Raw genomic sequence first — 57,671 nt, forward strand, 5'->3', positions numbered from 1 at the left:
TGGGCTCTTTCCCTCTTGACTATGAAGCTTATCCCCCACAGTCTGACTCCCAGAGAACATTAATTGGCATTCGGAGTTTGAATGGATTTGGTAACCTTGTTGGGCCCCTTGTCCAATCAGTGCTCTACAACCAATTAACTTTTACTCTGAGGCTAGCCCTAAAGCTATTTCGAGGAGAACCAGCTATCTCCGAGTTCGATTGGCCTTTCACCCCTATCCACAACTCATCCCATGTTTTTTCAACAACACCGGGTTCGGGCCTCCACAGGCTCTTACACCCGCTTCACCCTGGTCATGGATAGATCACTCGGTTTCGGGTCTACTCATCATAACTTCCGCCCTATTCAGACTCGCTTTCGCTCTGGCTACACCTCTATGGCTTAACCTTTTGCTACGATCAGTAACTCGCCGGTCCGTGATACAAAAAGTACGCAGTCAGACTTTCTAATAGTCCTCCTACTTGTTGTAAGCTTACGGTTTCAGTTTCTATTTCACTCCCCTTCCGGGGTTCTTTTCACCTTTCCCTCACGGTACTTGTTCACTATCGGTCATTCAGGAGTATTTAGTCTTGGAAGGTGGTCCTCCCATATTCTCACAGGGTTTCTCGTGTCCCGTGATACTCTGGATATCATTTGACTTCTTTTGCTTTTCGCCTACAGGGCTATTACCCTCTCTGGCGGAACTTTCCAGTCCCTTCGACTTAGCAAAAAATTTAAGCCATTTAAAGGCTGTAGCCTCTAATTAACAATATCCCACACCCACTAAAAGCAACACCTACAGGTTTACACTTTTAGTGTTTGGACTTCTCCCCCTTCGCTCGCCGCTACTAAGGGAATCTCGTTTTGATTTCTTTTCCTCAGGGTACTAAGATGTTTCAATTCTCCTGCTTGTTCTTACACAGCTACTTCTTTCACTGCATAATACCAGTGCTCCACACTGGTGGGTTGCCCCATTCGGATATCCACGGATCTACGCTTATTTAGCAGCTCCCCGCGGCTTTTCGCAGCCGGTCACGTCCTTCTTCAACTCTGAATGCCTAGGCATCCACCATAAGCTCTTTCTAGCTTAATCTATATTATTTCCTATATGCATTTTTCAATGTACAGTTTTTTATGAAAGTTTTTGCAAACCTTCAAAATTAAACAGCAAGCTCACGTTCTCTCCTTAGAAAGGAGGTGATCCAGCCGCACCTTCCGGTACGGCTACCTTGTTACGACTTCACCCCTCTTACCGGACACACCTTCGGCATCCGCAGATGACTTCTGGTGCATCCAACTCGATTGGTGTGACGGGCGGTGTGTACAAGGCCCGGGAACGTATTCACCGCAGTATGCTGACCTGCGATTACTAGCGATTCCAACTTCATACAGGCGAGTTGCAGCCTGCAATCCGAACTGGGATTGGTTTTCAAGGATTTGCTCCACCTCGCGGCTTAGCTCCCCTCTGTACCAACCATTGTAGCACGTGTGTAGCCCGAGATATAAAGGGCATGAGGACTTGACGTCATCCCCACCTTCCTCCGACTTTCACCGGCAGTCTTCTTAGAGTCCCCGACATTACTCGCTGGCAACTAAGAACAGGGGTTGCGCTCGTTGCGGGACTTAACCCAACATCTCACGACACGAGCTGACGACAGCCATGCACCACCTGTCTCCGTGTGACATAAATGCCAAACCCTGCTTTCACAGGTAGTCACGGGATGTCAATTCTCGGTAAGGTTCTTCGCGTTGCTTCGAATTAAACCACATGCTCCACCGCTTGTGCGGGCCCCCGTCAATTCCTTTGAGTTTCAATCTTGCGATCGTAATCCCCAGGCGGGATACTTAATGCGTTAACTCCGGCACTGAAGGATTCGAACCTCCAACACCTAGTATCCATCGTTTACGGCTGGGACTACCGGGGTATCTAATCCCGTTCGCTCCCCCAGCTTTCGTACCTCAGCGTCAGTGTTAACCCAGAGAGTCGCCTTCGCCACTGGTGTTCTTCCTAATATCTACGTATTTCACCACTACACTAGGAATTCCACTCTCCTCTGTTACACTCAAGATAACCAGTTTCAAACGCAGTCTGTCGGTTAAGCCGACACCTTTCACGCTTGACTTGATTATCCGCCTGCGTACCCTTTACGCCCAATAATTCCGGACAACGCTTGCACTCTACGTATTACCGCGGCTGCTGGCACGTAGTTAGCCAGTGCTTCCTCCAAAGGTACCGTCAGGTGGGTATCATTTTCTATACCCACGGTTCTTCCCTAAGGACAGAGCTTTACAATCCTAAGACCTTCTTCACTCACGCGGCGTTGCTCCATCAGGCTTTCGCCCATTGTGGAAGATTCCCCACTGCTGCCTCCCGTAGGAGTCTGGACCGTGTCTCAGTTCCAGTGTGACTGATCGTCCTCTCAGACCAGCTATAGATTGTTGCCCTGGTGAGCCATTACCTCACCAGCTAGCTAATCTACCGCGGACCCCTCCTCAAACGATGCTAATAGCACCTTTTCTGATTGTGTGATGCCACACTCTCAGCTTACCCGGGATTAGCCCGACTTTCGCCAGGTTATCCCAGACTTGAGGACAGGTTATCCACGTGTTACTCACCCGTCCGCCACTATCTAGTCTCGTCTTCCGCCCGAAGGCTTCCGTCGAGGTAGACCGTTCGACTTGCATGTGTTAAGCACGCCGCCAGCGTTCGTCCTGAGCCAGGATCAAACTCTCCGTTTAAAGAATTTGATTTGGCTTCTATTATTTATATAAAAGCTTTGAACTAATAATTACTTTTAAGTTTTAACACTCAAAGTATATTAACGTTGGCTTGCTGTTTAATTTTCAAGGTTCAACGCGCTTTCTTTTTTATACAAAAAGGTTAGCGCCTTGCTAGGTCATTGAGACCGTCGCACTCTATCTTCTTTAATAATAAGATGATGCTTTGCTGGGGAAGTTTCGCCCCTCACAGATCGCTTTTGTTTTTAACAGCGACATTTAATATCTTATCAATGCTGCTGTCGTTTGTCAAGAACTTTTTACAAAAAAATTGATTATTTTTTCTGCTCAAAAGAACTTGTTTTTTTGCTCTTTTTCTATGCGACGTTTATTATCTTATCAATACTCTTTGGCTTTGTCAAGGAGTAATTTTAAATAAAATTTTCACCTCTTCAAAAAAGCAAAAAGCCTTTTCAGCGACATATATTATCTTAACACTTATACCCTCTTTTGTCAAGGGGTTAGAGCAGATTTGCAAAAAGAAATAATAAGTTCTTTTAAACATTTATCAAGGCCTTAAAAAGCTTAACATGAACTTAGCTTTATGTCAATAAAATTCAAAGAAAAAAGCCAAATCATCTCAAAAGAAAGTTTGATTATCTTAACTTTTGATCTAATTCAGCTTTATATTCTCAAAATTATTTTAATTAAATACTGATCTCCACATTCTAACAAAGATATTAGCTCTATCTATATCCTCAGAAGCCAATATATTTACTGAACCAATTTCTTCTTCTCCTCTGTAAATTATTAATCTTCCAATCCTATCACCTTTTAATAAAGGAGCCTCTAAGTTTTCTTCTATTTCAATTTCTTGAGTAATATCTCTTTCTGAACCTTTTTGAACCATCACATAAAAAGATTCTTCTATTTCTCCAGCAGCTACTTGATTTGCTGATTGACTTACAGGAATATTTTGGATTTGATCTCCTTCAGTAGCAACCTCTCTTTTCGAAAATGCATTAAAACCATAATCTAACAGCCTAATTGTAGTATCTTCTCTTTGCTCTAATGTATCTCCCTGCATAACCACTGATATTAATCTAGTATCACCTTTTTGAGCTGTTGCAGATAAACAAAATCCTGCTTCTCGGGTGTGACCGGTTTTCAAACCATCCATACTTGGGTATACATTTATCAATCTATTTGTATTAACGAGCATTGCTTCCCGTCCAGGCAACTGAATATTCTCAGTCCAGATTGATCCCCACTGCAATACTAAAGGATATTTAGCTAATTCTCTGGACATAATTGCAATATCTCTAGCGGTCGAATAATTATCAGGATCTGGTAAACCAGTTGAATTAGAAAAATTAGTATTTTCCATACCTAATTCCTCAGCTCTTCGGTTCATCATAGCAATAAAATTACTATAAGTACCGGCAATATATTCTCCAATTGCTACACTTGCATCATTTCCAGAAGCAATAGTTACAGCTTTAAGTAATTTTTCCAACTCAACCTGTGTATTAGCAGCTAAAAATATTTGAGAGCCTCCCATAGATGCTGCATATCTACTAATTGTTACTTTATCATCTAGAGAAATCGCACCTTCTTCTAATTTCTCCATTGCAATTAAAAGTGGCATTATTTTTGTCATACTAGCTGGTGGAAGTTTACGATCAGCATTTTTTGAAAACAAAACTTGACCAGTTTCCGCTTCCATTAAAATAGCTGATTCCATATCAACATCAAAAGCAGAAACATATGTCCCGGCTAATGAAAAAACCATTGTGAATATTAATATAAATACTATATGCTTTTTGTTCATCTATTATCCTCCTGTGAATAATTAAATTTGATTTTCTTTTTCTTTTGCTTCCTGCCAAAATTCATCCAATTCGTTTAAACTATAATTATCAAAACTTAAATTATTGGCTTCAACTGATTCTTCAATATATTTAAATCTTGTTTTAAATTTTAAAACAGTCTTAAGTAACGCTAATTCAGGATTGATTTTTTCAAAACGAGCCAAATTTACTACTGCAAATAACAAATCCCCTATTTCCGATTCTAGTTTCTGTTTGCTTTCCAAAGATTTTTGCTTATTTTTTTCTGCATATATAATTTCTTTGCTTTCATTTAATTCTTCCTCTATTTTCTTTATAACTGGTTCTAAATTATCCCAATCAAAACCTACTTTAGCTGCAATTTTTTGGACTTCATAAGCTTGATTTAAAGCAGATTGTCCCTGACTTGAATTATCCATTAAAGATTTAGTAATATCTTTTTTTTCTTCTTTTTTTATCTCTTCCCAATTATGAAGAACTTCTTCAGAACCACTTACTTCAACTTCTTCAAATACATGAGGATGTCTGCGGATCAATTTTTCCCTGAGAGTTTTACTTACATCACCTAAATCAAAATCACCTTCTTCATAAGCCATCTGGGCCTCAAAAATAACCTGTAATAATAGATCACCTAATTCTTCTTTAAAAGCTTTAATATCTTTTTTTTCTAAAGCTTCTACAACTTCATATGCCTCTTCTATTATATTCTCTTTAATTGAGTAATAATCCTGCTTTTTATCCCAGGGACATCCATCTGGACCTCTTAATAAAGCCATTACTTCAATTAATTTATCTAATTCACTTAATATTTTATTTTTAGTTTTGCTATCAATGTTAGATTTGCTCATCTATAAAGCCTCCTTAAAATCGCTTAAAAACTACTAAAAATTATAATTTAATCAATTAAAGCTATTTTTCGCAAGAAATCAGCTAATTTTTTACCAAAAACAGGCATTACAGCTAAATCATTATACTTTATTTCTTTTAATAATAACAGAGTTATAAAATAAATAAAAGAGGCAAAAAAGATTACTAAAAAAGTATTTATCTGATAAGCATAAGTAATATTATATCTAGTTAATATGTTTAAACCAAAATAATAGGCAGCTTTAACAAAAACTGACATTACTATTATTGCTGTTAATGGTTTAATAATCATTGCCTTGACTTGTATTTTAAAACCACTCTCTTTTTTAACATGATAAAGATTTAAAAAAGCGGCAATTGCAAATCCAGTTGTAGTTCCAAGAGCAGCACCCCTTATTCCAAATCTAGGTATGGCAGTTAGAGTATAATTGATAAAAGCATTGAACACAGCTCCAATCATTAAATTTCTGGCAGGTATAGCAGTTTTTCCTACCCCATTTAAAATACCTGTGCTTGTTTGTTGAAGGGCAATAAATAATACTCCCCAGGCTACAAACCTTAAAGGAACAGCTGCTCCGGGTTCAGAAAAAATAATATCCGTTATTGGTAAAGCCAATAAATATAAACCTACCGATGCAGGTAAACCAACTAAAATTGTTAGCCTCAATGCAGTTTGAACTCGATGTTTAATTAACTCATCTCTTTCTTTTGCAAATGCTTCAGCAATAGCAGGTACCAAACTAGCAGATAAGGAAACAGTAATTATTGTTGGAAAATTAACCAGGGGCATTGCTACAGCAGAAAACATTCCATATAATGCGGTTGCTTCATTTACCAAATAGCCAGCTGTCTGCAATCTATTTGGAACAAATATTAAATCTACTAAACTCATTAATGGTAAAACAAGTGCACCTAAGGTTATTGGAACACCTAAAGAAGCAATCCTTTTTGCTATTCTCATTGATTTAATTTCTACAGAATCTTTGCCAGTCGACAAAAAACTAAATATTTTTTCATGTCTTTTATGATAAATAAATAAAAGTATCAATAATCCGCCTCCAGCACCTGTTACCGCTCCAAAGCTGGCACCTGCTGCTGCATATTCTAAACCATGTGGAGCTAATAATACTACAAGTAAAATCATAGTAAACATTCTAACAAATTGCTCTATAATTTGAGAAAGTGCGGTTGGTACCATATCCTGCAAACCTTGAAAAAAACCTCTATATGCAGCCATAATAGAAACAACGAAGATGGCTGGTGAAATTGCAAGTACCGCATAATATGATCTAGGATCTAGAGAAAGTAAATTTATTAAAGGTTTTGCAGAAATAGCCATTATTAGTGAAACAGATAAACCAATTATAAAACTCATCCGGCGAGCAACAATAAAAGTTTTATAAGCCTCTTTCTTCTTATCAGAAGCAATTCTATCTGCAATCAGTTTGGCTAATGCAATTGGAATACCTGATCTAGAAACAACCAGTAAAATTGTATAGATTGGATAGGCCATCTGATATAGACCCATACCTTCTGCACCTATGATTCTGGTTAATACAACTCTATAAACAAAACCCATTACCCGAGCAGCCATACCTGCAGCTGTTAAAATAGCGGCTCCTTTAATGAAGCTATTTTTATTTTTTTCTTTCATAGACTTCACCCTTTAGGAAATCATTTTAAATAAATATTTGATAATTCATTTAGAATATTGGTGTTAAAGTTTAAATTCTAATGCTTATTTGTTATCAACTATTTTTTTATAATCCTTTAACATTTTTAATAATTCTTTATCAATCTTTTCTGACTGAGTAGTCTTAATAATGATTTGCGGTTTTTTAGCAGACTTTATTTTGATTTTTCTGCGATATTTTTTGCTAAATTCAACTAAATCTCTACCATTTACAACCTTTGAATTAATAAACTGACAGCGAATATTTTTACCTTCCTGTCTTATTAGCTGTATTTTTAATTTTTGTGCTAAAATTTTCAAACGAGCTGTATTAATTAAACGCATAACCTCTTTGGGCGGTTCTCCAAAACGGTCTATAAGTTCATCAACAACATCAACAGCATCAGCTGCAGAATGAATATCACGAATTTTTTTATAAATCTCTATTTTACGGGCTTCATATTTAATATAATCATCTGGAATATAGGCATCAACTCTAAGATCTACTTCAACTGTAATTTTATCATCTTTCTTTTCACCTTTTAAGTCTTCAATAGTGCCCTCTAGTAACTTTGTATAAAGAGAAAAACCAACTGCTGCAATATGCCCACTTTGTTCTGGGCCTAAAAGATTTCCTGCACCACGTATTTCTAAATCCCTCATTGCTATTTTAAATCCTGACCCTAACGAAGAAAATTCTTTAATTGCTTCAAGTCTTTTTTCAGCCACCTCTGCTAAGATTCTATCTCGTTTATATAGTAAATATGCATAAGCAATTCGGTTGGTTCTTCCTACCCGTCCTCTTAATTGGTATAACTGAGACAAACCCATTTTATCAGCATGGTTAATTATGATAGTATTGACATTGGGTATATCAAGGCCTGTTTCTATAATAGTTGTGCAGACTAAAATATCAAATTTATGATGATAAAAATTATACATTATTTTTTCTAATCTTTTTTCTTTCATCTGACCATGGGCTACTGCAATTTTTGCTTCAGGTACAATCTTTTGTAATTTACCGGCAATCTTTTCAATATCTTCTACTCTATTGTGAACAAAATATATCTGTCCTTCACGAGCTAATTCTCTTCTAACAGCCCCAGCAATTAGTTCATGATTTTTTTCTTTGATAAAAGTTCTGATCGGATAACGATTTTCAGGTGGAGTTTCGATTAAGCTCATGTCCCTAACCCCAACTAATGCCATATGCAAAGTTCTGGGAATAGGAGTAGCGGTTAAAGTTAACACATCAACATTTCTTTTTATATCTTTAAGCTTTTCTTTATGAGTTACTCCAAAACGCTGTTCTTCATCAATAATTAATAAACCTAAATCATCAAAGATGACATCTTTAGATAAAAGACGATGAGTTCCAATAACTATATCTACTTCACCTTTGATTAGCTCTTTTAAAGTTTTTCTTTGTTCAGCCTTAGTTTTAAAACGGCTTAACATAGAGATTCGAATCGGAAAGTCTTCAATTCTATCTTCAAAAGTATTGAAATGCTGTTGAGCTAAAATTGTTGTCGGCACTAAAACTGCAGTTTGTTTACCATCTAAAGCTGCTTTAAATGCTGCTCTAATAGCAACTTCAGTTTTCCCGTAACCTACATCTCCACAAAGTAAACGATCCATTGGCTGTTCCGATTCCATATCAGATTTTACTTCTTTTATTGCTTTTTGTTGGTCTGGGGTTTCATGAAAAGGAAAAGCATCTTCAAATTCTTTTTGCCATAAATCATCTTCTGGAAATTTATAGCCTTTTAGAGTCTCCCTCTCCGCATAAAGTTCTAGCAAACCAATTGCCATTTCTTTAACTGATTTTTCTACTTTTTCTTTGACTTTTTTCCAATCACTACTACCCAGTTTATATAATTTGGGACTACCTGAATCAGAACCGATATATTTTTGAACTAAATTAATTTTATCGGTTGGGACATATAATTTATCTTCTCCTGCATACTTTAAAACAAGATAATCTTTATGCTGTCCCTGTATTTCCAAAGTTTTGACTCCAAGATATTTACCGATACCATGATTTTCATGAACAACATAGTCCCCGGCAATTAAGTCGTTGACACTAGAGATTTCAATGCCTTCTTCAAAGTCACCGATTTTTCTTTTTCTTTTTTGTTCACTTCCAAAAACTTCTCTATCACAAAAAACAGCTAATTTAATATCCTCAAATATAAAACTTTCTCCTAAACTATCAGAAAATATTCTAATCCTAGCCTCCGAAAAATCATCAGCAACAGCAAAACCTTTGTCTTCTAAAAACATTTTTAAACGTCTCTTTTTAGCAGCAGAATTTAATGTAATAGCAATCTTATATTTTTTCTTAAGCAAATCATGAACTTTTTCTGCAAATAATTCTAACTGCCCATGAAAAGACTCCAGTGACTTAACACTAAAATTGATATCTTTTTTGTCATCCGTCTTTTCATCAAAATCAGTTTTTATATCAATGACTTTATTTTCTTTAATTTTCTCATTAATTATTTGAGGGGAAAGAAAATTATCAATATAGTCTGGTAAAATTATACCCTGTTCTAATAAATTATTATAATTATCAAGAATTTCTTGATAATTATTACTGCTAACTTTTTCTATTTTATCTGGTCTTACTCTAAAAATTGTTGACTCAGATAAATAATCAAAAAAACTATCTGCTTCCGGGTAATAATAGTGAAGAAATTGTTCGAAACCGGGAAATCGATGCTGTTCCCTAAATTTTTCCAACAAATCTTTAGATTTCGCTTGCAAATATTCAGCTTCCTCAGAAAGCCCCTTTTGATTTAGACTTTTTATTGCTTGCTCATAGGATTGTTTTAGACGAGGATATGCTCTTTGTACAACAGCCTCATCAACAATAATGTTAGCAAAAGGTGGGATAATAATTTTTTGCACCTGTTCTTTTGATCTTTGAGCAGAAAGATCTATCTTTCTAATTGAATCAATCTCATCCCCAAAGAGCTCTATTCTAAAAGGTTGTTCATCTAATAAAGTGAAAATATCAATAATTCCACCGCGAATACTATATTGGCCTGGAGCTTCGACCATTTCTTCTCTTTTATATCCAAGTGAAAACAAAGCTCTTTTTATTTTTTTTAGATCTATTTCATTTCCTACTTTAAGATAAAGACTTTTGGATTTATAAGTATCTTTAGGTGTTAATTTTTTAAACACAGCAGCTGGTGTTGTTAAAATTATTTTTTTGTCTGTTTTTTTTGCAAAAACTAAGTCTGTTAATACCTTAGTCCTTTCACTAATTGTTGTTAAGTCAGACATTAATTGCTCATGGGGTAATATTTCTTCTTCAGGAAAAACTAAAAAGTTTTTTCTTTTTAGTAATCTTAATAAATCCTCCTGCATCTGTTGTAAGTAATAATTATCTGGCAGAAAAAAAACAACATTACTTTTTGCTTTTTCTAAAATATTAGCTGCAAAAAAAGACAGACTGCTCCCTTTTAATCCTGAAACATAATAATCAGGGGAGTTAATATTTCCGGCTACTTTTTTAAATTTTTTATCTTTCAATAACAGATTTTTGAAATCCATTTGCAAATGTCTCCTTAATATATATATAATGGCAAAAGAGCCCCTACATAAAATGTACGGGCCTAATTATTATCCATTATACATATTCATAGCTCTAACTATATCCTCTTTTAGCATCAACTCTACTGCTGAAACTGATCTATCGATAACCTCACTGGCAATTTTTTTCTCTTCACCTTGAAAAGTGGTTAAAACATAATCACTTACAGGTATATTTCCCGGAGGCCTTCCAACACCAACTTTCAATCGTTTAAAATCTTTACTATCAAGTCGATTTATAATAGATTTAATCCCATTATGACCTCCACTGCTACCATTTCTTTTAAACCTTATTTTTCCCAGGTCTAAATCAAGATCATCATGAATTACTAAAAGATCTTCTAATTCGATGTCATAATATCTCAATAATTTTGCTATAGGTTGTCCACTTCTATTCATATATTTCATAGGCTGGAAGATGATAATTTTTTCCCCAGCAAAAAAATAATCTCCGTACAGACCATCAAATTTATAACTGCTGTTTACAGAATATTTTTTTGCAAGTTCAGCAGTAATCATAAAACCAATATTATGTCTAGTTCGGGCATATTTTTCGCCTGGATTACCCAGGCCAGCTATTACCTTCAACCATTAAACCTCCATAAAACAAATCTGAGCGCAGTCAAGTGACCGCACTCATCTTATTTGCTTTTAATATTCTTGATAATCTTTTTCTTCCTCGTCTTCTGCGCCTTCTTCCGCTTCTTCGTCATCCTCTTCACCAATAACTTCTGGCTCTAAGAATTCTTCTTCCTCTTCGTCTTCTTCTTCTTCAATTAGTTCAGTAGGAGTAACAACTGTTACAATTACTTCACTACTATCTGTTACTAAATCAATTCCTTCAGGTAAATCTAGATCGGCCGCTGATAAAGAATCTCCCATTTCTAAGTCTGAAATATCAATAGTAATTTCAGATGGGATCTCTGCAGGTAATGCATCAATGTCAACATTACGTAATAACTGCTGTAATACTCCACCATCATGTACTCCAGCTGCTGTACCTTCTAAATGTAATGGTACAGAAACAGTAATTTTTTCATCCATAGAAATATACTGAAAATCAACATGAAGTAACTCTCTTTTTATAACACTTTTTTGAAAGTCTTTTATAATTACAGTTGATTCTTCTCCATCATCATCGGCAACTGTTAGATCAATAATTGCATTAGAAAATAACAATTTCTCAATATCTGATGGATCTAATTTAATAGATTTTGGGTCTTTTCCTCTTCCATAAACAACACCAGGAATTTTACCGTCTCTTCTTATTTTACGGGCAACTCCTTTTCCACTTTCCGTCCTAAGTTCAACTTCAATAGAATGTCTCTCCATGACTATCCTCTCCTTGCATAAATTAAATTGTAAGTCAGTCTATACTTTAAACTGACAGGTTTACGTTAAATAAGACATAACAAATTTTATTATAACATTAAAGGTTATTATGAGCAAGCTTTTTATTAAATTGTTTATTTAAAATCCTAATTAAAATAAAACACTAACCGATAAATCTTTAAAAATACGATCTATCGCTTCGCCAACTAGAGGTGCGACTGATAAAACTTCTAAATTTTCAAGTTCATTATCTTTTTGAGCAATTGTGTTTGTAACAACAATTTTATTAATTGGAGCATTTTTTAAGCGCTCAACTGCTGGCCCGGAAAAAAGAGCATGAGTACAACAGGCATAAACATCTTTTGCTCCTTTTTCTTTTAATACCTTTGCCGCCTCAGTAATTGTACCAGCTGTATCAATAATATCATCTAATAAAATAACATTTTTACCCTTAACCTCTCCAATTACATTCATAACCTCTGCCACATTAGCTTTAGGCCTCCGTTTATCAATGATTGCCATGGGTATATTTAAACTTTCAGCAAAAGATCTTACTCTTTTTACTGAACCTACATCTGGAGCAACCGCAATTAAATCAGAACGATTATAATCTTTAAAATAATCCACCATTATTGGAGAAGCATAAAGATGATCAACAGGTATATCAAAAAAGCCCTGGATTTGTGGAGCATGAAAATCGATCGATAAAACTCTTCTAGCTCCAGCTTGAGTTAATAGATTTGCAATTAATTTTGAAGTAATAGGATCTCTCGGATTTGCTTTTCGATCCTGCCTGGCATAACCATAATATGGCATTACAGCAGTAATTCTTCTTGCTGAAGCTCTTCTTAAAGCATCAATAATTACAAGCAATTCCATTAGATTTTCATTAACAGGTGGTGCTGTAGGTTGAATTACAAAAATATCTGCTCCTCTGACTGTTTCAAAAATCCTGCTTTTAATTTCCCCATCTTTAAAACGACTAACCTCAGCATTAACTAATTCGGTCCCTAAATAATCACAGAGGTCCTCTGCTAATTTAGAATGAGCATTTCCAGAAAAGATCTTTAGCTGTTCACTATAACTTGACATCTTTAAGCCCCCCATTAAGATTAATTATTTATCTTCTTTTTTATCTTTGTAGACACGAGCTGGCATTCCCATTACTGTTGTATTTGCACTTATATCTTTAGTAACTACAGAAGCTGCTGCTGTTTTAGCATTGTCTCCAATTTTTAGTGGAGCAATTAAAATTGAATCACTACCGATAAAAACATCTTTACCAATCACTGTTTTGTGTTTGTTAACTCCATCATAATTAGCAAAAATTGTCCCAGCACCAATATTGGTTCTTTCTCCGATTTCTGCATCACCTGCGTAGCATAAATGAGGAACCTTAGCTCCACTTTTAACTTCCGCTTTTTTGAGTTCTACAAAATCTCCAATTTTACAATTATCTGAAACTTTAGATCCCGGTCTGATATAGGCAAAAGGACCAACCCTGGTATTCTGCCCAATTGTACTATTTTTTATTACAGTATTCGAAAGTATTTCTACATCGGCAGCTATCTCAGCATTTTTCAATCGACAGTGTGGGTTTATAACTGTGTTTTTAGCAATTTTAGTTTCAGCTTCTAAATAATTAAATGGATAAATAATAACATCTTTTTCGATTTCAACTTCAGCATCAATATATGTTGTGTTAGGATCAATTATAGTTACACCATTATCAAGGTGCTTATCTATAATCCGCTGTCTTAATATTTTTTCAGCTTCAGCCTGCTGTCTCCGAGTATTAATACCTATAATTTCATTTGAATCGCTTAATTTATAAGTATTAATATTTTTACCCTTTTTAACAGAGTATGAAATAATATCGGTTAAATAATATTCCTGCTGGGCATTATCATTATCTAAGTTTTTTAAAAAAGAACTTAATAATTTACTATTAACACAGTAAACACCGCTGTTTATTTCTTTAATTTTTTTCTGTTCAGCTTCTGCATCTTTTTCTTCAACTATAGCAGTTAGATTTCCAAACTTATCTTTTACTATTCTTCCATAACCACTGGGATCTGAAACTTGAGCAGTTAAAACACTTAAATCTGAACCTCTTTTTTTATGTTTTTTGACAAAGTCAGAAATACTTTCTTTTCTTAATAAAGGAGTATCTCCATATAAAATTAGTACCGGGCCAGAATGAGACCCTATATATTCTTCAGCCTGCTTAACAGCATGACCAGTACCAAGTTGTTTAGTTTGGACTACAAATTCAAGATTTTTGTTGGCTAGTTTTTGGAGCTCTTTTTTGACATTTTCTTTTTGATAACCAATAACATTAACTATTTGACTTTCAAAATCATCAAGAGTTGCAATAACATGTTTGATGATTTCCTTACCAGCTACTTTATGTAAAACTTTAATTTTATCAGATTTCATGCGTGTTCCTTTTCCAGCAGCTAAAATAATACTTAATAATTCAGCCATAAAACCCCTCCAAAGATCAGTTTATTATTATAGATAAATTATATCATTAATTATAGTCTTTTTAAATTTATTTAAACTTAAAATTATAAATACTTAAAAAATATTGACATTAATATGCCATCATAATTCTTTAATCGCTTGAAGTATAACAGAGAAAGTAATTGTTGTCAAGATGCAAAAAAGCACTATCTCAATAGAAAAAGACAGTGCTTTTCTTATTCTAACTATTTATTTAAACTAAGCCTCAACCAGATCTTCATTGAATTTATCCAAAACAGCCTTTTCTATGGTTTCCCTTAAAGTAGCTGAAATCGGAAAACAGACATCTAAGTATTCCCCATTTCGTTTCCTCCGTGCCGGCATAGAAATAAAAACTCCGTTTTTCCCCTCTATAATTCTCATGTCCCTAACTACAAGCGATTCATCAAAAGTTACAGTTGCATAAGCCTGCACCATACTTCCATTAATTTCAACTGGAAACACCCTGACATCTGTAATTTTCAATTAAAACACCACCCTTTGGAATTTTTTAGTAATTATATTATATTACCATTTTTTTCTTTTGTCAAGTGTTTTATGACATTTTTTCTATAAATTTCCAAAGTTCATCTATAGGTGGTATTTCAAAGCTCTTTTTTTCTCCGTTTTCAATAATATATCGGCCTTTTTCTATTAATTTACCGACCCTAAAAACTTCAATAGAACTATCTTTAAAAATTTCTTGAATATCTATACCTTCTGGAACAGCCATTAACATAGTTCCTGATGATATTAAAGCTGCTGGATCCATTTTTAATTTACTACAAATCTCATCTACAGCTTCTTCAACATAAAAATTATCTTTTTCTATTATGTAGCCCAAGTTGGAAGCATCTGCCATTTCTGTAATAGCACCATATACGCCACCTTCTGTGACATCATGCATAGCTTTAATCCCATTTTTTCTGGCAATTCTACTTTCTTCCATAACACTTATTCTATCAATATATGAACAAACTGTCTCAATAGATTTTTGACTAACCCCTTTTTTTAAGAGATAATCTTGATAATCATTGGCTAAAATATAACTTCCTTCAATTCCCATTCCTTTTGAAATATATAAGGAATCTCCAGCTCTAGCGTTCGAACTTGAAGTAAGTTCATTCTTATCTGCTTTGCCAAGAGCTGTTACAGTAATAATTGGTTTTTTTACTAGATTAGTTATTTCTGTATGTCCACCTAAAACTTCTACATTCATCATTTTAGCCGTAAGAACAATCTCTTCCATGATTTTTTCAGTATCTTTTTTATTTAAATAAGGTGGAAATAACAATACAACTTGAATTCCAAATGGTTCTGCTCCTGCAGCGGCCAGATCATTACAGGCCACATTAACAGCCAAAAAACCAGCCTTTTTTTCTGCACCTGTAATCGGATCAGAACTAACAACAAGCATAAAATCTCCTAAATCTACAACTGCACTATCTTCACCAGGGCCAGCTGCAAGTAGAACATCTGCTCTAAAATGATCTATTTTATCTAAAATCATTTCTTTTAATTCATTTCCTGCCAATTTGCCGATTTTCAAATCTATCACTTCCTAAAATAATTATTCAAATGATGAGAAAGCGGTATCGCTACAACACCACCTGTTATCATTTGAGCTAAATCTATAACTATTTCTGGTGGGACAAATGCCCAGCTTAACAAATAAGCTTTAGTTAAAGCATATCCAATAATCATAATAGTACCACCAGCAGCTATAGCTAAAATATTTCTATTAAATCTACTTTCCTTTTCTTTATGTGCTATTTTGCCAACTACATATCCTTCCAGCCCTTTGATAACAAAAGTAAAAGGAGCCCAAATAGAATAACCCAATATTAAATCCATTAAAGCTGAACCAACACCACCAGCTATTCCTCCAGCTTTTGCTCCAAAGGTAAGTGCGATTGTATATATTGCTACTTCTCCAAGATTAAAATATGAGCTGCTTGGTCCAGGTATATGAAGATAAGTTGCTACAGCGGTAAAAGCTATAAACAGAGCTAGAAAAGAAATGATTCTAGTATCCATATTGTTAAGATCGAAATTTTTTAGCTTTTGCTGTATATTTTCTCTGTTTTCCAAAATTATTACCCCCTAAACAGTCTCTAATAAGTAGTAAGGTATTGATCTATCTCCCACTTATGTACCTGTTTTTTATATACAGACCACTCTATCTTTTTTGCCTCAACTAGGTGCTCATAAATATGTTTGCCTAATGTTTCGCGCATCAATTGACTTTTTTGCATATAGTTGACAGCTTCAATTATATTATTAGGCAAACTAATAATACCTCTTTTTTTCCGCTGCTGATAATTCATATCATAAATATTATCAAGAGTCTGTTCTCCAGGATCTATTTCATTTTTAATACCATCTAAACCAGCTTTTAACATTACTGCTAAGGCAAGATAAGGATTTGCAGTTGGATCAGGATTTCTTAATTCCACCCTTGTAGCATCTCCTCTTGCAGATGGTACTCTTACCAGGGCACTTCTATTTTGACCTGACCAGGAAATATACACAGGTGCTTCATAGCCAGGAACAAGACGTTTATAAGAGTTTATAGTAGGGTTTAAAATTGCAGTAGTTGCTTTTGCATGTTTTAACAAACCACCAATATAATGATAAGCAATTTGACTTAAACCTAATTTGTTATTTGGATCATAAAAAGCATTTTCTCCATCTTTAAATAGCGATTGATTAACATGCATCCCAGAACCTGCTTCTGCATGAATAGGTTTCGGCATAAAAGTAGCATGTAATCCATGCTGCATTGCTATAATTTTTGTTACAAACTTAAATGTTGCTATGTTATCAGCTGTTCTCAATACATCTGTATATTTAAAATCAATTTCATGCTGACCTGGTGCAACCTCATGATGAGCAGCTTCAACTTCAAAACCCATTTTTTTTAAGGCTAATACAGTATCTCTCCGAGCATCACCACCAAGATCTACCGGTGAAAGATCAAAATAACCACCTTTATCATGAGTTTTTGTTGTAGGATTTCCTTTTTTATCTTTTTCAAATAAAAAGAATTCTGGCTCTGGACCAGCAAACATTTCAAAACCCATCTCTGCAGCCTCAGCCATTACATTTTTTAAAGTACTTCTAGGACAACCTTCGAAAGGCTCTCCATCAGGAGTATGAATGTCACACATCATTCTAGCAGTATGTCCACCATTTGTAGTCCAGGGAAATACTACAAAAGTATCATAATCCGGTCTTAAATACATATCGGATTCATGGATACGTGTAAAACCTTCAATCGAAGAACCATCAAACATTATCTTCCCATCTAATGCTGCAGGTAGCTGTTCAATTGTAATAGCAACATTTTTCAGAATCCCCAAAATATCTACGAATTGCAATCTGATAAATTCTACATTTCTTTCTTCAGCTATTCTTAATATTTCATCTTTAGTCTTTTTTTCCATCTTTGTTTTCCCCCTCAGGAGATTCGCTTTTGTTAATTAAAGAAAGTTTCTTGAGTAAAGCTGAGCGATTAGAAACAGGATAAAGAGAATCTAAATTTACATCTCCATAATTATTTAAAGAATCACCATAATCTAAAGTCTGATAATCTTCTTCAAAAAAATCTTCTTCAATTTCTGGAGCAGTAATTTTTGACCTTATTGTCTCTATACTGTTACCCTGATCTAAAAGCTCTTTTATTTTGAAAAGCACTTTAATATCACTTTCAGAAAAAAGCCTCTGATTTCCACTGCTTCGCTCAGGAAAAATTAAATCTTGCTCGTCATAATAACGAATCTGCCTTGAGCTTAATCCAGTTCTCCTTTTTGCTTCTTTCATTGTAATATTTTTATCTCTTTTCATAATTAACACTTCTCCTAAATTTATTATTTATCGCAGAAATTATAACATTAATAATATTTTATGTCAATTATATGTGAGCTATTAGCTTTAATTTTAATATCTGTCAATTGTTTTAACAACTGTGACAAAATCATTTTTTCTAGGCCAGCGAGCCGCCACTTTTTCTGCAGCAGATCTATTATTATAAACTGCAAATACTGTTGGACCACTACCAGACATCAAATAAAATTCAGCTGCAGTTTTCTTAATAATATTTTTTACATCTTTTATATCCTGACAAATCTTTTTAGCGGGAGCTTCTAAATCATTTTTATAATCTAAGTTCCAGTTAATATTCTCATCTTTTTTTATATTTTTAAGTAATTTTTCAAAATTAAAAGTATTATTTCCTTTCATTTTGTCATAAAGACTATATATCTTAGGAGTGGATATACATAATTGAGGAGTAACTATTAAAAGATCTTTTTCTCCAATAAAAGGTAAAAATTCAAGTATCTCACCTCTGCCTTGAGCATAAACAGTTCCACCTTCAAGACAAAAAGGTACATCCGAACCTATTTCAACTAAAAGAGATCTAAGTTTAGAGTAATTATACTCAAGTTCATATAAATCATAAAGAGCTCTCAGCACAGCTGCAGCATCTGTACTGCCACCAGCCAGGCCAGCCGCTATGGGTATGTTCTTTTGAATATAGACTTCTACACCACCATCTACATTATTTTCTGCAAAAAAAATCTCTGCAGCTTGATAAGCAAGGTTTTCTTCATCGGTAGGGAGTTCAACCTTCGAATTCTTTACAACGATCCCCCCACTTCTTTTCTTAAGCTTAATTCTGTCTGCAAGTGAAATGCTCTGGAAAATAGTTTTTATTTCATGATAGCCATCATCTCTTAAACCATCTACTTTTAATGCCAAATTAATTTTTGCCGGAGCATTAACATATAATTCCTTCAATTTATCTCCCCCAATCCAATATTTAAACTTTAAATTTATTATACTAAAGATTATAATTAAAAAGCAAAGCTAATTTCCCTTTAAAACTTGATTTATTTATGATAATATTATTTTTAATGAATTGACCGTTAGTCAGATTAAATTAAAAGATATGAAAAGGAGAGAGATAGAAATGGAAACAGATAAAATGATTAAAGCAGCCTTAATGACTGCATTGACTGCAGTTGGGGCTTATTTAATAATCCCACTCCCATTTTCTCCAGTCCCAATAACCCTGCAAACCTTTTTTGTGATTTTAGCAGGTCGTTTATTGGGTAAAAAATATGGATTTCTTTCACAAATAAGTTATTTATTACTCGGTGCTGCAGGATTACCAATCTTTTCTGGCGGGCAGGGTGGTTTAGGTGTAATTGCTGGTCCAACCGGCGGTTTTTTAATTAGTTTTGCTGCTGCTGCCTGGATAGCCGGACATTATTATAAAGAAGAAAGGAAAAATATTTTTATTTATTCTGCTGCAGTTTTAAGTACTTACATAATAGGATGCAGTTATTTTGTTTTAACCACCGGAACAGCAATAGCAGCAGCATTAAATATGACAGTTATACCCTTTATACCTGGTGATATATTTAAAATAATACTAGTAATAATTTTAGCCCCAATTCTAGAAAAAAGAATCAAAAATTCTTAGTTTTAGACTAGCGGCAAATTACCAAAATTAAACATTCTGTGCCTAAACATCGGCATTTGAGGTACTGGTCCATGATTAATTAAAAGATATATTAAAAATCCAGCAGCAATAATTATCAGTAAAGGAACTATAAACCAAAAAGAACTATTCTGAAGCAAGACATGAAGACCATAGATAATTAGTAAAACAGGCCAGTAACTTCTTATAAAAAGAGCTAAATTAAACTGATAAATTCCAAGTGTTTCACCTAAAAATATAATTCCAGTTATAATTAATATCAGTCCAAGAATATTTTGGCTTCTATTATCTGTCATTGTTATCCTCCCTCTTTAAAAGCATAAATCCAGCTGCTATTAAAACTATAGGCCAGTATCTCTGCCAGTATATATTGGGCAGCCAAATATCAACTAAAAACAAAAAGCCAATTATTATTAAAAGAACTGCAAAAAGCTTTTGTCTTTTATTCTCGTTTTCATTCTCCACATTTTCTTCCGCTTTTTCTTCAATATAATAATCTTCCTCTATTTCTTCATTTGTTTTGTAAATTGGTTTTTCCGAAATAACAAGCCAGGCAATTAAATAGGCAAATAAACCGAAACCTCTGAAAAGAAATATAAACAGCAGAGCTAATCTAATAAGCGAAGAATCAACATTAAAATATTCAGCTATTCCTCCACAAACTCCAGCAACCATTCTGTCATCACGGGACCGATATAATTTTTTAGCCATTAGAAACTTCCTTTCTTAATTTAATTATCCAGCTAAATCTGTTCTGAATTCTTCATTGTATAGTTTTGCATATTTTCCGCCTTTTTTTATCAGTTGTTCATGTCTACCACGCTCAACAATGCCATCATCAGTTAAAACAATAATCTGGTCAGCGTTAATTACAGTAGAAAGTCGGTGAGCAATTACTAGAGTTGTCCTTCCCTCGGCAAGTTTTTCTAAAGATTCTTGAATAATTCTCTCGCTCTCATTATCAAGTGATGAAGTTGCCTCATCTAAAATTAAAATCGGTGGATTTTTAAGAAATGACCTAGCTATAGAAATTCTCTGCTTTTGTCCTCCAGATAATTTAACTCCTCTTTCACCAATATTAGTATCATATCCATTAGTCAAATTAATAATAAATTGATGTGCATTAGCTTTTTTGGCTGCTTTAATTATTTCTTCATCTGTAGCATTTTGATTTCCATAAGCGATATTTTCTCGAACTGTACCATTAAAAAGGAATACATCCTGCTGAACAATGCCAATATTTTTTCGTAGAGATTCTAATTTAAATTCTCTAATATCAGTTCCATCTATAGAAAGACTACCCGCATTTATTTCATAAAAACGTGGTAAAAGCTTCGTTAAAGTTGACTTGCCAGCACCAGATGGGCCAACAAAAGCAACCGTCTTTCCTGGTTCTATAGTTATATTGATATTTTCCAGTACTTTTTCCTGATTATCATAAGCAAAAGTTAAATCCTTATATTCAATCTTACCATCTACATCTTTTAATTCAACTGCATTTGCTTTATCAACGATTTCTGGGTCAACCGCTAATAATTCTCTAAAACGACTAAAACCTGACATTCCTCTTTGAAACTGTTCATTAAAATTGACCAACCTTTTAATAGGATCCATAAACATATTTACATAAAATAGGAAGGCAACCATCTGTCCTGTGGTTAAAGAACCAATATAAATAAAATAACCACCAGCAGACAGAGTGATTAAATTAATTAAGTTAATAAATAAATTCATTCCAGAATGAAATTTAGCCATATTTTTCATGGCATATTCTCGAGAACGCCGATAGCTATGGTTACCCTCATAAAATTTATCATTCTCGTACTCTTCATTGGTAAAAGATTTAACAACCCTTATTCCACTCAAACTATCTTCAACAATTGCATTAACTTCTGCCATTTTTTCTCTAATGACCTTAAGTGCCTCATACATTTTTTCACCTAGTTTGATTGAAAAAATAAGCATAACAGGAATTAAAGCAAAAGTAATTAAGGCTAACTGCCAGTGCATATTCATTAAGATAATAAAAGCTCCAATTAAAAGCATCGAAGAAATAAAAATATCTTCCGGTCCATGATGAGCAAGTTCCGACATATTGTTTAAATCATTGACCACCCGGGACATTAAGTAACCTACCTTATTATTATCATAAAATTTAAAAGATAGTTTTTGCAAATGGGTAAATAATTCTGATCGCATATCAGTTTCCATTCTGATACCAACAACATGACCCCAGTAATGAACAATATATTGAAAAAAATATCTAAGCAAATAAAGTCCTAATAAAATTAGGGCTATTCTGAGCATCATATTAAGATCCCGATTAGGGAAATGCTGATCTATTAACTGCTGTATAAATACTGGAAAAACTAGATCCAAGCTGGACATTAAAAAAGCACAGCCAATATCTACTAAAAATAGCTTCCAGTGATTTTTATAATAAGCTGCAAACTGCCTTAACACAAGAGAGACCCCCTTTATTGTCTAAATAAAAATTTTATCACAGTAATTAAAATTTTGCAATTATAGCATATAAAAATCAAAAAAAATACACCCTAGTAATAAGAGTGTACCTTTATGATTTATTTATTCACTTAAAATATCTAATTCTCGAAAATAAATTTTAAAGCTATTCAAGCTCTTCCCAATTTCCTGTTTTCATATAGACAGTCCGTTCGCAGATGTTGGTCGAATGGTCTCCAATTCGCTCTAAAAAACGACTGATAAACATCAATGAAGTCCCTTGTTCAATTGTAGCACAGTCATTTTTCATAACGTTTAACAACTCATGCTTAATCTTTTTATCTAGCATATTTACTTTTTTATCTCGAGCAGCAACCTCTTTTGCCTTCTCAATATCCATATCAACAAAGGCTTTCAAACTTCCTCTCAACTGCTGCACGACTATCTCTTTCATCCCAGGTAGATCCTGCATCTCTTTGATTAATGGCTGTTCACCAATATCCTTAACTCTATGGGCAATATTAGATGCATTGTCACCAATTCTTTCTAGATCAGTTACCAACTTAGAAATTACAATAATTTTTCTTAAATCAATTGCAACTGGTTGCTGTAGAGCAATTAAACGAGTACACTTTTCTTCGATATCTAATTCATAAGCATCTATAAGATCATCATCTTTTATAACTTTATCAGCCAACTCAAGATCTTTATTCATTAAGGCCTCAATACTTTTACTGATACTTTCTCCAACAATACTTCCCATTTTTAGCATTTCTCTTTCTAAATCTTTTAATTCTGCATGAAAACTTTTGCGAGAATCACTCATTTTTTATATACCCCCTTAATACTTCTAAGCTCATAAAAATTTTAGCCAAAACGCCCTGTAATATAGTCTTCAGTTCGCTGTTCGGTTGGATTTTCAAATATTTTATCGGTTCTATCATATTCTATCAACTCACCCATAAGGAAAAATCCGGTCATATCAGAAACTCGAGCAGCCTGCTGCATATTATGAGTTACAATTACAATACTGTAATTTTTCTTCAATTCTTTAATGAGATCTTCTATTTTTGCTGTTGCAACTGGATCTAAAGCTGAAGCAGGCTCATCCATTAAAATCACTTCCGGTTTGACAGCTAACGCTCTTGCTATACATAAACGCTGCTGCTGACCACCAGATAAATCCAGGGCAGATTTATCTAATCTATCTCTTACTTCAGAATAAAGAACAGCTGATTTGAGACTTTCAACTACTATTTCTTCTAATTTTGCTTTGTCTTTGATTCCATGCATTCTAGGGCCATAAGCAATATTATCAAAAATAGATTTAGGAAACGGATTAGGCTGCTGAAAAACCATTCCTATTTTTTTTCTTAACTCAACAACATCAACACCATTTTGATAAATATCTTTATTATCTAAAAGTACTTCTCCTTCGATGCTAGTTTTTTCAATTAAATCATTCATTCTATTTAATGTCCTTAAAAAAGTAGATTTTCCACAGCCAGAAGGACCAATTAAAGCAGTAATCTTTTTTTCTTCTATATTCATATTTATATCATACAAAGCCTGAAATTGATTGTAATAAAAGTTTAAATTATTAATCTCAAATTTATAGTTATTTTCCATTCTGTTTTCCCTTCCTTTTTTTATCTTTTATATTTTTTTCGCAGTTTGTTTCTCAAAATAATTGCTGTCAGATTAACTACTAAAACTAAAGTTATTAAAACTAGTGCTGTACCATAAGCAATTGGTCTAACTCTAGCAATTGCATGATGCTGAGTTGATAAAATATATAAATGATAGGGTAAAGCCATAAACTGGCTAAATATTGACTTAGGTAAATAAGGCAGAAAAAATGCTGCTCCTGTAAATAGTATTGGCGCTGTTTCTCCTGCTGATCGAGCAAGTCCTAAAATAGAACCGGTCAACATTCCTGGTAAAGCTACAGGTAAAACATTATTTTTTATTGTCTGCCATTTAGTAGCACCCAGAGCAAGAGAACCATCTCTATATGAACGCGGCACAGTTTTTAATGCTTCTTCACTGGCAGTAATAGTTATCGGTAGTGTCATCATTGCCAGAGTTAAACCCGCACTTAAGATAGATACTCCAAAGCCAAATAATACAACAAAAATTCCTACCCCAAAAAGCCCAAATACAATCGAAGGTACACCGGCTAAATTTCTAATTGCCATTCTAATCAATCTACTGCTTCGACCTTTTTTAGCATATTCATTAAGATAAATTGCTCCAAATGCTCCCAGCGGAATTGAAACTGCTGCTGTGATAACAGTAATTAAAAAAGTTCCATAAATCGCAGGGAAAATACCGCCTTCTGTCAGGTTTCTTCTGGGAGCAGTACTTAAAAACTCCCAGCTTATAACACCAATCCCTTTGCGAACAATATCAAATAAAATTATAAAAAGAATTGATAAAACAATTAAAGCTGATAACCTTAAAGTCCAAAACCCAATTTTTTCTTTTAAATCATTAGACAATTATTCCACCTCCTGATATTTGTGGAGAATAATATCTGATATTAAATTTACTGCAAAAGTCATAATAAATAAGACAAGACCTACTGCAAACAAAGCATAATAGTGGGTTGTATGGTGAGGCACTTCCCCCAACTCTATTGCTATTGTAGCAGTCATTGTTCTTACTGATGAAAAGAACCCTGAAGGCATTCTAGGTGCATTACCAGTTGCCATTAAAACTGTCATGGTCTCTCCAATTGCTCTACCCATTCCAAGCATAACTGCAGCAGTTATCCCGGATAAAGCTGATGGAATAGTAACTTTAATCAAAGTCTGCCAGCGGTTTGCTCCTAAAGCCAGAGAAGCATTTTTGTATGATTTAGGAACAGCAGCTATCGCATCTTCAGATAACGAAATTATGGTAGGCAGAGACATAACTGCAAGTAATATCGAACCATTAAGAGCATTTAAACCATTCGACAAATTAAAAGTTCTTGCAATTAAAGGCCCAAGTAATACAATGCCTAAAAATCCAATAACAACTGAAGGTATACCTGCTAGTATCTCTATAACAGGTTTTAAAATAACTTTAACTTTTGGGTTAGCTATTTCTGATAAATAAGCAGCAGTTGCTATACCCAATGGAACTGCTATTATCATAGCCCCAAATGTAACCATCAGTGTGCTTACAACCTGACTTAAAATTCCATACTCTATATTTGAAAATGAAGTTGGGTTCCAGCGCTTTGAAGTGAAAAATTCCTGAAATCCAATTTCTCTAAAAGCTGGAATACTATTAGATAAAAGAATATAAAAAATTCCTATTAATACAATAACTACAACTAAACTGTTGATAAAGAAAAATTTTTCAATAAATTTTTCTTTTGTTTCCCGTTTCATAATATATCTCCTTCCAAAAAATAATAACTAGAACTATTTAATATTATATAATTATCAAAACATATTGATAGGAAGGCATTTGCCTCCCTATCTATATATAGAATATTTTTTATTTTTACCAGCCTAAATTTTCTTTATTCATTTCTATATATTCTTCTGTAACTGGGTAAAAACCAGAATCTACAGCTACCTGCTGACCTGCATCACTTAAAACAAATTCCAGATATTCTTTGACCATACCTTCTGGAACACCATTACTATAATGATGTAGAGGCCTTGCTACTGGATAACTTCCATCAGCAACATTTGCCGGATCTATAGGAGTTACATAGGGAGAATCTTCATCTGCTGCAACTTTTACTATTTTTAAACCCTCTACAGGTTTTCCTTCATCTACTGTATAACCAACTCCAACATATCCTATTGCGGATTTATCACTTAAAATACCTTCTACAATTTGAGCATTACCATTCATTCTCATTTTATCATCACTATAGTCACCTTTTAATATATTTTCTCTAAAATACACATATGTCCCCGAGTTACTCTGACGTCCATATAGGCTAATATCCTGATCTTTACCACCAAGTTCAGACCAGTTTGTTATCTCACCTTTAAAAACTGCTCCAATTTGTTCTACTGTTAATTCTTCAACTGGATTATCTTCATTTACAATAACTGACAAACCATCAAGTGCAATTACAATTCTTTTTGGTTCTACTCCCTTTGCTCTAGCTTGAGCCATCTCTTCCTCGGAAATTTCACGAGAAGAATTTGCTAGATCAACCTGATTGTTTATTATTGCTGCAATTCCAGTACCTGATCCACCACCTGTTACAGAAATCATTGCCTCAGGATTTAAGTCCATAAATGCTTCTGCCAGATTAGATGTTAAATTAACCTGAGTATCTGAACCTCTTATTTGAATAAAACCATCTTGAGCTGAAACTTGAGTAAAGGTTAAAGAAAATACTGCCGCCAACAAAAGTAATAAGATAAATGTTTTTTTCATTAAATATTTCCCCCTTAATTAATTTTTAATTTTCTTTTTTATAACTCTAATAACAATTTAGCATCTAAATGTTACAGCAATATTTCTCCAATGTTAAGAATTTGTAAACAAAGTAAAAAACCGCCCAAAAGGCGGTATAAGATGTTGATTTCTGGATTAAACAGAAATATTTTATTTTCAATCAGCTATATTGAGATAAAAACTAAACTTGCTTCCTTCACCTACACGACTTTCTACTTTTATCTCACTACCATGTTGTTTAATAATATTTCTTACAATAGAAAGCCCTATACCTGTACCTCCAAGCTCTCGAGAACGTGCTTTATCTACCCTATAAAATCTTTCAAAAATTCTTTCTTGCTCGTCAACAGGAATTCCAATTCCATTATCCTGAATTTCAAAATAAAGTTTATCAGATTTTTTTTGGACTGAAATATTAATTGTGCCTCCAGAAGAACTGTATTTAATAGCATTATCAATTAAATTAATTAAAACCTGTTCTACCTGTTCTCTAACCATATAAACCTGAGGTAAATCATCTTCAATTTCTAAATTAATATTAATATCTTTTAGTTGGGCATTTTTTTCAAGTAAATGATAAACTTTTTGAAAAGTCTTTAAAAAATCGCCTGGATAAAGCTCAAAAGACTGAGATTCTATTTTAGAAAGGTTTAACAAGTCTGTAATTAATAATGAAAGTCTATTAGTTTCTTCTTTAATTATCTTTAAAAACTTCTCCTTAGTTTTTTGATCTTCAATATCACTTTCTAAAAGAGTATCTAAATAACCTAAAATAGATGTTAATGGAGTTCTTAATTCATGAGAAACATTTGCCACAAAATCATTACGCACTGTTTCTAACTTTCTAAGTTCTGTGATATCAGTTAAAACTATAACCCCACCATTTATATCTTTGTTATCTCCTAAAAGCGGAATAAATGTTGTCTGAATAATTTTTTTGTCAGGATTTTGATAGATAATTTCTCTACTAATGCTTTCTTTTTCATCTAAAGATCTCTGCAAATACATATCCAATCGATGATTAAATAAAGAACTTATTAAATTTTTGCCCTTAATAGCCTGTTCATCGATATTAAAAATTTTTTGAGCAGCAGGATTAATAAGTGAAACTCGACCCTCTGAATCAGTTGCTATAACACCATCTACCATGCTTTTTAAGATTGCTTCAATTCTATTTTTTTCTTTAGATATTTCTGCTATTTTATCTTCAAGTTCTGCTGCCATATGATTGAACATCATTGCTAACTTTTCTATTTCACTATTATATTTTCTAATAGATATTCTTTGACTTAAATCTCCCTGAGCTATTTTTTCAGCAGTATTAGTAATTTTTTCAAGAGGCTTTACTATATTTGAAGTTAACTGCCAGGTTAAAAAGAACATGAAAAAACTTAAAATTATAAAGAAAAATAAATAATTTTTTATATCTTCAATTAAAATATTATTTATAAATTCTAAAGATCTGGCTGTCCTTATAACTCCCATCACTTCATTATTTATAATAATTGCCTGAGCAAGATAAAGCATATCTTCATCTATTGTACTGCTATAGCGAATAGAATCAGCAGCTTCTTGAGTTCTAATTGCTGCTTCAATCTCTTGTCTGTTGATATGATTATCCATATCTTCAATATTATAATGAGAATCTGCTAAAACATTACCTCTAATGTCTATAACTGTTATTCTGGTGTCAGTATCTTCCGCCCATTGCTCTGTTTTCTCTGCTAATAAAGATAACTCAGTAGTAAAATCATCTCTAAAATCATTTAAAATCAAATTGGAATAATGTTTTAAATTCATTCTCTCTTTTTCTAGATATAAATCACGATGTTTATAACTAATATAATAAAAACTTAAACCTAAAACTAAGAGTTGTATAATTATAAAGATAATAATTATCCTATTTTTTATCCCCATCTGTTTCCACTTTAACAAATTTATAGCCCACCCCCCTAACAGTTTTTATATACTCAGAGCTGCTTTTTTTTCGCAATCTTCTAATATGGACATCTACAGTTCTTGTATCTCCAGCATATTCATAGCCCCATATTTTTTCTAAAAGTAAATTTCTACTTAATACACGACCCTGATTTAAAATTAAATAACGAAGCAGTTCAAATTCTTTTAAAGTAAGAGAAATATTTTCATCTTTAAATTTAACCTCATGCCTGGAAATATCAATTTTAAAATCACCTGCAATTATTATTTCATCTTTAATTGTATCTTTATCTAGCTTAAGTTCTTCCATTCTCCTAAAAATTGCTTTAATCCTTGCAATTAATTCTCGTGGGCTAAAGGGCTTTGTCATATAATCATCTGCGCCCATTTCTAAACCCAGAATTCTTTCAAGTTCTTCACCTTTAGCAGTTAACATAATAATTGCAATTTTTTTAAGTTTTTCATCAGCACGAAGTCTTCTACAAACTTCCATTCCATCAATTTCAGGTAGCATTAAATCAAGAACAACAAGATCAATATTAGTAGATATTTTTTCTAAAGCCTCTTTTCCATTAGAAGCAGTTAGAACTTTAAAACCAGCACCTTCTAAATTAAATTTAACTAATTCTCGAATATTCTTTTCATCTTCAACAATTAAAATTTTTCCCATTATAAATTCTCCCTGATTATATATTATTAAGATGATTTTTAAGTTATTATCTATATTGTATCAAAAAGAGGCCCCTTAAAAAAGGAGCCTCTGCACAATAAAACTATATTTATGTTAAATCTTTGTAAATTATACCGCTTTTGCTTCTTTTCCTGCTGCTTTTACTTTGTGATCACCATCATAAATTTCAATAATGCTGTGAGCAATATCTGCCATTTGATCAGTAATATGTTCTAAAGTATCAAGAATTTCTAATAATAAGATTCCTGCATTCGGATCACAAATTTCTTTATCTGATCTTTTAATTCTGCTAATACTTTCTCCTCTAATTTTAATCTGCATCTCATCTAATCTTTCTTCTGCTGCAATAATTTCTTTCGCAATCTCTAAATCATGAGTTTCAATAAGCTTAACAGATTTATCTAAAACATCACAAACAATATTATAAACCTTTTCGATAGTCTTTCGCCCCTCTACAGAAAAATTAATTTTATTTTCCACTCTGTTTTCTAAGAAATCAGCAATATCATCTGCATCATCTGCAATACTTTCAATATCATCAACTACGGCAAAATATTTATCTAAAGTTCTAATATCAACATCATTTAACTGAGCCTGAGGAATCTTTTGAATGAAATGCAAAAGCTCTTCTTCAACTTCGTTAATGATAGTTTCGTGTCTTCTTATTTTTTTAATAATATCTCCATCAGCATCTAAAAATGCCTGTACTGTTTCACAAACCATGTCTCTTGCTATTTCATGCATATAAACTATTTCTTTTTTAACCTGTTCAATTGCTACATAAGGTGTACTCAACATCCTATCATCAATAAAGGTAGTACCATGTTTTAAAGTGGTATCTTCTCCTGGTATAATTTTTTTAACTAAATAAACTAAAAAACCAGTAAAAGGAAGCCAGATTAAAGTGTTTAAAATATTGAAAAATGTGTGGGTATTTGCAATTAAACGTTCAGTTGACAATGTTTGCTGACCAAAAAGCCTGCTTACAGTTAATAAAATATTTTCAATAAAAATTGAAAAATCAGGAATAATATATAAGAAAGTAATCATAATGGCTGCACCTAAAACATTGAACAAAAAGTGCGCTGCTGCTGCTCTTTTAGCTGTAAGATTAGCACCAATAGCAGATAATATTGTTGTTACTGTTGTACCAATATTATTACCTAAAAGAATGGGTATTGCAGAATAATAATCAATAGCACCTGCTGAAACTAAACCTAATAAAATACCAAAAGATGCAGTACTACTCTGAACTGCCACAGTTACAAAGAGACCTGTTAATACACCTAAAACAGGATAATGGGCAAAACTTTCAATAAATTCTATAAAAAATACTGAATCTCTTAAAGGCGCCATCGTATCGCTCATTGTCTGCATTCCTAAAAATAATAATCCAAAACCTAATAATACCTGCCCGATATACTGAGGTTTTTTTCTTTTTGAAAATAAATATGCAAAAGCTCCCAGTGCTATAGCATGAAAGGCATAGTCTCCTAATTTAAAAGCTACCAGTTGAGCAGTTATTGTGGTACCAATATTAGCACCCATAATAACTCCTACAGATTGAATTAATGTCATAATACCGGCATTAACAAAACCAACAACCATTACAGTTGTAGCACTACTGCTCTGGATAATAGAAGTAACCAATGCTCCAACCCCAACCCCCATAATTGGTTTTGAAGTCATTTTTGCTAAAATATGACGTAATCTTTTTCCTGCTGTTTTCTGCAGCCCTTCACTCATTTGCTTCATACCATATATAAAGAGGCCAAGCCCCCCAAGCAGACCAATTAACATATTAAATTCCAAGCAAATCTCCCCTTCCCGCTTGATCATATCCATCTAAATTAATTTTAGTGCTCTATGTTATAAAAATAAAGTAAAATTATACCTGGATACTTTTAGCTTAAAAACAAATATTTTCAAAACAAATTGCGCAGGAAAAAAGCAGCCTTCCCTGGCTGCATATTTAATTAAATATATTAGTTTTCTTAAACTCCTATTTTAACTTCATCATCCTTTGATTTTATAACCACATCATCTGTCAATAAATCAGCATAAGTATAAGATAGGCGCCTAATCTGATTATGATCCTTAATTCTAACTACAAAAACATTTTTATGAGTTTTTTCTAAAACCCCTTCTTTTTCAACAGCTTTTCTTCTTCCTCTATTAGCTTTTACACTAACCCGGTGACCCACAAAAGATTTTACCTCTTTTTTTATTTGATCTAATACATTATCCATCAAATTTCACCCCATTTGTAGAAAAAGACACTCTAGAGTTAATTATATCATAAGAAAATAATTTTGGCAAAAGAAGCTCAGTGTTCAATCTATAATATAATTATTTAGTAAATTTATCAGCAACAGTTGAAGCTGCATAAGCATCTGGCTTAATATATGCTTCAAAACCACTTCCAACTACCATACCGACAACTTCTTTAATTATCTGATTTGTTGGACCATTTTCGCCAACATCTATATGGACTTCAAGCTCAACATTCTCAGCTAAAACTTCTTCAGATGCCAGGAGTGATGTCAACTCTCCTGCAACTTTTAAGCTTCTTGATACCTCATAAAAAATCCTCTGTTTCATGCCCGCCTTGAAATTTATAGAACTTTTATGATAAAAATATCTTCCACCTCTGCCAACTCTATAGATAACAATTGCAGTAACAAACACAGCTTCATCAAATCCAGGCTGTGAATCAGTACCCACAATTAACCTATATTTGTTTTCTTCCTCTTTGACAAAATCCATTATTGTCTGAAATGTATCTTCTGCACTTAAACAGCCATCTGTAGGACTGATAAACTGCATTTTAACACCTGCTTTCTTTAATTTTTGTTTCTCATCTTATAAAGTCTATTAGTTATAGATATCATTTCTGATATTTCGAGTTTTTCGCCTCTTTTTTTAAGACCAATACCTTCTAATTCAAGAGCTTTAGTAACCAAATCTCTATCCAGATTAATTACAGCTGATTTACTAAGACTGTTACGCAAAGTTTTTCTCCTCTGCTGAAAAATAGATTTAACTATTTGAAAGAAAAATTCCTGGTCAATAACTTTTTTCTGATGGGGATTTTCGCTATAAGGAGTTAAACTAACAATTACAGAATCTACATCAGGTTGAGGCAAAAAAACCGATGAAGGTACCTGGTGAACTATTTCTGGCTTCATATGGTATTGAACAGCCACACTTAAAGAACCAAATTTTTTAGTTCCCGGGCCAGAACTCATCCTCTCACCAACCTCTTTTTGAACCATAAATATCATCTTCTCTAGCTCTATTTCACTTTCCAAAATACTCATAATAATTGGAGTTGTAACATAATAGGGTAAGTTAGCTATTACCTTTATTCCCATTCCTTTATTTTCTTTTGCTATTTTTTTCCATTCAATAGCTAAAGCATCTTCATTTAATAATTTCAGCTTATTTTGTTGCGGAAATATTTCTTTTAAAACCTTAACCATTTCTGCGTCTTTTTCAATAGCAATTAATTTCCCATCTTTTAACTCTTCCAGAAGGGCTTGAGTTAATGAACCAATTCCAGGACCAATTTCAATCAATAATTCATCTCCATCGATCTCAGCAGCATTGATTATTATATCTATTATATTATAATCAATTAAAAAATTTTGCCCTAGACCTTTTTTAAGCCGTAAATCATATTCTTTCAATATTTTCTTTGTCTCACTTGGTGTTGCTATTTTATTTAGCATTTTATTATAAATCATCCTTATTTTTTATTATATTTACCTAGCTTATTTTATCACATCAATTTTACTCACGCAAAATTATTCATTAATGATTCTTTCACACAATTTGTGAGTGTTTAAATCAGCCATCATTATACTTTGCTTTGACTCATCTTTTTTTAACAGCTCTATAAATCTATCGATAATGTCAACAAAACCCCTGTTATACTCCATTTTATTCCATCCATAAACTTGAGAACTACTTTTTCCCTTATTCTCATAGTTTATTATTTCAGTTAAATCAACTATTTTCTTTTTCTTTTTAAAACCCATTACCTCTACGGTTTCCTCTGTTATTGAATTATCCCTATTCATTATTCCAATTGCTGTATTTGCTGAACCCTTGATAGTAATCATTACCCTTTTTAAACTGTTGTTTTCTTCAATCTTATCTATTTCAACAGAATCAATATCTTCATCTCCATATAGATAGCGAATAGTATCTACAACATGAATAAAGTCATCCATAACAACTTTTCTTGTATTACCCGGATTTAACTTCCTGTTTTTCTGCATTATTATTATTTTAGGACTTTTAATTTCCAGCAGAGAACGATATGTGGGAACATATCTTCTGTTAAAACCGGTCATCAAAAGAAGGTTTTTTCTCCTTGCTATATTGATCAACTCTTTGCTTTGTTCTAAATGATAAGTTATTGGTTTATCAACATAAACATGGATATCATTTTCAAGCAGTTTTTTAACTATTTTGTAATGTGCTTTAGAAGCTGCATGAACAAAAGCAGCTTTAATATCTTCCTCTAACAAACTATCTACTGAGGAATAAAGTTTATCAACATGATATTTAGCTCCAAGCTCTTTCAACACATCTTCATTTCTTGTGCAAAAATATGGTTCTAACTCTGCAAGTTGAGTCACGATTGGCAGATAAGCTTTTTTAGCTATATCTCCCAGCCCAATAATCCCGATTTTCATTTTGATCTACCTCCCTTTTTTTTACAACCTATAAACCCTTTTTGCATTTTCACTTGTAAATTCTGCCATTCTATCTGCTGATATTTCTTTTATTTCAGCAGCTTTTTTTAGAATATATTTTAAATTTTCCGGTTCATTTCTTTTACCTCGGTTTGGAGATGGTGTTAAATAAGGAGAATCAGTTTCTAAAAGTATTCTATCAAACGGCATTTTTTTAAGTGCCTGACGTATTTCAGAAGCATTCTTAAAAGTAATTAAACCACCAAAAGCCACATAATAATCTCTATCAATTATTTTTTCAATCAATTCTGTCCCATATGCATAACAATGAAAAATTAAATTGGCAGAAAAGTCAGCACTTTGATCTAAAATTTTTAGTGTTTCTTCTCCAGCTGCTCGAGAGTGGACCACAACTGGCAAATCCAGTTCAGCAGCAAGATCAAGCTGAACTTTAAAGGCCTCAATCTGTATATCACGCGGGGAATTATCATAATAAAAGTCTAAGCCGGTTTCTCCAATCGCTTTTACTTTAAGTGAAGAACTCAATTCTTTTATCTGATTTAAACTTTCTTTATTTACAGAAACTGCCTCATGTGGGTGAATACCAACAGTTGCATAAACTTTATCATAATTTTCCGCTAATTTAACCGCCCTTATACTTGATTCAAGATCAGCACCAATATTTATTATTTCTTCAACTCCAGCTTCTCTAGCTCTGCTAAAGACTTCTTCTCTATCTTTATCATAATCATTAAAATCTAAATGAGCATGAGTATCTATTAAATACAAAATTTATTCCTCCTAAATAAAGTGATTTTTTTACTCTTAATTCTTATTATAACACTTTAGATTTATAAATTAAATCATTGATTTCAATTTGTATGTAATTTTATTTATGCTATAATTAAATATAGATTTTAAGCAGGAGGGGAAAACAATGTCAGAAGAAATATATTTAGATAATGCAGCTACAAGCAAAGTCTCACCTGCAGTAATAGAAGCAGTAGTAAAAACTATGCAAAAAAATTATGCTAATCCTTCTTCTCTACATAGAAAGGGATTAGCAGCAGAAAAAATATTAACAAAATGTAGAAAAAACTTAGCAGAAAGATTAAATGTTAAGCCTGAAGAAATAATTTTTACTTCGGGAGGCACAGAAAGCAATAACCTTGCTGTAAGAGGGATCATAGAGCAACACAAACAGCGGGGAAAACATATAATTACTTCTCCAATAGAACACTCGTCTATACATAATTTAATGCTGCAATTAGAAAAAGAAGGTTGGGAAGTTGATTGGCTGCAGGTAAATAAAAAAGGAATTGTAAATATAAAGCATTTAAAAAGCCTAATTAGAGAAGATACTATCTTAATCAGTGTAATGCATGTAAATAACGAATTAGGTACTATTGAGCCAATCAAAAAAATAGCTAAAATAATAAGAAATAAAAATCCTTTAACATTTTTCCATGTAGATGGAGTTCAGGCTTTTAGCAAGATTTCTACGGATTTATCTGATCTAAAAGTAGATCTATATTCAATAAGTGGTCATAAATTTCATGCACCTAAAGGAATAGGTGCTCTTTTTTTTAAAAAAGGTGTAGATTTAAAACCTCTTTTTTATGGAGGTGGACAGGAAAAAAATATAAGACCTGGAACTGAAAACACAGCTGCTGCTGCAGGTCTAAATCAGGCTTTAAATGAAATAGCACAGCTTAACTCTAAAAATCTTTTTAATGCTAAATTAAATGAAAAGAAAAATTATTTTTTAAAAAAATTAAAAGAAATTGAAGAAGTTAAGATAAATTCACCCAAAAATGCCGTTCCTCATATTATAAATTTTTCTTTGAAAAATATAAAGGGGGAAACAATGGTGCATGCTCTGGCTGAAGAAGGTATTTATCTTTCTACTTCATCTGCCTGTACTTCAAAAAAGAAATACAGCAGGGTTTTGAAAGTATGTGGTTTCTCTGAAAATCGCATTCAAGGTGCATTAAGGATCTCTTTAACTGAAGAGATAAAGCAAAATGAAATTGATTATGTAATAACTAAAATCAAAGAAAAAATTGACTTTTTAAAAATTGTAAATAAATAATTGAAATTATTATCGAGGTGAAATCATTGTATAATTTAATAATTATTCGTTATGGAGAAATTAATTTAAAAGGTGATAACAAACATGATTTTATTGGTCAGTTGATCAAAAATATTGATCATGCGATAGCTGATCTTGGTGATTTTGAAATTACCACTGTTTATGGAAGGATTTTTCTTCATGCCGAAAGCTCAGTTATAAAAAGGCTTTTAAACAGAATAATAAAACTACCCGGCATAGTATCTGCAAGTCCAGCAGTTGATTTTAAACTTAATAAAGCAGCCTCAGATTTTGATGATGAAGATTATGATAAATTAAAAGAAAAAGCACTTAAACTTTTTGAAAAAGAAGTAAAAAGCTATCCCTGTAGTTTTAAGGTTGAAACCAATAGGGCTGATAAATCTTTTCCTATCAAAAGTCCAAAGTTAAATGCAGAAATTGGTAGTGCTATTTTAACAAATATTGAAAGTAAGGAAAAACCGCTTAAAGTAGATGTTCACAATCCTGATCACTTATTTGAAATTGAAATAACCAGAGGCAAAATCTACCTTTTTATAAATAGAGAAAGTGGTCCAGGTGGACTACCTGTAAAATCATCTGGTCAAACTTTATTAATGCTCTCTGGAGGAATTGATAGTCCAGTTGCAGGTTGGTATGCTTTAAAAAGAGGCTTAAAAATTGGAGCTGTTTATTTCCATTCTCCTCCTTATACTTCAGCCAGAGCCAAAGAAAAGGTTAAAGATCTGGCCCGAATATTATCTAAATATGGGGGAGAAATCAAACTGCAGATTCCATATTTCACAGAAATCCAACAGCAAATAGTTAAAAAATGCCCTGAAAAATATACAATTACAATCATGAGAAGAATGATGGTTAGAATAGCTAATCACCTGGCCAAAGAAAACAGCCAAAAAGCTTTAATTACCGGGGAAAGTTTAGGACAAGTTGCAAGCCAGACTCTGGAAGGAATTCAAAGCACAGATGATGCTTCAGAGCTACCAATATTAAGGCCTTTAATTACTTCTGATAAAAATGAAATAATAGAATTGGCTAAAAAAATAGATAGTTATGAAATCTCAATTCGTCCTTATGAAGACTGCTGTACTGTTTTTATTCCTGAAGAACCTGTAACTAAACCAATTTTAAAAATAGTTAGATCAAAAGAAGCAGTTTTAAATATAGAAAAATTAATAAAAAATTCTCTTGAGCAAATGGAAGTTCTTACAATTAATTAAAAATCGATTTTAAAAAAACAGAGCATCTCCTTTTAGTCAAAACTAAACGGAAATGCTCTTAATTAAATCTAGCTTTATTTCTTGAAGTAATCTACTCCAGCCTTAAAGAGTTTTTGATCTTTTTTACCGATTATATTTTTAGAAACATTGTTCCCTATTCTTTCTGAGTGACCCATTTTACCAAAAACTCTACCATCTGGACTGGTTATCCCTTCTACTGCTGCCATTGACCCATTTGGATTAAATTCTATATTCATCGTAGGCTTACCTTCAAAATCAACATACTGAGTTGCAATCTGTCCTTTTTTATGCAGCTTTTCTATCATTTCTGGCTCTGCTACAAAACGACCTTCTCCATGTGAAACGGGAATAGAGTGAATATCACCAACACTTACATTAGCTAGCCAGGGCGATTTATTAGAAGTTATTCTAGTAGATACAGCACAAGAAACATGGCGACCAATTGTATTATAGGTTAGGGTCGGTGAGTTATCCTTTAACTCTCTAATTTCTCCATAAGGAACTAAACCTAATTTTATTAATGCCTGAAAGCCATTACAAATTCCCAGCATTAAACCATCTCTATTATTTAAAAGGTCCATAACTGCTTCTTTGATCTTAGGATTTCTAAATACAGCGGCAATAAACTTTCCAGAACCATCTGGTTCATCACCAGCACTAAAACCACCAGGAATCACGACAATCTGAGAGTTATTGATGGTACTAGCTATTTTATTAATCGACTCTTCGATCTGTTCTGCTTTAAGATTTTTGAAAATAATAGTTTCCACTTCTGCCCCAGCTTCTCTAAATTGTCTTGCTGTATCATACTCACAATTTGTTCCGGGAAAAACCGGGATAACCACCTGTGGTTTAGCAACTTTAATCTTGGCTGAAATTTTTTCTTTGCTTTCATAACCATTAAATTCTAGTTTCTGATCTGGACTATTGTCTGTTTCAGAATCTGTTTTTATTGTCTTAACCTTAGTTTGATATATTTTTTCCAGTGGGTTCTGCCAGGTTTCAATTGCTTCTTCAATTGAAATTTCAATATTATTTACTTTAATACTCTGTTCTTTAGTTGTAGTACCCAAAAGCTGATAGTCTATATCTGCAAATAGTTTTTCTAAATTGCTGTCTGCTCTTACTTCTAAAAGTAAAGCACCATATTCTGGTGAAAATAATTTTTCTGCTGACATATTTACTTCGATTTCTACTCCAATCTTATTTCCAAAACTCATTTTGCTAAGAGCTTCTGCAATACCACCTAAACTAATCGCGGAAGCAGAAATGATATTCTCGGCAGCTATTAATTTATTTATCCTAGTGTAAGCCTGCTTTAATTTTGCAATATCGACTAACTCATCTGAAGCCCTCTCTGCATTTATATAAACGAGTTTGGAATCAATTTCTTTAAATTCGGGTGAAATAACATTTCTTGCATCTACCGTATTGACCGCAAAAGAGACCAGGGTTGGAGGGACATCTAATTCATGAAAAGAACCAGACATACTGTCTTTACCACCGATTGCAGGTAACTCAAATCTTTTCTGAGCATAATATCCTCCCAAGAGGGCACTAAAAGGTTTACCCCAGCGCTCAGGATCATTTCGTAAACGCTCAAAATATTCCTGAAAAGAAAATCTAATATTTTGGTAATCTCCTCCTGCAGCAACAATCTTAGCAATAGACTCAATAACAGCATAATAAGCTCCATGAAAAGGGCTCCAGGTGCTGAGTTTTGAATCGAAACCATAACTCATCAGAGAAGCTGTGTTAGTTTCTCCTTTTAATAATGGTATTTTTGCTGCCATAGCCTGGGTGGGTGTTAGTTGATATTTCCCTCCGAATGGCATTAAAACACTTCCTGCTCCAACAGTACTATCAAACTTTTCTTTAAGTCCTTTTTGACTGGCAACATTAATATCAGCTAAATTGGCCAGCCATTTATCTTTTAAATCATCTTTACTTCCCAACCTATTAGCTACTACATTTTTAAAATAGTTGTTTTCTGTTTCAGGCTTTTTAATCTTTATCTCTGTTTGTTGTGAAGCACCATTTGTATCTAAAAAGCTCCTGCTAAGATTAACAATAGCATTACCATTCCAGTTCATAATTAAACGATTATGATCTTTAACTTCTGCTACAACTGTCGCCTCTAGATTTTCTTTTTCCGCTAAATTTATAAATTCTTCTACATCTGTACTGTCAATTACTACTGCCATTCTTTCCTGAGACTCAGAAATTGCCAGTTCTGTTCCATCTAAACCCTCATATTTTTTAGGTACTACATCTAAATTAATTTCCAGTGCATCAGCTAACTCACCGATAGCCACTGAAACACCACCTGCTCCAAAATCATTACAGACCTTAATTTTTCTACTTACTTCAGGATTTCTAAATAAACGCTGTATTTTTCTTTCTGTAGGTGGATTACCTTTTTGAACCTCTGCACTACTTTCTTCAATCGACTCTTCAGTATGAACTTTAGAAGAACCAGTTGCACCACCACAGCCATCTCTACCGGTTCTACCACCAACGAGGATGACTTTATCTCCTGCTAAAGCTTCTCCTCTATAGACATCTTCTTTAGGAGTGGCTGCTATAACAGCACCGATCTCCATATGTTTGGCAATATATCTTTCATTATAAATTTCACTTACCAATCCAGTAGCAAGACCAATTTGATTACCGTAAGAGCTATAACCATCTGAGGCTTCTTGAACAATTTTTTTCTGAGGGAGTTTGCCTTCTAAAGTTTCTTCGATTGGAGTCCGTGGATCACCTGCCCCAGTTACCCGCATAGCTTGATAAACATAAGATCTTCCGGCTAGGGGATCACGAATAGCTCCACCTAAACAGGTTGCTGCTCCACCAAAAGGCTCAATTTCTGTGGGATGGTTATGGGTTTCATTTTTAAACATCAATAACCATTCTTCATCTTCACCATCTACATCAACCGTTATCTCTATACTGGCTGCATTTACTTCATTGGAAATCTCAAGATCTTCTAATTTGCCAGCTGCCCTCAATTCTTTCATCGCCATTAAAGCGATATCCATTAAACAAATATCTTTAGTTTCAGTTTGATATATTTTTTGTCTTGCTGCTAAATACTCTTGATAGGCAGCTTCAACTTTTTTAGTGAAGTCACTTTTTTCTATTTCAACTTTTTCTATTTCAGTCAAAAATGTTGTATGACGGCAGTGATCTGACCAGTAAGTATCTAATACTTTAATTTCAGTAATAGTAGGGTCTCTCTCTTCATCATCTTTAAAATATTTTTGAGTATGAAAAATATCTGCCATACTCATGGCCAGTCCTAATTCTTCTCTAAAATCTTCTAAACCCTGCTCATCAAGTTCTATAAAACCGTTTAGTGTTTCAGCTTTTTCGGGTACCTTGTATTCCATTTCAAGGCTAGCTGGTTTTTCCATGGCTGCTTCTCTAGAATCAACCGGGTTAATATAATAATCTTTAATTTTTTCTAAATCACTTTGTTTTAAATCACCTTTTAAAATTATTACTTTAGCTGTTCTGACCTTTGGATCTTCTTCATTATTTAAAATTTGTATACACTGTTCTGCAGAATCAGCTCTCTGATCATACTGTCCTGGTAGGTATTCTACTGCAAATGCTTTTTCGTCAGGAGCAATATCAATCTCTTCCTGGTAAATTTTATCAAGAGGAATTTCAGCAAAAATTGTTCTACAGGCTTCTTGATAGGCTTGATCAGAAATATTAGTGATATCATATCTATTTACTATTCTTAAGTCTTTTAAATTATCCCGGCCCAGGCTTTCTCTAAAATCACTCAAAAGCTGTTCGGATTCAACTTTGTATTCATCCTTTTTTTCAACAAACAATCTTCTAATTTTACTCATAATTTAGCTCTCCTTTAATTCTTTTTTACTAATAATAATTTAAAGCCTATTTATCAATTCTGCCGGAATATTATGCCAGTAATCTCTACAATTTTTAAAAAAAATAAACTTTCTAAGTTAATTATAATCTGTTATAATTAAGTAGTAAAATTAATAGTACTAATAATATTAATAAGGAGTGCTTATTAATGTCTTTGAATTACGAATTATATAAGGTCTTCTATTTTGTGGCGAAAAATTTAAGTTTTTCTAAAGCAGCAAAAGAACTCTATATTTCTCAGTCAGCTGTCAGCCAAAATATTAAAAATTTAGAAAAAGAATTAAAAACCAGGCTTTTTATTAGAAACACCAAAGAGGTTAGTTTAACTCAGGCTGGAGAAGTGTTATTTGAACACATAGAACCTGCCTTTAACTTGATTAAAACCGGAGAAAAAAATATCAAGGAGATTAATGCTTTAAAAAGAGGTGAGATTCATATTGGAGCTAATGATACAATTGCAAAAGACTATTTATTACCTTACTTAAATGAATTTCATAAGCTCTATCCTCAAATTCATATTCAGATTACCAATAGGACTTCCAGCACCTGTGTTGAGCTACTTAAACAAAATGCTGTTGATTTAATCATCAGCAATTTACCAAATCCAAAAATAACTGATGATATGCTGGTTAATGAAATATTCGAATTTGAAGATATATTTATCTGCTCAAATCAATATCCAAAATTAAAAAACAAAAAAATATCTTTGCATGATTTAAAGAATTATCCACTTTTAATGCTTGAAGAAAAAACAAGTACCAGAAAGTTTTTTGATGAATTATTAAAAAAATACAATATAGATCTCAAACCTGAAGTTGAACTGGGAAGCGTGGATCTTTTAATTGAAATGACTAAAATTGGGCTTGGAATTGCTCATGTACCCCAATATAGTTTAAATCTTTCTCAAAATGAACTCTTTAAAATAAAAATAAAAGAAAAACTGCCAACAAGAAAATTAGCAGTAGTTAGGAATAAAGAACTCCCATTATCTAAAGCAGCAGAAAGATTTTTGAAAGTTATTAATTGTTTTTAATTTTCTCTAAAAGCTCTTTAATAGACCTATTTTTTAAATCAGGGATTAAAATTCCCATTATTTGATAAAGATAAAGAAATTCATCTAAAAGATCTTCCTGTGCTTTTTCAGACAAATCTCCTTCTTCTTCCATATATTTTTCCAGATTATCATTAATATTGTTAAAAGACCTGAGTAATTTACGTACAGGTCGATGATTATTTTTATCTTTATCAGCATCCCAGTAATCTTTCATCTTTAATCTTTCTCTTTTTAATAATACAGCTGCAACAGCCTCATCCATAGGTATATGCAGATATTTATAGAATATATCTAATACAGCCTGGGTTTCTTTTCTGCTTAAATTATGTTTAATAACTGCATCTAATAATTCATTTATTTTATTTGGGTCACCTGTTTTTGACGATAATGCATGTGCTAAACTTAGGTGAGAAAGAGTTATAGCCGAATCTTCTTTTAAAACTTCTTTTTGATATTTTTTTTTGAACTCAAGAATATTCAACCAGAGAGTAAGGGTAGTTCTTGCTATGCCTAAACGTTCTGCTGCATCTTTTTTGGTTAAATTATTATCTTCCATAAATTTATTAATCGATATTGCTCTCTCTAAAGGATTCAAATCCTGTCTCTGCAGGTTTTCTATCAATTGAATCTGTCTAAATTTTTCCGGTGAAATATCTCCTTCTAAAATTACTGCAGCTATTTTTTCTTTACCATCTTTCTTAATTGCCCTCAGCCTTCTTTCTCCAGCAATTAAAAGATAGTGACTATTTTTTTTCTGAACAACAACCGGCTGCAGCTGTCCAACCTCAGCTATTGATCTGGCCAGGCTTTCTATCTTTTCTTCAGCAAATTCCTGTCTTATTTGTTCAGGCCGGCTTTCAATATTTCTAATAGATATTTCCTTATATTTCACTCTGAATCCCCCTGTTTTTAATTGATTTTTTGATAAAACATAGATAAAATTGATTTTCCAGTAATTTTAACATATTATATTAAATGAAGAACTAATAAAAGTTATAATTTTTAATTTATAAAGGAGTAAATATATGAATACTAAATCTACTATTAATATTCTATCAAAGAAACTGGAAAAAATAAACTATCTTGAGATAGAAAAAAATAAAAAATTGGCAGAGTTTACAAGTTTCAAAGTTGGCGGGCCAGCTGATTTATTGCTTAAACCTCAAGAAATAGAGGCTGCTCAAAAATTAATTCCTTTAATTATGAAATCTAAACTACCCTTTTTTATTTTAGGTCAGGGCAGCAATTTAATCGTTTCTGATAAAGGTTACAGAGGGGTTATTATTTATACTGGTGATCTTAATGATTATCAAATCAAAGGAGAAAGTATTTCAGCAGAAAGTGGTATAGAACTAGAAGAAATTGCTGATATCGCCCTAAAAAATTCTTTAAGTGGGCTCGAATTTGCCAGTGGTATTCCCGGTTCTCTTGGAGGAGCACTTTATATGAATGCAGGTGCTTATGATGGTGAAATGAAAGATATAATTACAAGTGCTCTTTTTGTTAATCAAAAAGGGGAATTACTTAAACTTTCTAAAAAAGAACTTGAGCTTGATTACAGAAACAGTATTTTACAGAATAAGTCGCTAAATTATTTAGCATTAAAAGTCAATCTCAAACTTAAAAAGGATAAAAAAGCAAATATCAAAGCAAAAATGGAAGAACTACATCAAAAAAGATGGTCTAAACAACCCATGGAATTACCCAGTGCTGGTAGTATATTTAAACGTCCAGAAGGACACTATACAGGGGCATTAATTGAAAAAGCAGGACTAAAAGGTTATCAGATTGGTGGTGCTCAGGTTTCTAAAAAACATGCCGGGTTCATTGTCAACAAAGGTGATGCTACAGCTGAAGATATAATAAAATTAATTGAAAAAATAAAAGATGAGATATATAAAATGAGCGGAGTCCAACTTGAAGTCGAACCCCGCTTTCTTGGTGATTTTTAAGCAAACAGTTCCTCCTTTTTTTCTCGGGGGAGCTGTTTTATTTTGTATTCTTTTTTTTGAGCCTGACTGCGCGAGATAAAGCTTTCTTGATAACGCAGTTTAACCGGGTAACGACCTCTGGTATATTTAGCACCTTCTCCCTTATTGTGTTCTTTTAATCTTCTTCTAAGGTCTTTAGTATATCCAGTATAAAAAGTACCATCACTACATTCCACAATATAAACAAAATGATTTTTTTCTTTAAGCTGCTTATTTTTTGACATACTCTTCAATATACTTTCCTAATTCTCTTAAATGACGTTTTTTCTCCTTGATTAATTTTTCTACAGCCTCGATCGTTTCTCCACTATTATTAGCACACATTTCTCTATAAAATAATATCGCATCTTTTTCAGCTCTTATCGCCAGATCTAATGCTTTTTTAGCATCATTTAAGGCTTCTTTTGACTTTTCACTATTATAAGCCGGGAAGATAGTTAGTTCTACTAAATACTCAAAATAAGCACTGACCTCTTCATCATAAAGATAATCTGCTTTGTCAGATTTACCCTTTAATTCTTCCGTTAATTCCACAAATTTCTTATAATGCTCTTCCTGAGCGTCAGCCAGCTTATTAAACAATTCTTTTAATTCCAGATTATCTGTAGCCTTAGCATGGGTTAAATAAAACTTTTTCCCTTTTTTTTCAATATCCTTTGCCATCTCCATAACTTCTAAAGCATTAAAATGATTTTTCATTTTTAAAACCCCTTTCGGAATTAATATATTTTAAATCAAATACTTAATGCCTTTTCAATATAATTAGATGTTTTATTAATTACTTCTTCACTAATAAATTCCTCTTCATTCATGATCAACTTTCTTAATAAAATGCTTTCTATAATTCCCACAAAAACATAATAAAAAAATTCAAAATCATTATCTAACTCTATGTAACCCTCTTCTTTTAAATAACTATAAGCACTTTTTAAGCGCTTTGTTCTTTCTTTATCCATAATCTTAAATTCTCCAACAAAGTCCTCATTAACAGACACAGATTCTCTCAGAATAACGATTGTTAAATCTTTATTGCTACCATAAATCTTAAAAGCTTCTCTAACTAAAATCTTAACAAAAGACTTTAAATCATTACTCTCTTCAACAATATTTTTTATATCAATTCCCTGATCGATCAAAGTCCTCTGTTTTTTTATCAATGATAAAAATAATTCTTTTTTACTTTTAAAATAAAGATAAAAAGTCCCTTTCGCTATTCCAACCAAATTTACTATATCAGCTATTTTGGTATTATAATAACCCTTATGAGCAAATAATTTAACTGCTGCATCCATAATCTCTTCCCTGCGCTCTCTCATTTCAACCCCTCTTTTTTTTAAAATCTTTTCTCCTCTTTTTTTCAGTTTATCACAGATTAGAGAATATTTACAGTATGACAGTTTGCAAAAAACTTTAAAGACATAAAAAAACCCGGAGGATATAATTCCTCCAGGTCTTTTGTATATTCTAATATATATCTATTTAGAAGCTTACTGTTAAAGAAGTAGTAAGTGAACTACTTTCTGCTTCTACATCGTCTTCGCCCACTTCACCATCTATCCATTTTGCTTCTACATTCCAGGCAGTATTTTCAGATAGTTCTCTATTCATGTGCCCTTTTAGATAGTTATAGTTAATTACATTAGCATCATCATTTTCTTCATTCTTGTTAACTAAAGCTGCACCAAGAGTAGTTGCATCGTCCCAGGCATATTCTGTACCAAGTTCGATTACTCTTGTATCATAGTCATCAGTATAGTTATCATTCATGGTGTACTCAACCATTGCATAGTTAGCAAAGTCACCATAAGCATTATCTATTCTAGCTTCTATAGTATGCTTATCTTCATCATTATAATCATCATCAGCTTGCAGTTCGTCACCTATTTGAACAAAGGTATATGAACCACTAAGTGTGTTGTTCTCATCTAGATCAAATGCTGCACCAATGTTGAAGAGATCATAGTCTCTATCTTCTTCTAAGTCACCTTTATATTGATTGAAGTCTTCTCCAACAGTTTCAAATCTTGCATTTACTGTAAGATCTTCTGTTGCAGCAAACTCACCATCTAAGGCAACTAAGAAATCATCTTCTTCATACAAATCTTCACCTTCAGTACTATCAGTGAATACAACTTCTCCACCGAGAGTTACAGCATCTGTAACTGCAACATCAGATAGAGCTACACTTAATACATTAAGCTGATCATGATCTAATCTTGTTTGATAGAAACTACCAGCTAAAGTACCGAAGTCCATATCACTGGAAGCTGTTACACCATAGATATCATCTGTTACCTCATCACCGAAACCAGCTACTAAGAAGTTCCAGTCAATATCTAGATAGTCTTTAGCAACTTCTACACCCTGAAGATCTTCTTCATCTACATAATATGGTGCTAGATGTTCATCTTCAAAATCTCCAGCTCTCATATAAATATCTTCATATTCAAAATAAAGAGTAGCTGTATCCATTTCAAAGTCTAGATCATCACTTTCCTCATAACCAAAGGCACTCTTTTCTTCAGTGAAAACATTGGAAATAGCGTCAACATCTAAGAGGAAATTAGCATCTCCTACATTACCATAGACATTGAAGTTATATTCCTGCCAGAATCTCTTCTCAGATGGAAGATCATCTGCGTCTTCAATGCCATCCCAATCATCACTATCAGTAGTTAATAGATTATCAACATAATTTTCTAAATCAGATTCAGATGAAGTACCATCAACTGGATCTCCTTCCGCATTAATCGGCAGATCTAAATCTAAAGCATCACCATCAGCCCAGAGAACCATAGCTGCTGCTATTTCATCATCTGCATCTGGATAATCTGCAACTTCAAACATAGTATCTACTGTTGCAGAAAATTCGATATTGTCTTCTGGTACATCCATATCATCTACTCTAGCTTCTAGAGCTTCTAGATCTTCTGCCAGAACCTCTACATCTGCACCTAAGACAGCTAGTTCTTCTCTAAGTTCATAAGTTAAAGCTTCAACGATATCTGCTACTTCTTCTGCCTGCTGATCTGTAAGACTTTCAGGCATGTTTCTTTCCATTAAAGACTCAACTATAGCAGTTACATCTTCAGCCTGACCTTCTGTAAGGCCTTCTGCCATTGCTTCTTGCTCTTCAGCAATATTATCTAAAGCACGGCTAACCATAACAGCCATTTCATAGCGGGTCATTGATTCTTGACCTTTATATTCACCATCTGGATATCCTTCAACTACACCAGCTGCAACTAGTGAATTTATAGCATCATATGCCCAGTGATCATCAGGTACATCAGTAAATGAACCATGATCAGCACCAAGGGCTGGCACTGCTAATGCAAAAATTAAGATTAACGAGATTGTTATTGTAAGTTTTTTCATTATAAATTTTCACTCCTTTTTTTAATTTTATCTTTGAAAAATTATCTAAATCAATCATTATATTACTTCTAGTTTCTTTCAAATTAATACTCAGGAGTCTGATCTTAAACTTCACCAGCAAGAAATCAATAAGTTGCCTAGTTTCCTTATTTATTTCTTTAAAAGTTCAGTTTATGTTCAGACCCATCTATGTCAAACTACCCTATTAAAAAACATTAACGACAAAGTCAAATGTATGTATCCCCCCTTCCAGTCTAATATTTATGGGTAGTTGAACTACAAATATTATGCAAAATAAATTTTAAATTATTAAACCGGCTTATATGTGAACCAGGAGAAAATCGGTGCCCCCCGATTTAATCAATTCAGCAGGAACAACAAGGGGTAACAAGTCTCTTGCTGAAATTGGTTAGTTATAATAAAAGTTACAACTTTCTCCTGGTTAAAAAACAATATATTTTTACTGTATGACTGACCGGTCATTCATAAATATAGCACAAAAAATAGCTCTTGTCAAATAACAAAAACCCCTTTTTCTGCTAAAACAGATCTTTATAATGTGATCTGTCTACCATAAAAAGGGGCTCTATCACCCGAAAAAATTATAAAAAAAGAAGCTTTTTATTAAAAATGATATCTGAAACCGAAATACTCCAGATCTCTATTAGCTGTTAGAGCTAAATTATTAGATATTGAGTAAACAAAATTTATTTTTGAATCCTGGCTGCTAAAGTTTTTATATTCTAAGAGAAAATTATTTACTTTTATTTCTAAGCGCATTTTTGCCATGGCATCAGTATTATCCCTATCGATATTACTGAGTCCTGCTCCCAGCCAGAGTCTACTTAAATAACCACTATAAATATCATAACTGCTCCAAAAGCTCTGCTCATTAAAACTATTTAATTCCCCGCTAAATTTCAATCTATATTTAGGTGATAAGTCATAATTTATTTTCCAGTCATTATCACTTAAACCATTAAAAGATAGGGTTAAATGATTATCGTCCTTATCAGGAGTATTACTTTCATAGTTTTTAATATCTATTTCTTCAAATAAACTATCTAAACGGATAAAATCACGTCCATAAAATTTTTCAAGCTCTGGCCCTCTAACTAAAACTGGTACTGTCATACTATCAGCTGTAAGCCCTAAATGACTTCCTTTTCTAACATAGCCTCCTCCCATAAATTTGGGAGAATTTAATACAGTTACTAAATCACCAACAAATTCATTCTCAAATATGGCATTAATATTATATGGAGCAAAGGGAAAATAGCTGTCATATGTTAATTCAAGCCATTCTTCTTCATTTAAAAATTCACCAGTATAACCCCGATTATAATAATTAAAAGTATCTTCTCCCTCATATTGATATGCTATTTTTTCACCTTTTCTGCTAAAAGTAATTTTTGAATGAGGATGATAACCTATAATTTTATTTTCGTTTTTTTGATAAAAAACATAATCAAGGGGAGTGTTTTTGGCGATTTCTCTACTTAACTGATCTTTATCTATTTGATCATTATTATTATTCAAATAAATATTCGGATAAGAATAGTTTTCAATTTTATTATCTAATTCCTGGAGTAAGTCATCTTTAAAACTCACTTTTTCTCCAAATACCATTCCATGATCTGAATAAATTATTATATTTAAATCTTCTGGAAAATTGTCTGCTACTTCTCCAAATGAACGATCAAATTGATATAGTTTATTTAACTGAGAAGATTCTCCCCAGATATGACCATAAGTATCTGTAGAAAAATAATAAAATTCTACCAATCCATATTTATCAATTAAATCCGGTAGATTTAACATAGCTGCAGGTGCTAAATTTGATAATGCCGGAAAACCATAAATAAAATTGCTGCGAGCTCTACGATCAACACTTGATCTCATTTCATTAAAAACTGAAATTTTACCTTTTCCTGTTTCAGTTTCTTCATCATAACGGTCCCAGTCTAGCAATTCACCCTCTGATATCTTTTTTGATTCTCTAATTCTACTGATTACCACCTGAGTAGAAGGTGGAAAATATGTGAGACCATGCTTTATCATGTTTTCTTCTGCAAAATACTCAGCTAAATTAGGTAAATTGTTCTGCTTTAATTCAGAAAAAAACATCTCTGAAGAAATACCATCTATATGAATTAATAAGTACTTCTCTGCAGCTACAGTAGTAAAACTAAATATTGTTAAGATTAAACTCATTAAAAATAAAACTGAAAAAATCTTTTTTCTCATTAATTTGCACTCCTAATTGATAATGATTATTATAATTATAGTATAATTTTTTCGTAATGTCTATAATTTTATAAAAAAATATCCTATAATATAAGGATGCTTAAAAACAGCTTGCTATTCTACTTCATAATCATCTTTTTTTAGATCATATGCCTCAGAATCCTCTTTGCTTTTCTTTTTAACATCTTTATCATCACTATTATATTTTTCTAAAATATCTTTTAAAAAAGGCCACATAATTATAAATACCGCTATATCATCTATTTGGCCTATTACAGGGAAAAAATCCCAGATTAAATCATAAGGGAACAAAAAATAAGCTACCGGAAATATAAACATTAATTTTTTTGTTAATTTAACCTCTGGATCTTTCATTAAAGTAAATATATCTGCAATTGTCCCAAATAATCTAAACACAAAAACCACCTCTACTTCCTAAACTCTATGTCAATTATATATCATCTTAATTTAAAAAACAAAATACCCGGACAGTTAAATGTTACCTGCCGGGCATTTGCTAATTGAGTAATATTTATTTTTTTATTGATAATTAGATCTGTATTCTTTAATAGAAATTTAATTAAAAGATATAATTAGATCTTACTGCTTCTTCACTAACATCGTCACCATCAACTGGTGTAAAAGCAGGCACTACTGCACCTTGATACTCTTCTAAAATAAAGTCCTCAACTTTTTGGCTATTAAGAACATCTCTTAATATCTCTATTTTTTCATTATTTTGATCTTCACTTCTTACTACAAGAACATTTACATATGGTGAGTCACTATCTTCTATTACTAACGCATCTTCAAGTGGATTTAAATTTGCTTCTAGAGCATAGTTTGTATTGATAACTGCTCCTGCTACATCAGGCAATATTCTTGGTAGTTGAGCAGCTTCTAATTCATTAAATCTGAGATTTTTTGGATTGTCAATAATATCGATTGGAGTAGCATTTAAATTTTCAGGGTCATCTAAGGTTATTACCCCACTGTTATGAAGTAATATTAAAGCTCTACCTTCATTTGAAGGATCATTTGGAACTGCAATTGATGCTCCCTCGGGAATATCTTCTAAACTATCATATTTGTCAGAATAAAGAGCGATTGGTTCAACATGAATCCTAGCAACTGGTACTAAATCAAGTCCTCTATCAGCATTAAACTGTTCTAGATATGGAATATGCTGAAAATAATTTGCATCAATACTACCATCATCTAAAGATAAATTAGGTGTTACATAATCAGTAAATTCGATAATCTCTAATTCTATTCCTTTTTCTGCTAGATCATCCTGAACAAATTCTAATATTTCTGCATGAGGTACAGGAGTTGCACCTACCTTTAAAACATGATCATCAGCCATTACTGAAACACTTGCAACTGCGACAAACGCCAACACAACTAAAACTAAAAATCCTTTTTTAATCATCATTATCTCTCCTCTTCTCCTTATTGTAAAATAATTCATTTATTATATATAGATAAATCAAATTATCTATGATCAAACTTATTTGCAACCCAATTACCAAAATGTTGTAAAATCTGTACCATTAAAACTAAGATTACAATGGTCTCCAGCATGATAAGCAGCTGAAAGCGCTGATATCCATATCTAATCGCAATATCGCCGAGACCACCCCCTCCAACTGCTCCAGCCATAGCTGAATAACTTACCAGGCTGATCGAAGTAAGGGTTAAACCTAATATTATTGCTGGAAGAGCCTCTGGCAACAATACTTTAAAAACAATCTGAGTAGGACTTGCTCCCATCGATTGGGCAGATTCTATAACTCCATCCTGTATTTCTAAAATTGCATTATCAGTTACCCGACCCATAAAGGGAATAGCAGCAAGTGAAAGTGGAACAACAGCTGCATTAGTACCGATAGAAGTACCTACAATCATTCTAGTAAACGGAATTACAGCAACCATTAAAATTATAAAAGGTATTGAACGACCAATATTAATGGTTCCATCAAGTATAAAATTAACAAATCTATTTGGTAAAATATGATCTTCTCTGGTGATGGTTGTAAATACTCCTAGAGGAATACCTGCAATTATTGCAAAAAAAAGTGACATAGCTACCATGTATAAAGTTTCTAAAGTGCCATTTATCATCAAATCATTATATCTTGCCAGTTCTGAAATTAAATCAAACATTGTCAAGCACCTCCACATTTAAACCTTCACTTTGCAGATAAGATATACTCTTTTCCACATTTTCTAAATCTCCTTCAAGATCTAAAATTAAGGTTCCAAAAGGAACACCCTGTATTTCATCTATGTTACCATATAAAATATTAGCATCTACAGAATAATGTTTAACTAGATCAGAAATATATGGCTTATGAGTTTTTTCGCCTACAAAAGTAATTCTAATTAATTCTCCAGGCCTTTTTTCTTTAATATATTCAACTATCCTGGGAGGTAAATTATAATCTATTACAGAACTTATAAACTTTTTAGTCAAATCTGTTTTAGGTCTGGCAAAAATGTCAAGCACTGATCCTTTTTCAATAATTCTTCCCTCTTCTATTACAGCGACCCGATCACAAATATCTTTTATAACTCCCATCTCATGAGTAATTAAGATGATTGTCAAATTTAATTCTTCTCTTATTTTAGCAAGTAAATCTAAAATAGATTTTGTGCTTTCTGGATCTAGTGAAGAAGTTGCCTCATCAGATAATAAAAGGTCTGGGTCATTGGCCAGAGCTCTTGCAATTCCTACCCTCTGCTTTTGTCCACCTGATAGCTGAGCTGGATAATTATCTGCTTTATCAGCAAGGCCAACTAAATCAATTAATTCTTTAGCTTTTTTAATTCTTTGCTTTTTCGCTACACCAGCAATTTCTAAAGGAAAACTAACATTTCTTAATACAGTTCGTGAAGACAATAAATTAAAATGTTGAAAAATCATTCCAATCTTTTGTCTGGCCTGTCTTAAATTTAAAGAGCTTAAATCGGTTAGATTCACTTCATTAACCATAATTGAACCGGCTGTAGGGTCTTCTAAAAGATTAAGCATTCTAATTAAAGTGCTTTTACCTGCTCCACTGGGCCCGATTATTCCAAATATCTCACCATCATTAATTTCTAGATTTAGTTCATTAATTGCTTCAATGCTTCCCTGTTCTGTATGATAATGTTTTGTTAAATCTTTTATTTTTATCACTTAATAATCACCCTTAAAATAATAATAACTGCTCATCATCAAGAGCAGTCTGCATTAAAAAAATCCTCATGAGAGGATTAATTTACCTCTCATCTATCATTCCATAATTGGAATGCTGGAATTAGCACCTTACTTTAATATTTAAGTAGGTTGCCGGGCATCACAGGGCCATTCCCTCCGCCACTCTTGATGAATATATATTATATTTTATTAATTTAGTTAGAAGTTTATCACTCAATTTTAATTCTGTCAAGTTGCTTTTTATTCATATTTTTATATATATTAGAATATATTAATCATCAAATCTAAAAAAATTATCTTTTTTTCTATTTTAGCTAAAAAATAAAAAAGATTTTATTGGTATATACCCCTTATATATCAGCTTTTATAGCAATTATAATTAATTTTTAAATAATAAATTAGTTTTTGTGCTTGACATGAGAAATAAATAACTATATACTAATATTAGTTAATAATAATATCAATAAATATTGAAGGTGAATATAAATGAAAAATTTACTTCTCTTTTTAAAATGTATAGCCGATGAAAATAGACTTAAAATTTTAAAACTACTACTTTCTGGTCCTTATTGTGTCTGCCAACTGCAGGAACTATTGGATAAATCGCAATCAAGTATCTCTCAACATTTATCATATTTTAAAGGATTAGATTTATTAAATGAAAGACAGAGCAGTAAGTGGACCTATTATTCCATTAATAGGAATGAATATGATAAATATCTTGCTGATCTAATAGCCCTAAATTCAAAATCTCTTAAAGAACTAGACTTAACAGACTTAGAAGGAAAATTAAAAAATCTTTCTGCAGCTGAAGTAATTAAAAACGATGGAGAAACAATAAGGAGTTGTTGTAATTGATAGATAGATTTGCTGAATTACTTGTTTATAACTTAATGGGACTTGATCAAGCTACAAGGCTTGGTAGCTCAGTTCATTTTTTCTTTTATGATACAATAAAGATAATTTTTCTGCTAAGTGTAATGATTTTTGCCATATCAATTATTCGCAGTTATTTTCCTCCAGAAAAAACTAAAAAATTATTAAGTAACCGTAAAAAATTTATGGGTAATATTTTAGCTTCATTATTAGGAGTTGTAACTCCCTTTTGTTCCTGTTCTTCAGTACCAATCTTTATTGGCTTTGTTGAATCAGGCATACCACTTGGAATTACATTTTCCTTTTTAATAACATCACCAATAGTTAATCAGGTAGCTCTGGTAATGCTGTTTTCACTTTTCGGCTGGCAAATTGCCTCTATTTATTTGATTAGTGGTATTTTAGTCGGCATTATTGGTGGTCTTGTAATTGGGAAGCTGGGTATGGAAGATGAAGTTGAAGAATATGTATATAATATTCAAGCAGGAGAAACCGAAATAGAAGAATTAAGCTGGAATAAAAGATTAAGCTATGCTAAAGCACAGGTTAAAGAAATTGTTAGTGGTGTTTGGAAATATGTTGTCATTGGTATAGGTATTGGCGCTTTTATTCATGGTTATGCACCAGCAGATTTATTAAGTCAGTATGCAGGGCCAAATAATCCACTGGCAGTTATAGCAGCTGTTGGTTTAGGGATACCTCTTTATGCTAATGTAGTCGGTACTATTCCCATAGCTCAAGCATTAATTGGAAAAGGTGTGGCTATTGGTACAGCTCTTAGCTTTATGATGGCTACTACCGCTTTATCTGTACCAGCAATGATTATTCTGCGTAAAGTTATTAAACCAAAACTGCTGACAGTTTTTGTAACTGTTGTTGGTGTTTCAATAATCGGTGTAGGGTATATGTTTAACTTTTTAGTTAATATAATATAAGCTTTGGGAGGGATATAGGTGACAAAATCTAAAAAAATAATACTCTATATATCAGTTTTCGCAATGATTTATTTAATTCCTTTTCAGACAGAGCAGCTGCAGAGAGCAATAATTGAAGCTATAGAAATGCTGCAGTATTATGCTCGTGAACATGTTTTATTCTGTTTAATTCCTGCTTTCTTTATTGCAGGAGCTATAGCAAATTTCATTTCTAAAGATTCAATAATAAAATATTTTGGTGGTAAGACAAAAAAATGGATTTCTTATTCAGTTGCTTCAGTTTCTGGAGCGATCTTAGCAGTCTGTTCCTGTACTGTATTACCTCTATTTGCAGGAATCTATAAAAGAGGGGCAGGGATTGGACCAGCTGTTGCTTTTCTCTTTTCAGGGCCAGCGATTAATGTTTTAGCTATTATTTTAACAGCACGTGTATTAGGCTGGCAGCTTGGTCTGGCCAGAGCAGTTGGTGCAGTATTTTTCGCTTTAATTATAGGTCTTTTAATGGCAGCAATCTTTAGAGAATCTGATCAAAAAAGATTAGAAGATTTCGTCCAGGAAGAAGGTCAGGAACTCCCCCGCTCAGGTTTGCAAAATATAGTTTATTTTATTACAATGATATTAATATTGATCTTTGCAACCTGGACCCAGCCTGAAGGAGCAACAGGTTTCTGGAATTTAGTATATCAATTTAAATGGCCTGCAGTAGCAGTTTTATCAGTATTGTTAGCTTTAGAACTTTACGGTTGGTTTGAAAAGGATGAATTAAATAATTGGTTAGATGAAACATGGACTTTTGCCGAACAAATAACCCCACTATTATTCGGTGGTGTCTTAGTAGCTGGATTTTTAATGGGAGCTCCCGGCAGTGATGCTGGCCTGATACCTCAAGAGTGGATATCAGCCTTAGTAGGAGGTAATTCTCTTTTAGCTAATTTTACAGCTTCAATTTTAGGTGCCTTTATGTATTTTGCTACTTTGACGGAAATTCCAATTTTACAGGGTTTATTAAACTCAGGCATGGGCCAGGGGCCTGCTCTGGCATTATTACTTGCTGGGCCTGCGTTAAGTTTACCCAATATGCTGGTAATTAGAAGTGTAATCGGAACTAAAAAAACATTAGTCTTCGTCAGTATTGTTGTAGTTATGGCAACATTTACTGGTATGGTCTATGGTAATATTGTGCTTTAATTAATTTAAATATATTATAAGGAGTGGTTTAATAATGGAAATTAGAATTTATGGTCCTGGGTGTAGAAATTGTGTTAATTTAACTAAAAATGCTAAAAAAGCATTAGAAGAAACTGGTGTGGAGGCAGAAATTATCAAAGTAGAAGATATGCAAAAAATTATTGAAGCGGGAATTATGACAACTCCTGCTATAGGTATTAATGGCGAAGTTAAAATTAAAGGTAAAGTTGCAAGTGTAGAAGAAATTGTAGATTTAATCAATGCAACTGTTTAATTTACAAAAAATTTAGCTAAAGAATTAAAAGGCCTGAGAAGCTTCAAAAAACTTCTCAGGCCTTTTTACTTTAATATTATTCATTTATATAATTAGATAAATAATAGACCAATTCTAGCAAAAATTCCTCCCACTAGAAAGGAAAACCCTACTGTAAAAACAAATATCTTTGTAGCAAAGATAAAATTAAATTCACGGGCTAATATAGCTAAAACTGCTATACACGGTACATAAAAAAGTGCTACTACTGCACCTACAAAAAGCTGAACAGAATTTAATCCCATCTCAAGTAATGGTAAAACAGCTAACTCCCGTCTTACTACTCCTAAAATCAGGGGAACTGAAGCTTCTGAGGGCATCAACAGCCAGTTTTCTATAACCGGTTGAAATATCCTTCCTATTTGTTCTAGAATCCCAAGTTCATAGAGAAGAGCTGCTGCTGCAATAGCATAAATCATCATTAAAGCTCCATCACTAATATACATTTTTAATCTTAACCAAACTTTTTTCAAAATCATTTTAGGGTCAGGTATTAAAAGTGGGGGGATTTCCAAAATCAAAGGTTCATTTTCTCCCTCAATACTCTTATCCATAACGATGGCAGCTCCTATAATAGCAAGAAAAGAAACAAGAAATACTAAAAACATCACCAAAATAGATTCTTCTGCTAAAAGAGAAATTAAAGCTCCTGTTTGTGAAATACAGGGTACAGCCAGTGAAATCAATGCAGCAACAGTTATTCTCTCTTTTCGAGTTGCTAAAGCTCTAGTAGCAGCTATACCAGGTATGGCACATCCATAACCTAAAAGCAGAGGTATAATATTACCGCCAGTTAATCCAATTTTATTGAATAATCCATCCAGCAAAACCGCTAAACGCGGCATATATCCACTATCTTCTAACAAACTAAGAGCGGTATAAAAGGATAAAACATAGGGAAGCACAAGAGCAAATGGCCACTCTAAACCTTTAATTAAAAAGCCATATTCACCAACTAAAATATTTCTGATTATACCTTCTGTAGTAAAAGCACTAACTA

Annotated in this window: 51 protein-coding genes, 2 rRNA genes and 1 riboswitch (2 of these 54 running past the window's edge); of the genes, 9 read left to right on the forward strand and 44 right to left on the reverse strand. The window is 32.8% G+C overall.

The features are described from left to right. The 16 genes from HALSA_RS10215 to ispE form a co-directional block, all read right to left on the reverse strand. Nucleotides 1-1,071, reverse strand: a 23S ribosomal RNA gene (locus HALSA_RS10215); it reaches 2,111 nt to the left of the window's first position. A 97-nt stretch (nt 1,072-1,168) separates the two neighbouring features. After that, nucleotides 1,169-2,717, reverse strand: a 16S ribosomal RNA gene (locus tag HALSA_RS10220). The 16S and 23S rRNA genes sit together here, the layout of an rRNA operon. Nucleotides 2,718-3,399: 682 nt before the next feature. After that, on the reverse strand, nt 3,400-4,527 hold the full coding sequence (locus HALSA_RS10225; RefSeq protein WP_013406475.1) for a D-alanyl-D-alanine carboxypeptidase family protein: 1,128 nt from the start codon (nt 4,525-4,527) through the stop codon (nt 3,400-3,402). Between the two features lie 21 nt (nt 4,528-4,548). Continuing rightward, a complete protein-coding gene (mazG, locus tag HALSA_RS10230; protein ID WP_013406476.1) occupies nt 4,549-5,394 on the reverse strand; it encodes a nucleoside triphosphate pyrophosphohydrolase in 846 nt (281 codons plus the stop codon). Nucleotides 5,395-5,441: 47 nt separating this feature from the next. Further along, nucleotides 5,442-7,067 (reverse strand): putative polysaccharide biosynthesis protein, encoded by a 1,626-nt coding sequence (locus HALSA_RS10235; protein ID WP_013406477.1) that lies wholly within the window; start codon nt 7,065-7,067, stop codon nt 5,442-5,444. 84 nt (nt 7,068-7,151) lie between these two features. After that, complete coding sequence (gene mfd / locus HALSA_RS10240) at nt 7,152-10,646, reverse strand: transcription-repair coupling factor (protein ID WP_013406478.1); 3,495 nt, start codon at nt 10,644-10,646, stop codon at nt 7,152-7,154. Nucleotides 10,647-10,715: 69 nt separating this feature from the next. Next, complete coding sequence (gene pth / locus HALSA_RS10245) at nt 10,716-11,273, reverse strand: aminoacyl-tRNA hydrolase (protein ID WP_013406479.1); 558 nt, start codon at nt 11,271-11,273, stop codon at nt 10,716-10,718. A 63-nt stretch (nt 11,274-11,336) separates the two neighbouring features. Further along, nucleotides 11,337-12,017: a 50S ribosomal protein L25 gene (locus tag HALSA_RS10250; RefSeq protein WP_013406480.1), complete on the reverse strand. Its 681-nt coding sequence runs from the start codon at nt 12,015-12,017 to the stop codon at nt 11,337-11,339. A 150-nt stretch (nt 12,018-12,167) separates the two neighbouring features. After that, complete coding sequence (locus HALSA_RS10255; RefSeq protein ID WP_013406481.1) at nt 12,168-13,109, reverse strand: ribose-phosphate diphosphokinase; 942 nt, start codon at nt 13,107-13,109, stop codon at nt 12,168-12,170. Between the two features lie 24 nt (nt 13,110-13,133). Further along, nucleotides 13,134-14,504, reverse strand: a complete 1,371-nt coding sequence (glmU, locus tag HALSA_RS10260) for a bifunctional UDP-N-acetylglucosamine diphosphorylase/glucosamine-1-phosphate N-acetyltransferase GlmU (RefSeq protein WP_013406482.1) — start codon at nt 14,502-14,504, stop codon at nt 13,134-13,136. Between the two features lie 237 nt (nt 14,505-14,741). Continuing rightward, on the reverse strand, nt 14,742-15,008 hold the full coding sequence (locus HALSA_RS10265) for a SpoVG family protein (protein WP_013406483.1): 267 nt from the start codon (nt 15,006-15,008) through the stop codon (nt 14,742-14,744). A gap of 70 nt (nt 15,009-15,078) precedes the next feature. Next, nucleotides 15,079-16,080, reverse strand: a complete 1,002-nt coding sequence (locus tag HALSA_RS10270; protein WP_013406484.1) for an AIR synthase family protein — start codon at nt 16,078-16,080, stop codon at nt 15,079-15,081. Further along, nucleotides 16,077-16,613, reverse strand: coding sequence for an ECF transporter S component (locus HALSA_RS10275; protein WP_013406485.1), 537 nt, complete (start codon nt 16,611-16,613; stop codon nt 16,077-16,079). Before HALSA_RS10275 ends, HALSA_RS10270 begins: the two co-directional genes overlap by 4 nt. Nucleotides 16,614-16,636: 23 nt before the next feature. Then, complete coding sequence (gene glnA, locus HALSA_RS10280) at nt 16,637-17,968, reverse strand: type I glutamate--ammonia ligase (protein WP_013406486.1); 1,332 nt, start codon at nt 17,966-17,968, stop codon at nt 16,637-16,639. Continuing rightward, entirely contained in the window at nt 17,952-18,368 is a 417-nt protein-coding gene (locus HALSA_RS10285) for a MerR family transcriptional regulator (RefSeq protein ID WP_013406487.1), read from the reverse strand. The genes glnA and HALSA_RS10285 overlap by 17 nt, the downstream gene beginning before the upstream one ends. 93 nt (nt 18,369-18,461) lie before the next feature. Continuing rightward, complete coding sequence (ispE, locus tag HALSA_RS10290) at nt 18,462-19,322, reverse strand: 4-(cytidine 5'-diphospho)-2-C-methyl-D-erythritol kinase (protein WP_013406488.1); 861 nt, start codon at nt 19,320-19,322, stop codon at nt 18,462-18,464. A gap of 172 nt (nt 19,323-19,494) precedes the next feature. Between ispE and HALSA_RS10295 the strand changes: the two genes are divergently transcribed. Further along, entirely contained in the window at nt 19,495-20,010 is a 516-nt protein-coding gene (locus HALSA_RS10295; protein WP_013406489.1) for a biotin transporter BioY, read from the forward strand. 2 nt (nt 20,011-20,012) lie between these two features. On the opposite strand, the gene HALSA_RS10300 is transcribed toward HALSA_RS10295, so the two are convergent. The 16 genes from HALSA_RS10300 to HALSA_RS10375 form a co-directional block, all read right to left on the reverse strand. Beyond that, nucleotides 20,013-20,324 carry a LiaI-LiaF-like domain-containing protein gene (locus HALSA_RS10300; protein WP_013406490.1) on the reverse strand — a complete coding sequence of 104 codons (312 nt, stop codon included), beginning with the start codon at nt 20,322-20,324 and terminating at the stop codon, nt 20,013-20,015. Further along, a complete protein-coding gene (locus HALSA_RS10305) occupies nt 20,314-20,739 on the reverse strand; it encodes a PspC domain-containing protein (protein WP_013406491.1) in 426 nt (141 codons plus the stop codon). Before HALSA_RS10305 ends, HALSA_RS10300 begins: the two co-directional genes overlap by 11 nt. Before the next feature lie 24 nt (nt 20,740-20,763). After that, entirely contained in the window at nt 20,764-22,491 is a 1,728-nt protein-coding gene (locus tag HALSA_RS10310) for an ABC transporter ATP-binding protein (RefSeq protein ID WP_013406492.1), read from the reverse strand. 166 nt (nt 22,492-22,657) lie between these two features. Continuing rightward, nucleotides 22,658-23,317, reverse strand: coding sequence for a phosphate signaling complex protein PhoU (gene phoU / locus HALSA_RS10315; protein WP_013406493.1), 660 nt, complete (start codon nt 23,315-23,317; stop codon nt 22,658-22,660). A 41-nt stretch (nt 23,318-23,358) separates the two neighbouring features. Next, nucleotides 23,359-24,120 carry a phosphate ABC transporter ATP-binding protein PstB gene (gene pstB / locus HALSA_RS10320; protein WP_013406494.1) on the reverse strand — a complete coding sequence of 254 codons (762 nt, stop codon included), beginning with the start codon at nt 24,118-24,120 and terminating at the stop codon, nt 23,359-23,361. A 20-nt stretch (nt 24,121-24,140) separates the two neighbouring features. Continuing rightward, complete coding sequence (gene pstA / locus HALSA_RS10325; protein ID WP_013406495.1) at nt 24,141-24,992, reverse strand: phosphate ABC transporter permease PstA; 852 nt, start codon at nt 24,990-24,992, stop codon at nt 24,141-24,143. Further along, nucleotides 24,993-25,871 carry a phosphate ABC transporter permease subunit PstC gene (gene pstC / locus HALSA_RS10330; protein ID WP_013406496.1) on the reverse strand — a complete coding sequence of 293 codons (879 nt, stop codon included), beginning with the start codon at nt 25,869-25,871 and terminating at the stop codon, nt 24,993-24,995. It lies immediately after the preceding gene. Nucleotides 25,872-25,986: 115 nt separating this feature from the next. After that, nucleotides 25,987-26,883 carry a PstS family phosphate ABC transporter substrate-binding protein gene (locus HALSA_RS10335; protein WP_013406497.1) on the reverse strand — a complete coding sequence of 299 codons (897 nt, stop codon included), beginning with the start codon at nt 26,881-26,883 and terminating at the stop codon, nt 25,987-25,989. 177 nt (nt 26,884-27,060) lie between these two features. Continuing rightward, entirely contained in the window at nt 27,061-28,839 is a 1,779-nt protein-coding gene (gene pnpS / locus HALSA_RS10340; RefSeq protein ID WP_013406498.1) for a two-component system histidine kinase PnpS, read from the reverse strand. Continuing rightward, a complete protein-coding gene (locus HALSA_RS10345; RefSeq protein WP_013406499.1) occupies nt 28,805-29,512 on the reverse strand; it encodes a response regulator in 708 nt (235 codons plus the stop codon). Before HALSA_RS10345 ends, pnpS begins: the two co-directional genes overlap by 35 nt. A 129-nt stretch (nt 29,513-29,641) precedes the next feature. Beyond that, on the reverse strand, nt 29,642-31,345 hold the full coding sequence (locus tag HALSA_RS10350; RefSeq protein WP_013406500.1) for a Na/Pi cotransporter family protein: 1,704 nt from the start codon (nt 31,343-31,345) through the stop codon (nt 29,642-29,644). Between the two features lie 182 nt (nt 31,346-31,527). Further along, a complete protein-coding gene (locus HALSA_RS10355) occupies nt 31,528-31,782 on the reverse strand; it encodes a Veg family protein (RefSeq protein WP_013406501.1) in 255 nt (84 codons plus the stop codon). A gap of 100 nt (nt 31,783-31,882) precedes the next feature. Then, nucleotides 31,883-32,359, reverse strand: a complete 477-nt coding sequence (locus HALSA_RS10360; protein WP_013406502.1) for a ribonuclease H-like YkuK family protein — start codon at nt 32,357-32,359, stop codon at nt 31,883-31,885. Between the two features lie 17 nt (nt 32,360-32,376). Beyond that, nucleotides 32,377-33,264, reverse strand: a complete 888-nt coding sequence (gene rsmA / locus HALSA_RS10365) for a 16S rRNA (adenine(1518)-N(6)/adenine(1519)-N(6))-dimethyltransferase RsmA (protein WP_013406503.1) — start codon at nt 33,262-33,264, stop codon at nt 32,377-32,379. Between the two features lie 75 nt (nt 33,265-33,339). Next, on the reverse strand, nt 33,340-34,236 hold the full coding sequence (locus HALSA_RS10370; RefSeq protein ID WP_013406504.1) for a Gfo/Idh/MocA family protein: 897 nt from the start codon (nt 34,234-34,236) through the stop codon (nt 33,340-33,342). 21 nt (nt 34,237-34,257) lie between these two features. Then, a complete protein-coding gene (locus tag HALSA_RS10375; protein WP_013406505.1) occupies nt 34,258-35,025 on the reverse strand; it encodes a TatD family hydrolase in 768 nt (255 codons plus the stop codon). 148 nt (nt 35,026-35,173) lie between these two features. Between HALSA_RS10375 and HALSA_RS10380 the strand changes: the two genes are divergently transcribed. Together HALSA_RS10380 and thiI are read left to right on the forward strand one after the other, a co-directional pair. After that, entirely contained in the window at nt 35,174-36,328 is a 1,155-nt protein-coding gene (locus HALSA_RS10380; protein ID WP_013406506.1) for a cysteine desulfurase family protein, read from the forward strand. A gap of 17 nt (nt 36,329-36,345) precedes the next feature. Next, complete coding sequence (gene thiI / locus HALSA_RS10385) at nt 36,346-37,563, forward strand: tRNA uracil 4-sulfurtransferase ThiI (RefSeq protein WP_420795040.1); 1,218 nt, start codon at nt 36,346-36,348, stop codon at nt 37,561-37,563. 74 nt (nt 37,564-37,637) lie between these two features. Here the strand turns inward: thiI and HALSA_RS10390 are convergent, their stop codons facing one another. Further along, a complete protein-coding gene (locus HALSA_RS10390; RefSeq protein ID WP_013406508.1) occupies nt 37,638-41,447 on the reverse strand; it encodes a phosphoribosylformylglycinamidine synthase in 3,810 nt (1,269 codons plus the stop codon). Between the two features lie 167 nt (nt 41,448-41,614). Here HALSA_RS10390 and HALSA_RS10395 point away from each other — a divergent pair, with 167 nt between their 5' ends. Continuing rightward, the gene (locus tag HALSA_RS10395; RefSeq protein WP_274377489.1) at nt 41,615-42,520 is read left to right on the forward strand and encodes a LysR family transcriptional regulator; all 906 of its coding nucleotides are present in this window, start codon (nt 41,615-41,617) and stop codon (nt 42,518-42,520) included. Here HALSA_RS10395 and HALSA_RS10400 read toward each other — a convergent pair. After that, nucleotides 42,507-43,433: a ParB/RepB/Spo0J family partition protein gene (locus tag HALSA_RS10400; protein WP_013406510.1), complete on the reverse strand. Its 927-nt coding sequence runs from the start codon at nt 43,431-43,433 to the stop codon at nt 42,507-42,509. The genes HALSA_RS10395 and HALSA_RS10400 overlap by 14 nt on opposite strands. Nucleotides 43,434-43,566: 133 nt before the next feature. On the opposite strand from HALSA_RS10400, the gene murB reads away from it, so the two are divergent. Continuing rightward, nucleotides 43,567-44,493 (forward strand): UDP-N-acetylmuramate dehydrogenase, encoded by a 927-nt coding sequence (gene murB, locus HALSA_RS10405; protein WP_013406511.1) that lies wholly within the window; start codon nt 43,567-43,569, stop codon nt 44,491-44,493. Here the strand turns inward: murB and HALSA_RS10410 are convergent. From HALSA_RS10410 to HALSA_RS10450, 9 genes are all read right to left on the reverse strand, one after another. After that, entirely contained in the window at nt 44,490-44,756 is a 267-nt protein-coding gene (locus tag HALSA_RS10410; protein WP_041595829.1) for a GIY-YIG nuclease family protein, read from the reverse strand. The two genes, murB and HALSA_RS10410, sit on opposite strands and share 4 nt — an antisense overlap. Continuing rightward, complete coding sequence (locus tag HALSA_RS10415; protein ID WP_013406513.1) at nt 44,743-45,231, reverse strand: ferritin family protein; 489 nt, start codon at nt 45,229-45,231, stop codon at nt 44,743-44,745. The genes HALSA_RS10410 and HALSA_RS10415 overlap by 14 nt, the downstream gene beginning before the upstream one ends. Nucleotides 45,232-45,266: 35 nt before the next feature. Continuing rightward, nucleotides 45,267-45,848, reverse strand: coding sequence for a TetR/AcrR family transcriptional regulator (locus HALSA_RS10420; RefSeq protein ID WP_013406514.1), 582 nt, complete (start codon nt 45,846-45,848; stop codon nt 45,267-45,269). Between the two features lie 163 nt (nt 45,849-46,011). After that, nucleotides 46,012-47,910, reverse strand: a complete 1,899-nt coding sequence (locus HALSA_RS10425) for an S-layer homology domain-containing protein (protein WP_013406515.1) — start codon at nt 47,908-47,910, stop codon at nt 46,012-46,014. A gap of 624 nt (nt 47,911-48,534) precedes the next feature. Then, nucleotides 48,535-50,157, reverse strand: coding sequence for an alkaline phosphatase family protein (locus HALSA_RS10430; protein ID WP_013406516.1), 1,623 nt, complete (start codon nt 50,155-50,157; stop codon nt 48,535-48,537). Between the two features lie 114 nt (nt 50,158-50,271). After that, nucleotides 50,272-50,574, reverse strand: coding sequence for a YkvA family protein (locus tag HALSA_RS10435; RefSeq protein ID WP_013406517.1), 303 nt, complete (start codon nt 50,572-50,574; stop codon nt 50,272-50,274). A 163-nt stretch (nt 50,575-50,737) separates the two neighbouring features. After that, nucleotides 50,738-51,592, reverse strand: coding sequence for a MetQ/NlpA family ABC transporter substrate-binding protein (locus HALSA_RS10440; RefSeq protein WP_013406518.1), 855 nt, complete (start codon nt 51,590-51,592; stop codon nt 50,738-50,740). Nucleotides 51,593-51,651: 59 nt separating this feature from the next. Continuing rightward, nucleotides 51,652-52,323, reverse strand: coding sequence for a methionine ABC transporter permease (locus HALSA_RS10445; RefSeq protein WP_013406519.1), 672 nt, complete (start codon nt 52,321-52,323; stop codon nt 51,652-51,654). Next, on the reverse strand, nt 52,316-53,338 hold the full coding sequence (locus tag HALSA_RS10450) for a methionine ABC transporter ATP-binding protein (protein ID WP_013406520.1): 1,023 nt from the start codon (nt 53,336-53,338) through the stop codon (nt 52,316-52,318). The genes HALSA_RS10445 and HALSA_RS10450 overlap by 8 nt, the downstream gene beginning before the upstream one ends. 86 nt (nt 53,339-53,424) lie before the next feature. Beyond that, nucleotides 53,425-53,534: riboswitch (SAM riboswitch) on the reverse strand. A gap of 311 nt (nt 53,535-53,845) precedes the next feature. On the opposite strand from HALSA_RS10450, the gene HALSA_RS10455 reads away from it, so the two are divergent. The 4 genes from HALSA_RS10455 to HALSA_RS10470 all read left to right on the forward strand — a co-directional run bounded on the left by HALSA_RS10455 (nt 53,846) and on the right by HALSA_RS10470 (nt 56,632). Beyond that, complete coding sequence (locus HALSA_RS10455; protein ID WP_013406521.1) at nt 53,846-54,217, forward strand: ArsR/SmtB family transcription factor; 372 nt, start codon at nt 53,846-53,848, stop codon at nt 54,215-54,217. After that, nucleotides 54,214-55,170 carry a permease gene (locus HALSA_RS10460; RefSeq protein WP_013406522.1) on the forward strand — a complete coding sequence of 319 codons (957 nt, stop codon included), beginning with the start codon at nt 54,214-54,216 and terminating at the stop codon, nt 55,168-55,170. Before HALSA_RS10455 ends, HALSA_RS10460 begins: the two co-directional genes overlap by 4 nt. Nucleotides 55,171-55,233: 63 nt before the next feature. Next, a complete protein-coding gene (locus tag HALSA_RS10465) occupies nt 55,234-56,358 on the forward strand; it encodes a permease (protein WP_049773938.1) in 1,125 nt (374 codons plus the stop codon). A 34-nt stretch (nt 56,359-56,392) separates the two neighbouring features. Continuing rightward, nucleotides 56,393-56,632: a thioredoxin family protein gene (locus HALSA_RS10470; RefSeq protein ID WP_013406524.1), complete on the forward strand. Its 240-nt coding sequence runs from the start codon at nt 56,393-56,395 to the stop codon at nt 56,630-56,632. Nucleotides 56,633-56,724: 92 nt separating this feature from the next. On the opposite strand, the gene HALSA_RS10475 is transcribed toward HALSA_RS10470, so the two are convergent. Next, a protein-coding gene (locus HALSA_RS10475) for a ferrous iron transporter B (protein WP_013406525.1) crosses the window boundary here: on the reverse strand, nt 56,725-57,671 show its 3' portion. 778 nt of this gene lie beyond the right edge of the window; only the last 947 of its 1,725 coding nucleotides appear in the window; its start codon lies beyond the right edge, outside the window; the stop codon is at nt 56,725-56,727.

This window comes from Halanaerobium hydrogeniformans, from assembly GCF_000166415.1.
GTDB classification, from domain to species: domain Bacteria; phylum Bacillota; class Halanaerobiia; order Halanaerobiales; family Halanaerobiaceae; genus Halanaerobium; species Halanaerobium hydrogeniformans.

Excerpts from the sequence above, each read along its gene's own strand:
- HALSA_RS10440 (WP_013406518.1), bottom strand. The coding sequence starts at position 51,592 with ATGATGATTAAAAAAGGATTTTTAGTTTTAGTTGTGTTGGCGTTTGTC.
- glnA (WP_013406486.1), bottom strand. The coding sequence starts at position 17,968 with ATGGAAAAAAAGACTAAAGATGAAATATTAAGAATAGCTGAAGAAAGA.
- HALSA_RS10255 (WP_013406481.1), bottom strand. The coding sequence starts at position 13,109 with ATGTCAAGTTATAGTGAACAGCTAAAGATCTTTTCTGGAAATGCTCAT.
- rsmA (WP_013406503.1), bottom strand. The coding sequence starts at position 33,264 with ATGCTAAATAAAATAGCAACACCAAGTGAGACAAAGAAAATATTGAAA.
- HALSA_RS10345 (WP_013406499.1), bottom strand. The coding sequence starts at position 29,512 with ATGGGAAAAATTTTAATTGTTGAAGATGAAAAGAATATTCGAGAATTA.
- HALSA_RS10390 (WP_013406508.1), bottom strand. The coding sequence starts at position 41,447 with ATGAGTAAAATTAGAAGATTGTTTGTTGAAAAAAAGGATGAATACAAA.
- HALSA_RS10445 (WP_013406519.1), bottom strand. The coding sequence starts at position 52,323 with ATGTTTGATTTAATTTCAGAACTGGCAAGATATAATGATTTGATGATA.
- HALSA_RS10225 (WP_013406475.1), bottom strand. The coding sequence starts at position 4,527 with ATGAACAAAAAGCATATAGTATTTATATTAATATTCACAATGGTTTTT.
- pstC (WP_013406496.1), bottom strand. The coding sequence starts at position 25,871 with ATGAAACGGGAAACAAAAGAAAAATTTATTGAAAAATTTTTCTTTATC.
- HALSA_RS10420 (WP_013406514.1), bottom strand. The coding sequence starts at position 45,848 with ATGAGAGAGCGCAGGGAAGAGATTATGGATGCAGCAGTTAAATTATTT.
- HALSA_RS10370 (WP_013406504.1), bottom strand. The coding sequence starts at position 34,236 with ATGAAAATCGGGATTATTGGGCTGGGAGATATAGCTAAAAAAGCTTAT.
- HALSA_RS10335 (WP_013406497.1), bottom strand. The coding sequence starts at position 26,883 with ATGAAAAAAACATTTATCTTATTACTTTTGTTGGCGGCAGTATTTTCT.
- HALSA_RS10355 (WP_013406501.1), bottom strand. The coding sequence starts at position 31,782 with ATGGATAATGTATTAGATCAAATAAAAAAAGAGGTAAAATCTTTTGTG.
- HALSA_RS10430 (WP_013406516.1), bottom strand. The coding sequence starts at position 50,157 with ATGAGAAAAAAGATTTTTTCAGTTTTATTTTTAATGAGTTTAATCTTA.
- HALSA_RS10470 (WP_013406524.1), top strand. The coding sequence starts at position 56,393 with ATGGAAATTAGAATTTATGGTCCTGGGTGTAGAAATTGTGTTAATTTA.
- HALSA_RS10295 (WP_013406489.1), top strand. The coding sequence starts at position 19,495 with ATGGAAACAGATAAAATGATTAAAGCAGCCTTAATGACTGCATTGACT.
- HALSA_RS10300 (WP_013406490.1), bottom strand. The coding sequence starts at position 20,324 with ATGACAGATAATAGAAGCCAAAATATTCTTGGACTGATATTAATTATA.
- phoU (WP_013406493.1), bottom strand. The coding sequence starts at position 23,317 with ATGAGTGATTCTCGCAAAAGTTTTCATGCAGAATTAAAAGATTTAGAA.
- murB (WP_013406511.1), top strand. The coding sequence starts at position 43,567 with ATGAATACTAAATCTACTATTAATATTCTATCAAAGAAACTGGAAAAA.
- HALSA_RS10380 (WP_013406506.1), top strand. The coding sequence starts at position 35,174 with ATGTCAGAAGAAATATATTTAGATAATGCAGCTACAAGCAAAGTCTCA.
- mfd (WP_013406478.1), bottom strand. The coding sequence starts at position 10,646 with ATGGATTTCAAAAATCTGTTATTGAAAGATAAAAAATTTAAAAAAGTA.
- HALSA_RS10305 (WP_013406491.1), bottom strand. The coding sequence starts at position 20,739 with ATGGCTAAAAAATTATATCGGTCCCGTGATGACAGAATGGTTGCTGGA.
- HALSA_RS10410 (WP_041595829.1), bottom strand. The coding sequence starts at position 44,756 with ATGTCAAAAAATAAGCAGCTTAAAGAAAAAAATCATTTTGTTTATATT.
- mazG (WP_013406476.1), bottom strand. The coding sequence starts at position 5,394 with ATGAGCAAATCTAACATTGATAGCAAAACTAAAAATAAAATATTAAGT.
- HALSA_RS10285 (WP_013406487.1), bottom strand. The coding sequence starts at position 18,368 with ATGAAAAGAGATAAAAATATTACAATGAAAGAAGCAAAAAGGAGAACT.
- HALSA_RS10360 (WP_013406502.1), bottom strand. The coding sequence starts at position 32,359 with ATGCAGTTTATCAGTCCTACAGATGGCTGTTTAAGTGCAGAAGATACA.
- HALSA_RS10425 (WP_013406515.1), bottom strand. The coding sequence starts at position 47,910 with ATGAAAAAACTTACAATAACAATCTCGTTAATCTTAATTTTTGCATTA.
- pstB (WP_013406494.1), bottom strand. The coding sequence starts at position 24,120 with ATGGAAAATAACTATAAATTTGAGATTAATAATTTAAACTTTTATTAC.
- glmU (WP_013406482.1), bottom strand. The coding sequence starts at position 14,504 with ATGGCTGAATTATTAAGTATTATTTTAGCTGCTGGAAAAGGAACACGC.
- HALSA_RS10235 (WP_013406477.1), bottom strand. The coding sequence starts at position 7,067 with ATGAAAGAAAAAAATAAAAATAGCTTCATTAAAGGAGCCGCTATTTTA.
- HALSA_RS10250 (WP_013406480.1), bottom strand. The coding sequence starts at position 12,017 with ATGGAGAGACATTCTATTGAAGTTGAACTTAGGACGGAAAGTGGAAAA.
- HALSA_RS10415 (WP_013406513.1), bottom strand. The coding sequence starts at position 45,231 with ATGAAAAATCATTTTAATGCTTTAGAAGTTATGGAGATGGCAAAGGAT.
- HALSA_RS10455 (WP_013406521.1), top strand. The coding sequence starts at position 53,846 with ATGAAAAATTTACTTCTCTTTTTAAAATGTATAGCCGATGAAAATAGA.
- HALSA_RS10465 (WP_049773938.1), top strand. The coding sequence starts at position 55,234 with ATGATTTATTTAATTCCTTTTCAGACAGAGCAGCTGCAGAGAGCAATA.